Consider the following 57,671-nt stretch of genomic DNA (forward strand, 5'->3'; position numbering starts at 1 on the left):
TATTTTTTGAAGATGCCTTATACATTTAATCCAAAGTTTCTGCATAGTGCTTCTAGTCCACCTTCAAAGCCACTTCCTATTGCATTAAATTTCCATTCTCCATTATTTCTATATATTTCTCCAACTATAACAGCTGTTTCAATACTAAAATCTTCTCCTAAATCATATCTGATTAACTCAATGTTATTATCAGCATTTACTACTCTTACAAAAGCATTGGATACTTGTCCAAAATTTTGACCTCTTGTTATTGGATCATAAATTGTTACAGTAAAATCAACTTTGCTTATGTTGGCTGGAATTTTAGATAAGTCAATTGTTATTTGCTCATCATCACCATCTCCATCACCTGTTAAGTTATCTCCTAAATGTGCTATTGAACCTGAGCTATGTTTTAAATTATTGAAAAACACAAAATCTTGTTCATTCTGTACTTTTCCATCTTCTCCAAGGGCAAATGCTGCCGCATCTAAATCAAACGAATTACCACCATCATATTTATTAGTGTCCCATCCAAGCCCAATTAATAAATTTTTTAGCCCTGGATTACCTTTTGTTAAATCAACTTTTTGTCCTTTTTTTAATGAAATACCCATAAAACCTACCTCCATTTCTTTCAAAACAAATTTTATATAAAAATGATCTAATTTTGTATAAAGTTAATATCGATATACTGTATATTATATTATGTTTTCCCTCATAATACAATTCTATGGAACAATGTTAAGGTTAAAAATACTTAAAAATACTTTATTTCTAAATATTTTTAAGTTTTCGACAAAATTACAAAAAAGTCATGGTTACCCATGACTTTTAGTTTTTTATTCTTCTATATCATCATTTTCTAATAATGAATATTCCTCTTTAAATTCATCAAGAGGTAATACAGGATAGTCACTTAAAGCTAGTTCTGTTTCTTCGCTCTCATCTTTAACTATCTCGAAATATACTTCATGAGCTTCTAGATCAACCTTAGAACACCTTACTTTAAGTTCATCACCTAATCTATATACTTTCTTAGTTCTTTCGCCTATTAGTAATATACGTTTTTCGTCATAGCTATAGTAGTCATCATCTAAAAAGCTTATATGAACTAATCCTTCTATGGTATTAGGCAATTCTACAAACATACCAAAGTTAGTAACTGAAGATATAATACCTTCGAATTCTTCTCCAATTCTTTCTGACATGTACTCAGCTTTCTTAAGATCGTCTACTTCTCTTTCTGCCTCTACTGCAATTTTTTCAGTATCGGAGGATTGTTTTGAAGCATCCTCAACTATTTTTCTAAGCTTTTTATCTCTTGAATCACTTAATCCACCATTTAAACTCTCTTTAATTATTCTATGAATCATAAGATCAGGATATCTTCTTATTGGAGAAGTAAAGTGACAATAGTATTTTGCCGCCAATCCAAAGTGCCCTAAACATTCTGGTGAATAACGAGCTTTCATCATTGAGCGAAGTAATAATCTACTTACTACCATTTCTTCTTTTTGGCCCTTTACTTTTTCTAAGACCTCTTGAAGCATACTTGGATGAACTTCTGAAGTATGTCTTATAAAGTATCCTAAGTTGTAGACAAATTCATTAAAATGCATTAATTTTTCTTCGTCTGGGTCTTCGTGAACTCTATATACAAAAGGCATGTTAAGCCAGAACATATGCTCAGCTACAGTTTCATTACAAACTAACATAAACTCTTCTATAATTCTATTTGAAACAGCTCTTTCATAAGGCCTAATATCAATAGGTTTTCCGTTCTTATCTAAGATAATTTTTGATTCTTCAAATTCAAAATCTATTGAGCCTCTTTTAAATCTTCTCTTATTTAAAATTTCAAAAAGCTTTTCCATATTTTTAAAGTCTTCATGAAGATATTCATATTTTTTTATAGTTTCTTCGTCTTTATCTCTTAAAATCTTAGTAACGTCTGTATAGGTCATCCTCTCATTAGTTTTGATGATACTTTCCATTATTTCATGATTTAAAACTTTACCATTAGAATCTATTTCCATAAAGCAGCTTAACGCTAATCTATCCACTTTAGGATTTAAACTACATACACCATTTGAAAGTTTTTTAGGAAGCATTGGTATAACTCTATCTATTAAGTAGACAGAAGTTCCTCTTTTAAAGGCTTCCTTATCTAATGGATTTCTTTCTTTAACGTAGTGAGATACGTCTGCAATATGAACTCCTAATTTGAAGTTTCCATTTGAAAGCATCTCTATAGAAACGGCATCATCTAAATCTTTTGCATCCTCTCCATCTATAGTCACCATCTTTACGTCTCTTAAATCACGTCTTCTTTCATATTCTCCTTTAGGTATTTCCTCAGATATATCAAGTGTAAACTTTTCAACATCTTCTGGGAAATCCTCAGGAAGGTTATGCTTTCTTATAATAGTTAAAATATCAATTCCTCTATCACCTTTATTACCTAATATCTCAATAATCTTACCTTCAGGATTTCTTCTGCTTTCTGGCCATCTAGTTATTTCAACTACAACAATTTGACCAGACTTTGCATCATTTCTACCACTCTTTGGAATAAATATATCCTGAGCTACTTTTTGATCATCAGGTACTACAAAACCGAAATTTTTACTATCCTCATATATTCCTACTAACTTTTTATTTTTTCTTTCAATTATTCTTATTATTTCCCCTTCACATTTTCGTCCTCTGTCTTCATCTTTTAAAATTTTTACTACTACTCTATCTCCATGCATTGCACCTTTAACATTGCTTGCAGGTATAAATATGTCTGGTCTTTCCTCATCTGCTATAACAAAACCAAATCCTCTTTGATGGCCTTGGAAAGTTCCTGAAACCATGCCCATTTTTTCTGGAATTCCATAAAATTCCGCTCTGTTTTTAATAATTTGTCCGTCTTTTTCCATATCATCTAACAACTTTTTAAAATCTTTAACATCTTTTTTACCAATGCTAAATACTTTAGCAAGTTCCTGAATATTCAGCGGTTTATATGCCTGTTCTGTCATAAAACTAATTAGAACTTCTCTAATACTCATTTTTTCCCTCCTTGATTAAAAGCTAAGTATAATGTATGAAACATTTTATATTATTCATATATCTAAAAATTGCATCTATCATATATTATTATTATCTTTTAAAAGCTATATTATTAATTTATATATTTTAATTATACACAGAAATCTATTTAATTATCGATAATAGTAAAATTTTATATAATTTGCTTATATGTAGATTAATTATTTTATAGTTTTATACTATTATCAATGTAACACTTAAAATTTTTCTAATTTATTAAGAAAATTATTTACTTTATCAATTGTAATTTTTTTGATATTTATGTGACTAAGGGGAACAATTTATATAGAATCATAAGCATAGTAATTTAAATTTATAATAATAATCCTTAATTCACAGTTTTCAATAAGAAATATATTCAAAATTTAAAATTATAAATTGTTAACTTTTTATAATTTCATAGTGGATTTAAAGATATATTACTATATATGTAAGGTATCTAAAAATAAAAAATCTTCTAGTACGACTCTGCTACTAGAAGATTTTTTATGACAAACTATGCATTACAACAAAATTCGACATGCAATAAATATGCGACAGCCCTTGGGGTTGGGCTGTCTGAAATAAATAAAAAGGGGGCTATATATCTCTTTATTTATTTTGCACCTTTATTATATTACTATTTCAATCCATATTCAAGTATATTTATAAAAAATTTTATAAAAAATACATATTTTTATTGGAAATTTCTTAATATATTAACAATCTTTTTAAATTTAGAGGTTTTTCATCATAAAAATGTATATTTTATTAATATTCTGTTAATTCGTAAGACATATTGTTACATAATCCTTATATAATACGAATTGACGATTGACAACTTAATTAAATTCACAATTCAAAATGCAAAATTCACAATTGTGGATATTTCTCAGCAAAAGCTGAGAAATTTAAAATTGATTTTCTTTAAAGTTACACAGTAACTTTTTATAATTGATTTCCTAAACGTAGCGGCGAACAGTGTTTGCCATAATATTTTTTATATTAATATTAAATTATGAAACATATATAAAAAAACCAGCAATTGTATTGCTAGTTTAAAATCAGTTAAAGAAATTAATTGTCAATTGTCAATTTTCCATTCTCAATTGTTTAAGTTTTTTCTACACATTTTTAAGCATTTCTATTTCTTCTTCAGTTAGCTCTCTATATGTGCCTTCTTCTAAATTTTCATCTATTTTTAGTGGACCAAAGCTTATTCTTCTTAAATAAACTACAGATTTACCTACTGCTTCAAACATTCTTTTAACTTGATGAAATTTTCCTTCTTGAATTGTAACTAAAACTTCTGAACCATGTTCACTAGCTTCAAGTATTTCTAATTTAGCAGGCATACACTGGTATCCATCATCTAATGTAATCCTATTTTCAAAAGCTTTAACATCTTCTTCTGTAACTGCTTTATCTATTTCTGCATAATACACTTTATCTACATTACTTTTAGGAGATATTAACTTATGATTTAACTCTCCATCATTGGTTATTAAAAGTAATCCTACTGTATCTTTGTCTAGCCTTCCTACAGGAAATGGCTTAAACACTTGATATTCTGGTTCCAAAATATCTATTACTGTTTCATCATAATTGTCAAAGGTAGCACTTACCACTCCATCAGGCTTATTCATCATTATATATATAAACTCTCTATAATTTAAAACTTCCCCTTTAACCTCAATAATATCAACTTCAGGGTTAATTTTTATAGCACTATCTTTAACTTCTTCACCATTAACTAAAACTTCTCCTTTTTTGCACAATGTCTTAACTTCTTTCCTACTTCCATGACCTAAATTTGCTAAAACTTTATCTAATCTTTCCATTATATTCTACTCCTACCTTTCAACCGCTAACTTAACACTGCTACTCAAAATATGGACAAATATACCCATATCGAGATTTTTACTACTTCAATGTGTATGATTTTGTTCTATAGAACTACTTTCATTTGATATAACACTCCATAGTCGTAAATTCCAAACTAGCCATCCGTACATATATATCTACAATAACTTATTTATGCTGTTTTGTAGATTTTAGCATCTCTTAAATTAAAACTTGCATTTACATCTCTATCCTCTTCATAGCCACATTTATGACATAATTTACTTGAAGGATAAAATCTATCTACAATTCTCAATTCAATACCCATCCAATTACACTTGTTAGTTAATTTAGTTCTAAACTCAAAAAACTTTTGCCCTGCAACTGCCTTAGATAAATGTTTATTTTTCATCATTCCTCTAACATTTAAATCCTCTATAGTTATGAAACTTGGATTTTGTTTCACTATATCAGATACTACTTTATTAATATAATCAGTTCTAACGTTAGATAGCCTTTGATGAAGTCTATGTACCTTAACTATTTGTTTTTGGATATTTTGTCTGGTAGCTTCCTCCTTTTTATTTTCATTTCTTAATTTTAAGTTTTCATATTTCCTTGAAAGCTTTCTTTGTTCACGTTTTAATTTCTTTTCTAGTTTTTTTACTATTACAGTTTTATTTATGTTTTTCTTAAAAGTTCTATTAGAAATAACTGCGAAGTCTGTTAATCCTAAATCAATGCCAATACCATGATTTGTGGAAATATTTAGGTTTACAATATCAGTTTCTACTAATACTGATACATAATATCTATCAGCATTCTTAGACACTGTTCCACTTTTAACTTTTGCACTTGTTGGTATATATCCATATTCTTTTAATCTTACATTCTTCAATGATGGTATCATTATTTTATGTCTGTATACTTTCCAATCCCCTTTATTGTTTTTAGGAAAATATAATTTAACATCTGATTTATTCTTCTTTTTAAACCTTGGAAATTTAGATTCACCTTTAAAAAATTTTTTATATGCAAGTTCAGCATCACATATAGCCTTTTTACGTGCCTTTGAACCACATTTATTAATCCATTGATATTCTTCCAATACTTTAATTTCATTGTTGATATATTTATCAAAATCATTAGCTGACATAAATGAATGTTTTTTATCCAATAAACCATCTTTAAATTGCTGATATAATTCTTTATTTTTACCAAGATAAAAATTATATAAATATCTGCATATTCCAATTGATTGATCAATTTTCATCTTTTGTTCCAACGTTGGTTTTATTTCCACTTTGTATGCTCTTAGCAATTTCTTCAGCCTCCGCTATCTTTTTCTTATACTTTCTTAAACCATATAGCCTAAACTAAAATATATTATCTATCCAAACGTTGCAATATTTTTACTAAAACTCCACGTAATTTAGAAAAGTTTTTTAGTCTATAATTAGTTATGTGTTTCATTAATACCACCTCTTGGGTATGTATTAACATATTTAAACACATTTATTCGTATTTTTATTAATTAAAGATTGCCTCCTTATTATATACATTTAAGCTGAAATAAAACAAGATATAAAAAGTGATAATTATAGATTATCACTTTTTAATGAAGAATGAAGAATTATGGATATTTCTCAGCAAAAGCTGAGAAATTTAAAAAAGAATGGCGAACACTGTTCGCCGCTACAAGAAATCTATTTAAAAAAATTATTTTGTTCAAAAATTATTTTAACCATAATTCTTCATCCTTCATACTTAATTCTCAATTCAAAAAATCACCCAAATGGGTGATTTTTAAGGGTTGTAATATTTTTTTATTTTCACAAGATAATTTTGAGTTTCTTCTGGCAATTTATTAAAATCAGCATGAGTTTTTACGCCTCTCCACTGCATGGTTCCTGGACCACAATTATAAGCTGCTAATGCCATTTCTAAATCTCCATTAAACATTTCTAGATAATCTTTTATATGTCTTGTACCTGCATCAATATTTTCTTCAATATTAAATGGATCATTAACTCCATAATGACTAACATTTTCAGGCATAAGTTGCATAAGCCCCATTGCCCCTGCCCATGATACAGTTTTAGGATTAAAGTCTGACTCAACCTTTATAATTGCTCTTATTAAACCTTCATTTACATTATGCTTTAATGAAGCTTGCTTAATTGCACTTTCAATCCTAATATCATCACTTACAGGTGTTGTAGGGGAAACATATCCATTACTAATTCCATGATAGCTAGCACTACTAGCACCTCTACTTGCGATTCCATCTAAATTATAGTTAGGTCTTAAAATTAAATCTGTAATATGAGTTAAGTCATTATTTCCCCCTAAAGCAGCTTGTCCACTAATTTTGCTTGCTTCATCCTTTTCTCTTAAGGCATTTAGAAGACTACTTAGAATCATATTAAAGCCTTCTCCACTACCTTCTCCTGAACCTTTAAACATACTTGCTGCTAGCATAATTGGCATCATGCTATTAATAGTATTATTTTCAGTGCTTCCCATGTTTTGTACCGTCAAAATTCTCACCTATCTTTCAAAACTTTTATGAGTTTACCTTAATCTCTAGTATATCGTAGTCTTCATATGCTATCTTCTTATGACTGCTTTTTGTTAATGCCAATAGTTTATAGAAGCCCTTTTTAAATGGTATAAAAGTATAATAACTTTTTTTACTATACTTTTGAATTAATCTCCAATCGCCTTTTTCCATAAGGTAAAATTCATATATTGTATCTTTTCCACCTTGAGAATTTACTGCAAAATTTACTGACTCATTACATTTAAATTCTTCTTTATCAATAGTTATTTTACAATTTGTAATTGGTGGTGCCTCTAATACATTGAAAATTAAACTTTTTTTACTATCGTATTCCACTGTACTTGAAATATTTTTACTCATAATATCTACAACATATCTACCTGCACATCTTGGAATAAATCTAAATTTTTTCTCTGATATAAAGTCAGATTTTTCAACCTCATGGCCATTTATTTTAATATTATATTTTATAAGGCTATCTTCTGTATTTTCCATTACTGCTTCTAATACTATGGAATCTCCTACTAAATAATATTCTTTGCTAGATGTTAGAAGATATTCTATCTTAGCTGGAATATATTCATAGCAATCAATATAAGTTACAGAATGAACATCATATTCTCTTTTAGATCGTTTATCCTTAACCATAATCTCAAGTTCATACTGTCCTACTTCTTCTGGAGAAAAGTCAACCCAATTATGATCTCCATATTCTATTTTATCGACTATTCTATCATTTTTCTTAACTATAAAACTATATTTTAATTCTGTTCCACCAGTAGCAATAACTTTAACATTTATAGGTTCTTTAATTAAAAGCTGTCTTTTCTTATCAAATAAGATTTCAGCTATCTCTACCTTTTCTACAAAGTCTTCCTCAATAGTAAAATTCATTTCTTCTTTAAGTTCATAATCCCCATCAAAAGATTTATCTTTAATATAAACTTCAACAATATATTCTCCACATTTTGTAGGCTTCCAAAGATAGCTGTTTGCATTATTATATTTAGTAGTTTGACTTTCATTGCCATCTATGACAAACCTATATAATAATTCTCTACCACCTGACGCTACTGCCTTTAGTGTTATAGCAGTATCTATAACTTGAGGAGAACTTAAGTCACTAGTAAAACTAAGAAGTTTAATAGTATTATAAGGAGCAATTTTATAATGAATAATAGCTCTATCATCAAATTCTTTAGGCGAATACATATCTTTAGCCAAGCATAAAAGTTTATAATCTCCTTTTTTATTCTCACTAAAACTAACTAGCCTTTTAGTAGAATAATCTTGAATACAAGTTGCTTCTCCATATTCATTTATTTTAACAAATTTATATAATATAACTCTGCTTTCATCAAAATTAGCTTCCACTTCAAAAATAAGTTCACTATCGACTAAAAGCTCTGTAGATATACATTTCAAATTGGTTATTTCTAATGAAGAAATCGGTAAAATCTCAAATCTTATAGACTTAAAGTCATCAAATAAATTTTTTGACTGTATATTTTTGCATTCTACTAAAAATTCCATTTCTCCTTGTTGCTTTGGAGTATAACTTAGATTATTTTGAGCAGAATAATCCGTTAAAAGAGTCCAACGAGAGTTTTCTTTAACCCAGTATCTATACATTATAGATGGCGAAATTCCCTCTACAGTTAAGTTAATCTTTTCTCCAATTTTAACTTCATCTTTATCTAAATATATGGATTTTATTAAATTTTCCTCACACTTGCCAATTATGTAATCGATTTTAGACATAAAATCGAAAGGTTTCTTACTTCCTTCTCTTTTGGCTTGTACCATTATTATATATTTCCCATCATCCTTAGGTTGCCATTTAACACAACTATCAATTTGAAAATCTTTAATAGTCTCCCAAGTTCCATCATTTCCAATTAGAAATTTATATAATAAATTTTGTTCTATTTCATTTTCAATACTAATAGTTATTTCCGTACCCTTTTCTTGAGGACTTTGCATGTTTGTAATAATATTCATTTCATTCATTTATTACCCATTCCTCCCCAGTTCATAATTCTCAAAACATTTATGCCAACAAATAAATAGCTCATAGTATGATAATTTTATATACTATTATGCAATTAGAACCTGCTCTCAACCGCACTATTAATGGAATTTTTCTTCTTATCAAACCAAAATATTCATTCCATATTCAACTAATTATTTTAATTCATATACCCTATTTCATTATACTATAGTTCCAAAATATAGAAAAGAATAAATTATCAATCAAATTCCAATAATAAGGTAAATCATCTTTGTTTGATCAACATTGCGAATATTTATCAATGATAATCAATTAATAACTAAAAAACTTTATTATACATTGTAATTAAGAAAGGAGCTGTAAAAATGCCTAAAGATAAAAAAGATTTATATGACCCAACCTATACATATAAAAAGTCGGATGTAGATATACAAAACTTTAAAGATTCTTATCCAGTAATAGAACGTACAAATAATGGACTAATCTTTCCTGAAGGAATAAAACCAGATATGGATACAAAGCAATTGAAAATTGACGATTGACAATGGACGATTGCGGTAACTTCTCCTTTATAGGAGAAGTTTTTAATTTATTTCTCTTTTAACTTACAGAATAACTTCTCATAAAAAAACTAGCAATTGTATTGCTAGTAAAAAATCATTAAAGAAATTAATTCTCAAGAATTAATTTCATCCTTAATTTTCAATTGTCCATCGTCAATTCTCCATTGACTAAGTTATCATATTCTTTTACTAACTTTAATAAGTTCTTATAAAGTCTTTCATCATCTTCATCTTTACGTTTTTTAGGATTTGAAGTTTTGCCTCCACCTCTTCTTACTTTTGATGAAATGTGGCGTTCAAAAAGAAGCTTATCGATATTTTCGTCATTGTATATATATCCTTTTGGATTTATAGCATAGGCTCCTTTACCTAATACCATAGCTGCAACTCCATAATCCTGAGTTACTATTATATCTTTTTCCTTTGTATCATTAGCTATCTTCATATCCACACTTTGAAATCCACTATCCATATATTTAACCTCTCCATAGCTTGGAGATATTACATGATTTAAATCACAGTAAAATATTAGTTCTTTATTAAAATCTTCAGCTACTTCCTCAATTATATGTTTCGCTGGACATGCATCTGCGTCTACTAAAATTTTCATAACTTATTTCCTCTAATCTTTTATTTAGTTCTTCTTTTCTTTTTTCATATCCTGGTTTTTCAAGTAGGGCAAACATATTTTTCTTATAATCTTCAACACCTTCTTGATTGAACGGATTTATTCCTAAAAGATATCCACTTATGGCACAAGCCTTTTCAAAAAAGTATATCATATAGCCTAAATAATAAGGTGATAATTCTTTTATACTTATTCTTATATTTGGTACTCCCCCTTCATTGTGAGCAAGCTCAGTACCTTCCATAGCTCTTTTATTTACATAATCTATAGTCTTACCACATAAAAAGTTTAATTCATCTACATTTTTATCATCTTCAAACATCATAAGTTCTCTTTTAGGAGTCTCTATATTTATTGTGGTCTCAAAAAAAATTCTAAGACCATCTTGAATATATTGTCCCATTGAATGAAGATCTGTAGAAAAATTTACACTAGAAGGGAAAATTCCTCTATGTTCCTTTCCATGACTTTCTGCAAATAATTGTTTCCACCATTCATTAAAATACATAAGGCAAGGTTCATAGTTAGCAATAATTTCTATTGTTTTTGCCTTCATATATAATAAGTGTCTTGCGGCTGCATATCTATAACAATCATTTTTTTTAATATCCATTATTTTATACTCTTCTCTTGCGTCTTCTGCGCCTTTTAAAAGCATTTTAACGTCTATACCTGCTACCTTTATCGGAAGTAATCCTACTGAGGTAAGAACTGAATATCTTCCTCCAATATCATCTGGAATAGTAAAACTTTCATAGCCTTCATCTTCACAAAGTTTTCTCAGTGCACCAGTTTTTTTATCTGTAGTTATAAAAATCCTTTCTTTTGCTCCTTCTTTTCCATATCTTTCTTCTAGTACTCGTTTAAAAAATCTAAAAGCAATAGCTGGCTCAGTAGTGGTACCTGATTTAGATATAACATTTATTGAAAAATCTACATCCTCTACCATCTCCAATATCTCTGATAAATAGGTAGAGCTTATATTATTTCCAGCAAAATAAATTTTAGGACCTTTTCTTTTTTCTCTAGGTAGACTATCATAAAAGCTATGCTTTAAAGCTTCTATCACAGCCCTAGCTCCTAGATAAGAGCCTCCTATGCCAATTATTATAAAGGCGTCAGAATTACTATTTATTTTTTCTGCTATTGTTTCAATTCTATCTATTTCATCTTTATCATAATTTATGGGTAAATCTAACCACCCTAAAGCATCATTTCCTAAGCCTGTTTTACTCTCTAACATTTCATGAGCCTCTTCTACCATAGGAGAAAAATTTATTATTTCATCCTCAGTTAAATATGGTAAGCATTTTGATAGATCTAAGCATAATTCATTGCCCATTAAAAAATACCTCCGTATAAAATAATAAATGCTAAAATTTAACTTAGCATTTATTAATAATTTATACAAAAATCCTATTACTTATACTATAAAGTCCTTAAAAATAAGTATATAATAGGGTTTTTACTAATACAATTTCAATTAAACTATTTTAATTTCTATATAGTTTAGTTTTATTATACTTTATTATTATTAAAATAGCCTTAAAATTCCTTTTGATTAGTATTAATTTTTAATTTGAATTTACTATAATAAATGCTCATAAAATTTTTTATAAGCTTAAAAATGAAAAGAGAGCATAACTAAATAAGCTCTCTTTTTATTAGCCATCTTAAAAGATAACTAGTTCTCTATACTAATTTCATAATACATAATATCTTTTCTAGCATAAAATATTAATTGTATTTTTAACTAATTATTTTAAGCCTATTATTCTACAATAAATTTATCTGTTTCCTTTTTCATATCTTTTGTCATAAAGGTTAATTCTTGTGCTGCACTTGCTACTTCTTCTGATGATGCATTCATCTCTTGAGTTATAGCTGCAATTTCTTCTGACGATGCAGAAACTTCTTGTGATACAGAAGATGCATTTTGAATTTTACTTAAAATTACTTCTTTATCACTTACAATTTCCCCTCCTATTTCCATACTTCTATTTATCTTAGGCTTAATCTCTTCAACTGCTTTTGTAATTTTATCAAAAGATTCTATAGCTGTCTCTATTGTATCTCTTTGTGCTACCAATTCATTTTGCACTACAGAAGTAGTGTTAACCATTATATTGGTTTCATTAAATATAATATTTAAAAGTTCAGTTATATTTGCTGAAGATACTTTACTTTGCTCTGCTAGCTTCCTTATTTCATCAGCTACTACTGCAAAGCCTCTACCAACTTCTCCTGCTCTTGCAGCTTCTATTGCTGCATTTAGTGCTAATAGGTTAGTCTTTTCTGCTATTCCATTAATTACTGTTGTGATTTCATTTATTTTATCTACATTGGATTCTACTAAACTTACCTTATTAACAAGTTCATTAAAAGATGTCTTTACATTATTTGAGGATGTAACAACACTTTCCATCTCTTTATTACTATTCTTAGAAAGTATCTGTATTTCTCCAGTACCAGCTTCTATTTCCTTAAGGCCTACTATAGATTCTTCTATCTGGATATTAAATTCATCAAGTTTGTCTACTATTTCAGCGATATCACTAGATTGATCTTCTGCTCCTCTAGATACATCTTGAACTGAAACTGCTACTGTATCTGATGAACTTGACATTTCCTCTGATAGACTTGCCAAATTCTCTGAATATGCATCAATTTGAGCTGATTTTTCTTTTATACTCTTAATAATAGTACCAACAGAACATTGCATTTTTTCCATAGCTTGTCCCATTGCTCCAAACTCGTCATTTCTTTTTATAAGTACTTCTGGAACATGAACTGTCATATCTCCACTCGCAATAGTATCTAAATGCTGCACTGAAGATTTCATGGTTTTAGACATTTTTCTAACTTGTATCAATATTAAAGCTATACTTAAACTTATACATATTGCAGAGACTATAAATACCATACTTTTTATAGTTTTAACTTCCTTTAGAACTTCTTCTTCAGTAATTTGTATTGCTGTAGTCCAGCCCGTATCCCCTACAGGTGCATAAGCAATAAAATATTTGTCTTTGTCCACTTTAAAATTCTCAGAATTCGATTCTCCACTTATCATTCTTTCAACACATTTACCAAATTCAGATAGTTTAGTATCTTTTTTTGACTCTGCAATAGGATTATATTTTGTTACATAATCTTTATTTTCATGAGCAATTATAGTACCTATATTATCTACCATAAATGCATCGCCTGTTTCTCCAACCTTAACATCAGAAACTTCTTTGCTGAAAACTTCGGCATCTGTAATACCTACAATAACACCTATAATTTCATCTGTTCCTTTTGCTTTTATAGGTGCACAATAAGATACTATAATTGTACCTTTATCTTCTGAATTAATGCTCTCCATAGGTGCCCCTACAGTTGCCTCTCCTCTTAAGGCTTCCTTAAAATATGTTCTTCTAGATATATCAGCTGTACTATCACTAAAATTTAACTGACCACTTATATCAGCAATCCCTATTCTCATAAATTTATTTAGCTCTCCATTGGGTTGTAATAACTTTACCTTTTCTTTAATACTTATCTTTGGATCTGAAATTTGTTCGTCTATAGCTAAATTTTTAAGAACTTCTTTCTTAATATTTAATTTTTCATCAATCATGGATGAAAGTAACTTTGCTGTTTCTGGTAAAGTAGTATTTGCCATAGTGTTTAATGCTTTTTTAGAAATATTCATTGATATTAATGCTAAAGCTGAACAGCTGATGAAAGATAAAATTGCAAAAGATGCAATTAACTTGGATCCAATACTCTTAAAATTAAAATTAATTCCTTTAAAATTAATTTTAATCTTATTAATGTTCTTAATTTTCTTAAGTTTACTCATTAAAATCTCTCCATCCTTTCAGTTATTTTACACTTATAAATTTAATCCCATATTTGCCTTATAAGTATAGATTTATTTAATATATAGAAAACCAAAGTAAAAAATTGATATTTATTAAAATTGGTTTTCTAGTTTAAATAATTTTTAATTTTAATAGTTCATATATTTTTAGTAAAATGTTTTAGTAAAACGTTTTAGTTTTTGAGAGTATTAGTCTTTGAAATTTTATTTATACTAATAATTTAAAATTCGTCAATAATCTACTAATCTTTATATCCTTTTCCAAAATATTTAAAGTGAGAATTTAATCTCACTTTAAATATTTTGTGAAGTAATTACTATTTAGATTTTTTTCTATTTAATTCTTCCTTTAAATAAAAACATTCTTCTAAGTTTATATCATAAGCATTTGCTAATACTGAATTATAATAAAGAACATCATATAATTTCTCTTCAATGGTTCCTTTTATTTTATTACCTTTCATTCTCTTATTTTTTCTAATGACTTCTGAAAGCTCTCCTACTTCTTCAATAAGTTTAAAAAAATACTCCTGTTTTAGCTCTGGATTATAATCTTTATTTTTAATAATTTCTTGAAGATATTTAATAGTTATATTACTCATAAAACCCTCCCTATTATTAAGTAAATTCACAACTTAATTTGATTCACAGTTTACAATGCAAAATTCATAATTATTGATACTCCTCTTTTATAAGAGAAGTTTTGAATTTATTTCTTTCTAAAGTGACACAGTCACTTTTGCTAAAAATCTATTTGTAGAAATTAATTTACAAAATTAATTTCAACTATAATTGTCAATTGTGAATTGTGTATTGTGTATTGTGCATTGTTTTAAGGTAGCTCATCTATATATTTATATAAACTAAACAATAAAGCTATTCTTAATTATTTAATATTATTCATGTTAATAATAAATAGTTATGTTACTACATTTAAAAATTAAACAATTAAAAGTTCTTTTAATATTCTTGTTTATAAAAGATAAAAAACCTACATATAATGCTAATATCCATAGGTTTTCTTATGAAAATATTGACTAATTATTAATTAAAATCACTTTCATATAGTACTCTATAAATTCCACTTAATTTCATCAATTCATCATGAGTACCTTCTTCTACTATTTCCCCATGTTTCATTAAATAAATTTTATCCATATTAGTTATGGTTGAAAGTCTATGAGCAATAGTTATTATAGTACAATCACTATACTCTTTTAATATATTTTCAATAACTAAAGAGGTGGTTTCATTATCTAAGGCTGAGATAAATTCATCTAAAAGTAAAATTTTAGGATTTTTAATTAATGCTCTTGCTATTCCAACCCTTTGTTTTTCTCCTCCTGAAAGACTGGTACCATTTTCTCCAACTTTAGTTTTAAGTCCCTCCGGTAAATTTTCTATAATAGGACTTAGTTGTGCAATTTCTATGGCTTTTAAAAGCTCTTCATTTGTAGCACTAGGATTTGAGAATAATATATTATTTTCAATAGTATCATCAAATAAGAAGGTGTCTTGGAATACAACAGCTATGCTATCTCTTATATATGACATATTTAAATCGTCAACTAATAAATTGTTTATTTTAACCTCTCCTATGCTTGTCTTATAAAATCCTAATATCAATTTAAAAATTGTGCTTTTACCAGCACCACTTCCCCCTACAATTGCTACTTTTTCACCACTGTTAATTTGAAGGCTTAAGTCTTTAATTGTAGGTAAATCATCCTTATAAGAAAAACTCACATTTTTAAAAGAAATCTCCCCTAATCTTATATCTTTATTCTTAGGTGCTTTTTTCTTATAAATACTTACAGGTTCATTAAATATATCATTTATTTTTTTCATTGAAACCCAAGTTTTCTGCATTTCTTGATATAGTGATATAATCTCTACCAATGGATCTATAAGGAGTCCATTATACATCATAAAAGCTGCTAATCCTCCTATGGTAATCTCCCCTTTAATTACTAAAACCCCACCTAGTACCGTTATAAGAGCTATAACTCCCATAAAGATTATACTGTTAATTGATTGAATAAATGCAGCAAATCCCTGTTCCTTCCTAACATCTTTATTAGCTTCTTTACTTTTACTACTTATTTTATCCAACATATTATCTTGCTTACAATTTACTTGAACTTCTCTCATTCCTCTTAATCCCTCTTGATAAGTAAACCATAGTTTAGTAAGAGAATTTCTACTCTTCTCAGAATAAGTTCTAAACTTTCCACCAACTTTTGAAGCAAATATAGAAGTAACTATTCCTAAAGGAATTACAAATAAGGTAAGTTTCCAATTTATATTAATCATAAAGTAAAGTCCTATACCAAAAGTAACTAACGATTTAGCTAAAAAAGTTATAGGTTTTAAAAATCCTTGTACAGTAATCTGTGTATCTTGTACAAACCTTACCATTACATCTCCTGAATTGTTTGTATCATAAAAACTTTGTGGTAAATAGGATAAATGTTTGAACGCTTCACATCGTATAATGTGCCCCAGCTTTGTTTCTGCATAAATATTTAAATAACTTAATGTGTTATATGCTAAACTCCATAAAATTTGAAGTGCAAAATAAATTCCTCCAACTTTTATAAGTTTTGATACTCCTCCAGGCAATACACTAGTGGCTATATCCACCATTTCACTAAGTAGTTTTATAGGATATGTAGCTAAAAAACTAACTAAAATAATATCTATAGCAATAGCTATAAGTAAATACCAATTTTTAAGGAAAAAGTATAAAATCTTTTTGCTATCTTTTTTCTTCCCCATGTTCTCCCCCTCTTCCATTAATTGCTCAAATAAATTGAAAACCCATTTGAAGAAATTAATTTATAAAATTAATTTCTACCTTAACTGTACATTGTTTTAAATTTCTTTTTCTATATATTAACAATTGCTCTGACCTATATATTCTGTATTTTTCTTTATAATCCTTCAAAATTCGTCAGCATATTATGATATAATTGAGTCAATATTTAATTTAGGAGGATATTATGAAATTATACATAACTCGTCATGGAGAAACAGAATGGAATACAGAAAAAAGAATGCAAGGCTTTAAAAATTCTAACTTAACTGAAAAGGGAGTAAGCAATGCTAAAAAGCTTGGAGAAGCTTTAAAACATATAGATTTCTCTAAGGTTTATAGTAGTCCTTTAGGTAGAACAATTGATACTTCAAAACATATCATTGGTGATAGAGACATAGAAATCATTACTGTAGACTATTTAAAAGAAATGAACTTAGGTACATGGGGCGGTATGCTTAGCGATGATCTAGTAGTAAAATATCCCAAGGAATATGATAACTTTTGGAATAATCCTCATGAGTATACTCCTATAGATGGAGAAAATTTTTATGAAGTTATGGAAAGAACTTCAAAAGGTTTAGAAGAAATAATAAATAATGAAGATGGTGATATACTTATTGTAACTCACACAGTAGTAATAAAATGTCTATTAGCAAAATTAAAGAATCTTCCAATAAAAAATTTATGGGATCCTCCATATATATATGATACTTGCTTAACCATATTAGAAGTTGAAAATGGAGATATAAAATTTCTTAAAGAAGCTGATATATGCCACTTAGACTAATTGAGAATTAATAATTAAGAATGAAGAATTACGGATACTTCTCTTTTATAAGAGAAGTTTAAATTGATTTTTTTGAAGTTACGTAGTAACCTATTAAAGCTAGCAATTATATTGCTAGTAAAGAAATCAATTTAAAAATTAGTTTGATTAAAACTAATTTCAACCATAATTCTTCATTCTTCATACTTAATTCTTAATTTTCATAAGTTTTCTATTGACTAAGTTCTTTTTATAATTCAGTTCACATCTATGTTAATACTTTTCACAAAGTTATCCACAATTTTATAATTATTAAAGATAAAAACCTGTTTGAATTGTTGATAATTTTCTAATTTGTTGATAATTTTCTGTCTATTATTTTTTACGCTTTTCAATTTAATTCAGAAATCTCAATAAAAACAAAATTAAAGATATGACTTAAATCATATCTTTTCAATAAAAACATTAATTATTTAATATCTAAGTAAAAATAAATGTCATCATCTTTATAATGTAAAAATTTAAATCCATATGATTTATAAAAATTAATTGCATTTTTCCAATTATTTGTGGTTTCTACTATTATCTTTTTCGTATTGTTTTTTAATGCGTGCTCTATAAGTTCATCTAATAATTTCTTTCCTATTCCTAAATTTCTATAGTTCTTATCTACAGACATTCTAACAATTTGACCGAATTCCCCATTATAAATTAAAGCTCCTGTGCCTATAAGCTTTTCTTTATGAATAGCCAATAAAAATTTCCCATCTTTATATTGTTCTTCTATATTATTAAGGTCTTTATTAAAATTAATATTTATTTCTCCTACATATTCCTTGATACCTTCTAAAATAAGCTTTTTAGTCTCTTCTTGATATTCTTTTGAAAAAGGAATTATATTAAACTCATCAAAACCTTTCATTGCTCCTCCAAAATTTAAGATTTCTTTTTATAACTCTAGGGCTACCTTCTTAACAATCTTAAATTACCATTTATCATTTAGGATTTCTTGTCGCTTTATTATATACTCTTCCTCTGTAATTAATCCTTCTTTTCTAAGCCTTTCAAGCTTTCTTAGTTTAACTTCAAAATCGTTATTTTCTCTAATATGTTCATTAGAATCTACGTCAATTTCCCAGTTAGCAATTCCCTTATCACTGAAGGCATCATAAAAATTAACTCCTGTAATAATAACTGCTATGCCAGTCCAAACAAAACCGAAAGCCCCAAAGATTGGAATAACCTTAACGATTCCTATAATTACAAATAAAATACCTACAATTCCTCCAACTAATCCCGCGCCTTTACTTTGTTTAACTCTAACTCTCCTCGACATTTCTTATTCCTCCATATCCTTTATATCATTATTATATTCTAAAGTTCTATATGAAGCCATGCATATATATACCACTCCTAAATTTAATCTATACACTCATAAAATTGTGTTAACAAATTATTTTAGNNAAAAATAATTTCCATCTTAATTGTGCATTTTGCATTGTGAATTGTGAATTGAAATACTTAAGAGTGTAACTATATTCAGCTATACATTAATTTTAAAAATAGTTTATTTATATATGGATGCAAATATTTAATCATAGCTTTTAAATTTTAATACAAAGAACTATTTATGTAAACTTAAATTTTACTTAATAATTTACAATGCAAAATTTATTTTAGATTTAATTGATGCTCTCTTCATGTAAAATCTAACTTTATTATTACTCAGCTTAAATAGTTGTGGTACTTTTTAATGCTATGGCTTTTCCATAAATGCCATCTTAATATTCTAAATTATCTAGGGTATACTTTTATATAAGATATATGAAAGCTAATGTATATATGCTTTTTATTTCTCAGGAAATATTGGTTCTATCTACATAAATATTTTTAAATTTCTCTTTATTTTATAAAGTATAAATATGATATAATTATATAAATATTGTAAATTCATCTTAGATCAAAAAATATGTAGAATTTAAAAATATAATGTATTAATTTGTATATTCATTTTTAAATTAGATTCACTATAGGAGATATGAGGTAAATAAATATGAATAATTTTAAAGATTTAAAAGATTGCAGTTTAGAAGAAAAGCAACAATTATTTTTAGCTAAGTACGAGGATAAATTTAAGTTTTATGGTAAGAAGAGTAAAATAGCTGATAGAATAATAAGCTTAAATAAAAACAGCAAGCCTAATCCTGAAAAGCTAGCAGTTATAGAGGGCATTTGGGCTTTAAATTTAGCACTTAAATACAATGTAGCTATAAAATATTTTGTAATATGTTTAGAAAAAATCCACTCTGTAGAATCGCAAAAATTAATTGAAGATTATGTACATTTAGCTGAAGAGTGTTGTATAGTATCTGAAAAGGTTTTTAATAGCATAAGTGAAAAAGAGAATTCTCAAGGAGTTCTGGCTGTATGTTATTTGCAAAACAAAACTTTAGATGACCTCTATGTTACTAATAACTCTATAATATTAATACTTGATGGTCTAGAAATACCTGGAAATGTGGGTACTATTATTAGATCTGCTGATGCTACTGATATAGATGCTATTATTATTAATAATAGAAAAACAAGATTAAATCATCCTAAATTAATTAGAAGTAGTATGGGATCTTGCTTTAAAGTTCCTATTGTAGAGTCTAATTTTGATGAAATTAAAAATTGGTTAATTAAGAAGAACTTTAAAACTATAATCACAGATACAGATGCAGATACAAATTATTATGACTTAGATTATAAAGGACGAGTAGCTATAATAATGGGAAGTGAAAAATATGGTGTATCAGAAGATTGGTATAACACAGAGTATACCGGTGTTTCTATCCCAATGCTAGGTGATTGTGATTCCTTAAACGTTGGAGTTGCCTCAACTATAATATTATATGAAGCATCACTTAAAAATAAAGGACTGATTAAAAGCAGAGATTAACACTTTTACAATTGACAATTATCAATTAAGGAAACTTCTCCTTTATGGGAGAAGTTTTTAATTGTTTTCTTTTTTTGAAGTGACACAGTCACTTTTATTAAAAAATCTACTTCAAGAAATTAGTTTGATTAAAACTAATTTCCTCCACAATTGTCAATTCTCCATCGTCCATTCTCAATCGCCTAAGTTTTCCAGAGGTGAAAAAAAGGCTATGATTTTCAGAATTTCAACTAAAAATCATAGCCATGTATATGAATAATGAATTAATAATTTTTATAATTTAATTATGCAGTTGCTTTTTTCTTTGTAAAAACTGAAATTAACCATCTTAATAAAGCGGTTACTACTGCTAATATGATGAAAATAGGAAATGTTTTATTGGTTAATGAACCGATATTTAAAATACTTCTAAATAAATATACTGCCCCATAAAAACCTACTGCTACAGTTGAGAATAAAAATACTCTCAATTTATTGAATGGTAAACATGCTTTAAGTACACCAAGTACACTTACAAATCCAACCATATAATACATTAATGTCACTTTATCTAACTCAGATAATCCCTGATTTGGAGCTAATAGATAAATTGCAATAATATTTATAATAATTAAAATTGCATTTGGCAATGCAGTTTTTATAACAGTATTTAAAAAGGTCCCTTTAATCTTCTTCTTATCAGGTTCAAAGGATAAGAAGAAGGAAGGATATCCCTCAATTGCTAAGTCAATTAACGTAATCTGTATTGGAATAAATGGGAATGTGGTCATAGTAATTACATTAATAATACACAACATTAATGAATACAGTGTCTTAATAAAAAAGATAGAAGCTACTTTTGTAACATTATTAACAACACGTCTTCCTTCTGCAAGTACATCTGGTAAAGCTGAAAAATCAGAATCTAATAATACAAGTTGAGAAACTTGCTTCGCTGCGTCATTTCCTTCAGCCATGGCAATACTACAATCTGCCTCTCTTAACGCTAATACATCATTTACTCCATCACCTGTCATCGCTACTGTATGACCATTTTCTTGTAGCGCTTTTACAAGTAGTTGTTTTTGCTCTGGGCTCACACGTCCAAAAATACTGTACTTATCAGCTGCTTTCTTAACCTCTTCCTCAGTTTTCACCTGTGATAAATCAATATAGGAACCATAGTCTTCAAGGCCAGCTTTTCTAGCAATATTAGAAACAGTTACCGGGTTATCTCCAGAAATTACTTTCACTTGAACACCCTCATTTTTGAAGAAATCCAGTGTTTCTTTTGCATTTTTTCGAATAGGGTCCTCTAATTCAATAGCTGCAATAGCTGTAACATTTGGAAGTCCCGCTTCCGTTATAACTTCCTCTGTATGTGCTAATAATAAAATACGCCTTCCCATTTCTTGCGCTTCTATTACTAATTCAGGCAATGACTGTCCTTTTAATAAGATTTCTGGTGCTCCCAAAATAATAGTTCCAATTTCTTCAAAAGTAACTGCACCCCATTTTCGTTCAGAAGAAAAAGCTACTTTTGAAACAGCTATTTGATCGTCATTACTTGAAAAATGTGACCTTAAGGCTGTCATAGTGGCATTATTATCATCTGTTGAATTCAAGTATGCACCAATTACATTTTCTATCGGCACAGATATTATATCTTCACGTAAAATATTTACTTTAGAAACTGTCATCTTTCCTTCTGTAATAGTTCCTGTTTTATCTAAACAAAGAGTATCTACATGAGCTAGTGTTTCAATGCAGAACATCTCTTGAACCAATATTCTTTTCTTAGATAATTTCACAACACCAGTAGCAAGAGAAATACTAATCAATAATACTAAACCTTTTGGCAGCATACCAAGTAAAGCTGCTGAAGTTGATACAACAGAAGCCTGCATTGTATCTGAGCGTACGAAATAAGCTTCTAGGAATAAAATAACTCCTAATGATAAAATAAAATAGCTTGTAAATTTTGTTACTTTTCTCATAGAATGCATCAATTCTGAGTTTACTTGCTTATGCTTTTTAGCTCCTTCAGCCAATTGCGCTGAAAAATTATCCGCACCTACATGTTCTACTCGAGCATAACATTTACCGCTTACTACAAAACTTCCTGAAAGAAGCATATCTCCAGGTTTTTTTATAATAGAATCAGATTCTCCTGTAAGTAGAGATTCGTTGACCTCAATTTCGCCATGAACAACAATAGAATCTGCTGCTATCTGACTTCCCATGTCAAGCATGATAATATCATCTTGAACTAAATCCTCAACTAAGATTTCCTTTTGTTCTCCATCACGAATAACATGTGCTTTTAGAGCAGAAATCAGAGAAAGTTTTTCAACCAAATTTTTAGCATGAATTTCTTGCAAAATTCCAATACTCATATTCACAATAATAATTAGTAAATAAGCCATATTTGTGTAGGCACCAACCAAAGCCAAACAAATACCAATTAAGAAGTTCAATAAGTTAAATAATGTAAATACATTTTCTTTAATGATTTCTCCGTTAGTTTTTGTTACCTTTTTAGGAGCAACATTCAAAAGGCCATTTTCTTTTTGAATAGCGACTTCTCTTTCTGTTAATCCTTTATCATAAGAAGCCATTATTCTCGTTTCATTCTTTATCTCCATTAATATCCTCCAGAACATTTTTATCTAAAGTTTAATAGTCTTTTTTATATGTAATAAATAAAGTATACAATAAAAATAACTTTACTACTAGATAATGAAATATTTTAAATATTAAAATATTCCTGTAATAAAACAAGCTTTTACAGTAACAACTTAATTTAATTCACAATGCCTAACTTATTNNAATAAGTTAGGCATTGTGAATTGCGGATATTTCTCAGTTATTACTGAGGAATTTATAATTGATTCTTTTTTTGAGGTTACACAGTAACTTTCATTAAAGAACTAGCAATTGTATTGCTAGTAAAAAATAATTAAAGAAATTAATTCGTAAAATTAATTTCCACCTTAATTTTCAATTGTCCATCGTCAATTCTCCATTGCCTAAGTTCTCCATTGCCTAAAAAAGTTGGCTATAATTCTCAGTATTTTAACTAAAAATCATAGCCATGTATATGTATATTAAATTTATGATCATATAATTTCCTCCGTTATTACCACAAGTTAGTAAATAAATCTAAGTTTAAGTATACATCAAGCGTCATGAGTATACTAAATTACATTGTTTTTTTACATCTCTGAAGCTAGATATATAAATACTTCAATTAATTTCTGGCATAGTTCCACTATTATGTTTTTCTATAATTATACTTTGCCATAATACCATTTGCGAATTTATGATAGATAAATAACTAGCTAATTAATCACTTTTATTCCATTTTTAGCCGCTATGCTTATAAGATCTACACCGCTTAAGTCACCAGTATTAAATTTTACACACCAGCTAAGAAAATCATCATATTCTATTTGTTTTGGTAACTCTTTGAAAACTTTATTATCAAAATATGATAAATACTCTCTTGGATTTTTTCTAGATTCTTCACTTTTCTTATTCCTAATTTTAATCCCTTTTTTATTGTTTTCTTCTATCTTTAAGCTATACTCTTTATAAATTTCAGGATAATTCTCTTGTATATACTCTAAGTGACTTTTTACCAACCTATATAAATTTGCTTTACCCGTTCCGTATATAAGTGATAATTTATAATAACTACCGTATATCACATAGTCTTTTGCTATTATTGCTGCTATTTCCTTATAGTCTTTACTTAATTCCATTTTTAACTTTATATATTTTCCCATTTCTAAATTCCCCAATCTAAATATAATTAACGTGGTTCCTGTACCGATGGTATTGCTGCATTAATGCTTGTATTCGCTATATTTCTAGTAGCTTCATATTCTTTTTTCACTTTTGAGTTAAATGTTATATTATCTATGTCCAGCATTTTATTTATTTCATTTAGCTTCTTCTCTATTAGTGAATTATTTATATCAAGATTTCTTTTTAATATCTCAATTTCATCATTTCTTTTTTCATAAGCATATTTTATTTTTTCATAAGCTATATAAACCGCTCCACATATAACTGTAACGCTTAAATAAAACAAAATTAGCATTGTCCTCACTTCCAATCCCCCTTATGAACTTCATTTATACAGATATAATTTTTATTATAATAAAGTTCTTATAACTAGAATCTGAAGAACTTATCCAATTCCACTTAAAACATTTGTTTCAATTGCTTTGATTATGATTTCTCTCTACCATTGGATTGAGTTCAAACCTTCCTCATTTATCAAAGTTGTTGCTGAATAGACTGAAAACTCTAGTCAATCCTGATGACTAGAGTTTTCATTTATTTCATATTTATACTTCAAGAATATTCTGAAATATAAATATGTCATTTAAGGATAATATGCTATCTTTTACTTTTTTATTTCAAACTCCCCTACACCATTAAGCATCATGATTTTCTAACTTTGAAAATAAATCAAAATTTAACAAAAGAATAATTTTTTTATAAATAAATTATAGTTTATTTAAACATGTGTAATCAATATCTAAAAATGTCTAAAAAGTAAGTAAAATTTTCATAACTTACTTACCCTTTGGCAAAATAAAAACAGACCATACATAACTTATGTATGGTCTGCTCTTATTTTTACCACGGATTAGGATCTGTTTCAGTTAAAAGTTTTAATTGAATTTGATCTTGCATTTTACCACTTTCTAAATTCTTATTGGTAGTTATGTTAGTAGTAAAAAATCCTAACATAAGAACTCCACTAAGTACTATGGAAATAAATTTCTTCCTCATAAAAATTCCTTACATGTTGATATTGTATAATGTTATATCATTAATTTGCACATTTATAAATTTATATTATGATTTAATTTTTTACTCCCTTTATTTCTTTTCAAATAATTATACAGAATCTATAAAAAATTTATTTTTCATTTCAAAATTCCAATTATTTTGGGTATTTTCTATCCCTATAAAGAAAAATTCTATAATTGGTTTACCACTTTAAAAATAAAAGCAGGCTACATATAGAATATAGCCTGCTTTTATTTTTACCATGGTTTAGGATCTCCATCTGAAAATAATATAATAGACTTATCGTGTAAATCCCTATTAATAGTTTTTAATTCTTTTGCAAATGCAGTACTATAAAGTGTATTAATAGCTACTAATCCCATTAACACTAATATACCAATTCTTTTTTTCATTTTAGATCCTCCATTACTTATTATTTTAATAACTTATTTATAGTTAAAAATCTAATTTTAATACTTTTTTAAAAATCTATATAATTAAATGCTCTTATGTATATTTCTCCCAACTCATTTTTTTTATCATAATTCTTAGTTTTTTCATCTATATTTTTTAATATTTCTAAATTTTTATTTATGCTATTTTTCGCTTCAAAATAATCAAATATTCTGTTTATTGCGTCTAGTATTATTTCATTATTACTTATTAAAAATGCCTTATCTAATGTTTTATTAAAATAATAAAGCATTTTATCTTCATCGAAGTTTAAATAAATAGTAAAAGCCTCATGAAAGATTTGTGCTAATCTCTCATCATCAATATTATTATCATTACCAATCTGTATGGCCATATCAACATAAAACTTAGCTCTTCCATAATCTTTTAACAAACAGTAATGATGTGCTAAACTATTATATGCAATTACTATACTTCTATTACATTTTATTTTAATACTTAATTCTAAAGATTCATGGAGTTTTATTTTTGCAAGTTTATAGTTTCCAATTTGTCGATAAAGTTTTCCTTCCACAAGTGTTACATCACTAAGCTCACTTTCAGTAAGTTTAAACTCTGATTTAAGCTTATTTATATAGTATAATCCTTCTTTGCTCTTATTCAACTTTTTACAATATAGAGCCACATTAAAATATATTCTTTTTCTATATGTTTCATTATCTATTTTATTCCGCTTCATAAATTCTAATATATATTCACCTAGATGTACTATACTAGAATCTTTGTTTAACTCTATATATATTTTCATTTTAGTAAGTAATGATTCAATATATTCTATCTTATTTTGTTCTATTGATGATAAATCTAACTTTTNNTTATAATAAAATTCAATAACAACTTCAAAAAAATTATACATTACATCTTCTGGTATGTTATATGAATTAATTATTTTTTCAATATTATCAACTTTCAATTTAAACTGTTTTATTGATGCATTCTTATATTTACTCAGCTCTGTTATTTCATTTTTTACAATTCTTATAGCCTGTTCTTCTTCACTTAAAAGTAGTTCCTCTGAGGTTATATGTGGCAGTGTATATGCTCCATCATCTATTATTTTATTTAAATTATCAGCAATAACCCTAGCTGCATTAACACTTAATAAAGCTCTCTTATTTTCAATTGCACTAATAAAATTTCGGCTTATGTTTTTACTTGAAAGTTCTTTTTGTGCTGCATGCAGCATTATTCTTAATTTTTTTATTTTATCTCCTGGATGTAAAATTTCATTCTCAAAATACATTGTAATTCTCCTCCCTTTTATGGAAGAAACCTAAAATTCACTATACAATTTTATATTTTTCTAAAAAATGTTCTTTCAATCCTTCTCTATAACCTGCATAAGAATTATTACAATTAGATATGTTACCTTTACTTGCTACTAATTCTACAATAACCTCTTCCAATGTATTTAATTCCTTATTCATAAAACTCATCTATAATAATATAATTTCTACATTAAGGTAGATAATCCTTTATTTATCGACTATTTTTACATCTGTATATATCAAAAAAGAGCCCTGTTAAGAGCTCTTTTATTTATTTGCTTAAAACATAAATCATAAATTTAATATTACAAATAATATAAATGAACATTTAAAAAATAAAACAGGGTCAAATGTAGGTCAGTAAATACATTTAACCCCGATAATGCTTGATTTTATGTCATCTATTTATATATAGAAACTATTCCCACTCTATAGTTGAAGGTGGTTTAGAAGTTACGTCGTAAACTATTCTGTTTACTCCTTTAACTTCATTAACAATTCTTCTTGAAACTTTATCTAATACTTCATATGGTACTCTTGCCCAATCTGAAGTCATTCCGTCTGAAGATGTAACTGCTCTTAATGCTACTGTATGGCAGTAAGTTCTTTCATCTCCCATAACTCCAACAGATTGAATGTTTGGAAGACAAGCAAAGTATTGCCATATCTCACTTTCTAAGCCGTTTAATGCAACTTCTTCTCTAAAAATAGCATCTGCTTCTCTAACTATTTCTAATTTATCTTCTGTAACTTCTCCAAGGACTCTTATTGCAAGACCTGGTCCTGGGAAAGGCTGTCTCCATACTAAATGATGTGGAATTCCAAGTTCTTCTCCAACTGCTCTAACTTCATCTTTAAATAACTCTCTTAATGGTTCAATAAGTTCAAAAGTTATATCTTCTGGAAGTCCTCCTACATTGTGGTGACTTTTAATTGTTGCAGATGTATTTGTTCCACTTTCTACAACGTCAGCATATATAGTTCCTTGAACTAAGAAATCTATTTCTCCAAGTTTATTAGATTCTTCTTCAAATACTCTAATAAACTCTCCTCCTATAATCTTTCTCTTTCTTTCTGGATCACTTACACCTTTAAGTTTTCCAAGGAATCTATCTTGTGCATTTACTCTTATAAGGTTCATGTCAAAACCTTTTCTGAATATCTCTTCAACTTGATCTCCTTCGTCTTTTCTTAAAAGACCATGATCAACAAAAACACAAGTTAACTGTTTTCCAACAGCTTTATGTACTAGTACCGCTGCAACAGATGAGTCTACTCCACCTGATAATGCGCATAATACCTTTTTATCTCCAACTTTTTCTTTTATTTCTTTTATTTTTTCTTCTGCAAAAGAAGCCATTGACCAATCTCCAGCTACTTTACATACGTTATATAAGAAATTTGTTATCATCTTCTCACCGAATAGTGTATGTTGAACTTCTGGATGGAATTGTACTCCGTATAACATTTTTTCTTCACTACAAAAAGCTGCTATTGGACATTCACTAGTGTGTCCTATAATCTCAAAGCCTTGAGGTGCACTTTCTATGAAATCAGTATGACTCATCCAGCATTGTGTTTCAGATATTCCCTCAAACAATTTATTGTTCATTTGAAGATTTACATCAGTTTTACCATATTCTCTAACTGTTGCTGTCTTAACATTTCCACCTAATGTATGTGCCATTAATTGTGCACCATAACATATTCCTAGTATTGGAATATTAAGTTCAAATATATTTTTATCTATTTGTGGAGCTTCTTCTCCATAAACACTGTTTGGTCCACCAGTAAATATTATTCCTTTTGGATTCATTTCTTTAATTTTCTCAGCAGAAATTGTATAAGGAACTATTTCACAATAGACATGATTTTCTCTTACTCTTCTTGCTATAAGTTGATTGTATTGTCCGCCAAAGTCAACAACTAATATAAGTTCTCTTTTCATTATCTTAGCTTCCTCCTTAAAATTGATTTCTCCTTTAGCAGTATTTAATAAAGTAATTAGTACCTTTACTAGCTATTTTATTAATACTGCCTTAAAGAACTTAATCATCCTAAGATGATTAAGCACTATAGTTTGGAGCTTCTTTTGTGATTGAAATATCATGAGGATGACTTTCTCTAAGTCCCGCTGATGTCTGAATTACGAAAGTAGCAGTTTCATATAGTATTGGTAGTGTAGGTGATCCTAAGTATCCCATTCCTGAACGTATACCACCAACTAATTGATAAATTGTATCAACAACTGGTCCTTTAAATGGAAGCCTTCCTTCTACACCTTCTGGAACAAGTTTCTTATTATCTTCTTGGAAATATCTATCTTTACTTCCTGCGGCCATAGCTCCTAAAGAACCCATTCCTCTATAAACTTTATAACTTCTTCCTTGATAAATTTCAGTTTCTCCCGGTGCTTCTTCACAACCTGCAAACATTGAACCCATCATACAAATCTTAGCTCCAGCAGCAAGTGACTTAACTACGTCTCCTGAATATTTAAGTCCTCCGTCAGCAATAACTGGTACATCATATTTATTTGCTTCTTCTACACAATCCATAATTGCTGTTAATTGAGGTACTCCAACTCCTGCAACAACTCTTGTTGTACAAATTGATCCTGGTCCGATACCAACTTTAATACAGTCTGCACCGGCTTCTATTAGGTCTTTTGTAGCTTCAGCTGTAGCAACGTTTCCTGCAATAACTTGAAGTTCTGGATATTTTTCTTTAACAGTTTTTACAGCATCTAAAACTCCTTTAGAATGTCCATGAGCTGTATCTATAGTTATAACGTCAACATCCACCGCAACTAATGCATCTACTCTTTCCATCATATCTTTAGTTACGCCAACTGCTGCACCACAAAGAAGTCTTCCTCTTTCATCCTTAGCTGCATTTGGGAATTTAACTGTTTTTTCTATATCTTTTACAGTTATTAATCCTGTTAAATTTCCTTCACTATCTACTAATGGCAATTTTTCTATTTTATGTTTTTTCAATATTTCTTTAGCAGCTTCCACAGTAGTACCTTGAGGTGCAGTGACTAAATTTTTGCTTGTCATTACTTCCTCAATACTTTTAGTATAATCTGTTTCATAAACAATGTCTCTATTAGTAATAATTCCTACCAGTTTTTTTCCCTCTGTAACAGGTATCCCTGATATTCTGTATTTAGCCATTAAGTCTAATGCATCTTGAACTATTTTACCTTTAGGTAATGATATAGGATTTGTAATTATACCATTTTCTTGTCTCTTAACTCTATCAACTTCATTAGCTTGAGCCTCAATACTCATATTTTTATGTATTACTCCAATTCCGCCTTCTCTTGCCATAGATATTGCCATTTTAGATTCAGTTACCGTATCCATACCTGCACTCATTAATGGAATATTTAGTTTTATTTTTTTAGTTAAATTAGTAACTAAAGAAACATCCTTAGGTAAAACTTCAGATTTATTTGGAACTAATAATAAATCATCGAATGTGTATGCTTGCTTTAATATTCTTGCCATTATATCCTCACTCCTAATTATAATTTTTAAATTCCCTCATAAGTTGTATTCCACAAATAATACATACTTATACAGTAAATAACTTGTCCACATATAAAGGAAATTAACTAAATCTAATTATCTAAAAGGTTTTAGTAATTTCTTCTAATATTAGATCTTTTAAATTGAATATGTTTAATATTTAAACTTGAAATTCATAGCAAATAAAAAATACTAACTCTACTTATTCCCTCTAAGTAAAATTAGTACTCAATAAAAGCTTCATTAATAAAAACTCAAATATAAGTATACCAATTTTACTCATAGTCAGAAATTCTTGGTTTCCGGTAGATACTCCTTGCCATATTCAAGGGATATATGAGTTAAATATATTAATATTTAATGCTATTTTTGTTATTTCCGTAACTTATTAAAACTATTCTATTTAATATTTAACATTTTGTCAACATTAAAAAAGAATAAAATTAATAAAAAGTTCATCTAATTATATAACGTATTTAATTTAAATTATAACTGTGAAATAAAAATCTATAAATGCTTTTTTATTCTTATGGAAAATTTGGAGATAAGTTTGCTTTTTTATATCTTAACTCTAACTTTTTTTATAATCAATTTATTAAGAATTAGTTTAAATTTTAGAAATGCAAAAGAAAATAACAAGTCAACTATGAGCCATATAGTTTGCATCACGCAAGGCGTTAGATTCCCTCTATAGTTATGCTATGAAAAGATTCTGATAACTCAGTATGATAGAAAATAAGATAGAATACTAGTCTGCTATTTCTTGAAGATGTATTAATTAATGTTTTTAAAAAAGTGATAAAGAATAACTTTATCACTCTATAAATATCCTATTTATCTTCTCTTAATAAGTACTCATTTCCATCTTGATCTTTAAATGAAAACATCTTTCCATAAGGCATAGCCATTAGCTTTCCTAAATCCACTCCATTTTCTTTCATCTCGTCATATGCCTTATCAATATCAGTTGTACTTAATATTATTGATGGATGAGTAACATTAGCTGACGGATTTTGAGTCTCCATTGCTTCTTTATTATATAATATAAATGTTGTAAATTCATCTTCACTTGGACCTACTTCTAACCATTTCATACCTGGCATGATTTCTTGTTCAAACTTAACTACAAATCCCACTTTTTCAGTCCAGAATTTTTTAGCTTCTTCTTGATTATTTGCGTATATTGTTATTTTCCCTATTTTATTTATCATTATTTTATCTTCCCTCCACAGAACATTTGTTCTTATTATAATATAGGTTATAAAAAATATCTACTATTTTTATCTTCAACTTTCAAAATTTTTTATACTTTCATATACATAAAAAAAGAGTTATGACTTTCGTCATAACTCCATGTTTTTTTATTAGTACATTCCACCCATTCCCATATCTGGTGCCATAGGTGCAACAGGATTTTTCTCTGGAAGATCTACTACAGCAGATTCTGTTGTTAAGAATGTTGCAGCTACTGATGCAGCATTTTGAAGAGCAGTTCTTGCAACCTTAGTTGGGTCAACTATACCAGCTTTTATCATGTCTACGAATTCTCCTCTTAATGCATCGTAACCCATTTCTGCTCCAGTTCCTTTAACTTTTTCTATGATTACAGAACCTTCATAACCAGCATTTATAACTATTTGTCTTAATGGTTCTTCTAATGCTTTTTTCACAATATTGATACCAACTTGAATATCATCTATATCAGAAGTTAATTTTTCAACTTCAGGAATTGCATTTGCATATGCAGTTCCACCACCAGCAATTATTCCTTCTTCAACAGCAGCTTTGGTAGCCGCTAATGCGTCTTCTATTCTTAATTTTCTTTCTTTAAGTTCTGTTTCTGTAGCAGCTCCAACTTTTATTACAGCTACTCCACCTGCAAGTTTTGCAAGTCTTTCATTTAATTTTTCTTTATCGAAATCAGAAGTTGTTTCTTCCATTTGTATTTTTATTTGATTTACTCTTTGAGCTATATTTTCTTTATTTCCTTTTCCATTTACAATAGTCGTATTTTCTTTAGAAATTTTAACACTTTCAGCTCTTCCAAGCATTTCTACTGTAGCTTCTTTTAGGTCATATCCTAACTCTTCAGAAATTACAACTCCACCTGTAAGTATTGCTATATCTTCAAGCATTTCTTTTCTTCTGTCACCAAATCCAGGAGCTTTAACAGCAACACAAGTAAATGTTCCTCTTAATTTATTAACTACTAATGTAGCTAATGCTTCTCCTTCTATGTCTTCAGCAATTATTAATAATTTCTTTCCTTGCTGAACTATTTGTTCAAGTACTGGTAGAATCTCTTGTAAGTTACTGATTTTCTTATCAGTGATTAAGATATATGCGTCATCTAAAATAGCTTCCATTTTATCTGGATCAGTTACCATATATGGGCTTAAATATCCTCTGTCAAATTGCATTCCTTCAACTACGTCAAGCTCTGTTCCCATAGTTCTAGATTCTTCAACAGTGATAACTCCTTCATTTCCCACTTTTTCCATTGCATCTGCTATTAATTGTCCGATTTCTTCATCTGCTGCTGATACAGCTGCAACTCTTGATATATCTTCTTTTCCGTTTATTGGCTTAGAATATTTTTTTATTTCTTCAACAGATTTATCTACTGCCATTCTTATTCCATTTCTTATTAACATTGGATTAGCACCAGCTGTTACGTTTTTTAAGCCCTCTCTTATTATAGCTTGAGCTAAAACTGTAGCTGTTGTAGTACCATCCCCTGCTACATCATTAGTTTTTGTAGCAACTTCTTTAACAAGTTGTGCTCCCATATTTTCAAAAGCATCTTCAAGTTCTATTTCTCTAGCAATTGTTACTCCATCATTAGTTATAAGTGGAGAACCGAATTTTTTATCTAAAACAACGTTTCTTCCTTTTGGTCCTAAAGTTACTTTAACTGTATCTGCTAAAGTATCCACTCCTCTTTGCATAGCTCTTCTTGCTTCTTCACCGAATAAAATTGTCTTAGCCATGATAAAAACCTCCTATTATACGCTTACTTTTCGACTATATTCTATAATATTACTCTATAACTGCTAATATATCTTCTTGCTTTAATATGATATATTCTTGTCCTTCGTGTTTAATTTCATTACCTGCGTATTTAGAGAATAATATTTTATCCCCTACTTTAACTTCCATTTTTATTTCTTTTCCGTCAACTACAAGTCCTGAGCCTACTGCAATAACCTCAGCCTCTTGTGGTTTCTCCTTTGATGCTGACGTAAGAACTATTCCGCTCTTAGTCTTCTCCTCAGCCTCTAATCTTTTTATAACTACTCTATCACCAAGTGGTTTTATTGCCATAGTTTAGCCCTCCTTAAATATATGAAATAAAAATTATTTATTTTTAATTTGTTAGCACTCCATATCATTGAGTGCTAATTCTATTATTATCATAATTAAACCTTAGATTAATATCAAATTTGCTTTACACTTCAAAAATAGCCTTTATTTCAATTTTCCTTAATATAACTTTATTTTCCTTATCTTTTCTCAATATTTCTATTAATTGTATTTTTCCTTAAGTTCTACTTTAATATCCCTTACCTTTTTTTCTTTTTTCATGTAACTTATGTAAGTATTGAAGTATTTTATTTCCTTTTAGTACTCCTATTAAGAAGAATATAATAGATATTATGGCTAAGCTTCCCAAAATTATATAGTTTCTATTACCTATACTATCTCCAAACATAGCTGAAATAATTATCCATGGAAATCTGCCTATACTTGAATATAATATAAAGTCCCAGAAATCTACATCAGATAATCCACAAAGATAGACTAATATATCTTTAGGTATCCCTGGAATTAAGTATACAAGCAATATGATCATTTTATTACTACCTTTTGTTAATATTTTTCTAAAGAATTTTAGATTTTTCTTTTCTATGATTTTTCGGACCATATCTCTTGCCAAATATCTTGCAATTAAATATCCAATAGCACTTCCTAGAAAAATGCCAATAACAGAAATTATTCCTCCTAAAAAGCTACCAAAAATGTATCCTCCTGCAATTTGTATAACTTCTCCTGGAATAAAGAAGAATACTACTTGAAGTATTTGTATTAGTATAAAGATTAATATGCTATAACTTCCATAGGATAAAATAATTTCTTTTATCTTTTCTGGATTTTTAAACAAATCAGCATATTTAAAAAAATACTCATAACCAATAAATCCACCAACGATTATGAGAATTCCTAATATAATATATCCTTTATACTTATTTATTTTATCAATTATATAATTCATAAACATCCCTTCTACAATGGAAAATTGACAATTGACAACTTTTCTAATTCACAATCTTATTAATTAAGAATTGATAATGAAGAATGAAGAATTGTGGATATTTCTCAGCAAAGACTGAGAAATTTAGAATTTATTTATCTTTGAAACGTCATGATTACTTTTATTAAAAATCTATTAAAGAAATTAGTTTGATAAAATTAATTTCCTCCTTAATTCTTCATTCTTCATACTTAATTCTTCATTCCTGCAACTTCTCCATTGACTAAGTTTTGTATTGTAAATTAATAAATTTTTCTTAAGCTATAATTTAAATCTGTTCATACTACTCAATTTTTATATTATTCTCCCTAGCGTAGTAGAATAGATATTGTTGTGCAAAGCCTGATAATTCTCCAAATTTATCACGAGCAAATATCCTTATCTTAGGTAAAGATACATCTGGCGCTAAATAGAAAAATTGCATTGCTCTTTTTACCCATACATCCACAGGAAAAGCAGAATATTTTCCCATTGAGAATAGCATTATACAGTCTGAAACTTTAGGTCCTATACCATTAAACTGCTTTAATGCTTCATGACATTCATCGTCACTTAATGCTTTTATTTCTTCCAAATTATAAACATTATTATAAACTTTGTTTATAGCATCGGTTATGTATTTTGCTCTAAATCCAACTCCTAAGCTTTCAATTTCTTCTGGTGAAGCATTTATAAGTTGCTCTGGTGTAGGAAAAGCATAATATATTTTACCTTTATAATGAAGTTCATCTCCGAATTTCTTGCTTATATTTTCTATTGCTCTTTTTATCATTGGGATTCTATTGTTTGCAGAAGTTATAAAAGATAGTACTATTTCGAAAGGTTCTTGCTGAAGTAATCTAATTCCATGTCCAAATTCTACGGATTTTTTAAGTAATGAATCCTTACTTAATTCTTCTTTAATAGAAGTATAATCTCTTTTTAAATCAAAATAATCACACCATATGTTATCAAAGTCTTCTTTAGTTGTATTATAAATTATTACCTCATCATTATTTTTTTCTAACTCTATAACTTTTCTATAAGCTACCATAATATAATTATCATTTTCTAACCTACTCCATCTAAAGCATTGTCCGCATTCAAAAATATGAGGTAATTCAAAGTTTTTAACTCCCTTTAATACAATTCTATCTTCAAATTCTAAAATTTCTTTAAAATCCATCATAACACATCCTTTTATTATAAAATTTACTTCAGTAAATATAAGAGATATTATAATTCTTTCACTAAATAAACAAGTTATACAATTGAGAACTTAAGATAATGCACAATTCACAATTAAGGAGGAAATTATTTTTAAACAAAATAATTTCTTTTAATAAATTTTTGACTAGCAATACAGTTGCTAGTTATGTGGCGAACACTGTTCGCCGCTACGGAATCAATTCTAAATTTCTCAGTGACAGCTGAGAAATATCCATAATTGTGAATTTTGCACTGTGAATTGTGAATTACCTAAGTTCTCTCATAACTATCTCATCTAAAACTTCTGCACCAATTTCTATCATTTTAAAACATCTTGCTTCATCATTTCTATAATTCTCTTTTAATTTTGCACAATTATCGCTACCTAATTTTGAGGTAAATTCTTCAAAGTATTCCTTCGTTAAATTTTTTACTCTATCACTTTCATGAGCTCTTTCTTCAGTAAATAATATTCCAATTACAGATATAGCACCTGTTATAACACCGCAAACACTTTCCACTGCCATTCCACCACCAAAAGCTGCCATTGCCTTTAAGGTTTGTTTATTAAGATTCATATTATATTCTTCATTTGCCGCATAAATTATAGTTTCAGCACAATTTAAATCATATTCACTACCATAAAATTTTTTGACCTTATCCAACAACATAAAATCTTCCTCCCAAAGCTTTATTTCTTTAAGGCATCTGAAAGAAAATAATAGACCAAAGATGTTAGTATATTTTAGACATATGAAAGAAAATAGCTAGTTAAAGATGCGAAATATATTTTGCATCAGAAAAGGAGACAGGTTTTCATGATAGTTTAGCTATCATGGAGTTCTGACGACGCAGTATGATGCAAAATAGATGAGTATACTAACTAGCTATTTTTTGAATATGCCTCATATCAGACAAGGCGTCAGGTTCTGCTCATAGTGGTGCTATGATCAGGTTCTGACAACGCAGTATGATATAAAATATGCTAATCATACTGATCTATTATTTTTTTGAAGATGCCTAATATATAACTAAATAAATTATATCACTTGTCCACATTAAAAAGAAGAAAAGCTTAGTCAATTGAAAATTGACGATGGACAACTTATACAATTGACAATTGATAATGGAAAATTGACAATGCGGTGGAAATTAATTCTTTACGAATTAATTTCTTTAACTAATTTTCTTTACTAGTAATACAATTGCTAGTTTTTATAAGAAGTTACCTCGTAACTTCAAAAACAAATCAATTCTAAATTTCTCAGCAGAGGCTGAGAAATATCCACAATTGTGAATTTTGCATTGTGAATTGTGAATTGAATTAAGTTGTCAATTCTCAATTGTATAAATCTCTCCTTTAAGTACAATCACAGCCTTGCCAATTAATTCAACTCTATCATCATTTAGAATATTAAGCAGTATTTCTCCACCTCTCTCTGAGGCTTGATATGCTTTTAATGTATTTTTATTAAAAATTTCCTTCCAATAATTAGCCAATAAAGTATGAACCGATCCAGTGACAGAATCTTCATTTATACCTGCCCATGGATTAAAATAACGAGAAATAAAATCATAGTTCTCATCACCTTTACATGTAACCCCTACTCCTTTAATATCTGTTTTAAAGGCTATAGTTTTCATTTTTTCATAATTAGGTTTAAGTTCTAATACTTCTTTTATACTACTAAGTTTAATAACTACTTTCCTTGTATTTTCACCGATTATACAATCTTTAAAATCTTTAATTCCCATTGCTTCTAATAACTGATTTCCAGGTACTATATCCGTTGGTTTATCTAGTGGAAAATTTAAAGATATACCTTTTAATGTTTTTTCACACACAAGATTGCCACTTTTAGTTTGGAAATTTAGTTTTTCATTGCAATTATTATAGTGCTCAAATATAACCTGTGAAGTTGCAAGAGTAGCGTGTCCACATAAGGTCACTTCTTGAGTTGGCGTAAACCATCTTAATGAAAAAGTTTTTTCATCTTTGAAGGACTTTCCGTCTATAGCTTTAACAAAGGCAGTTTCTGATAAATTCATTTCTTTAGCAATAGCTTGTAACTCTTTATCTTCTATTTCATCTTCTAAAATACATACTGCTGCTGGGTTACCTTTGAACTTTTCTTCTGTAAAAGCATCCACTTGAAATATCTTTAATGTTTTCATACTTTTCCTCCTAAATATAAAGTATTTAAAATATTTTTCTCTTCATGAATTCTAAATGAAAGTTTAAGGATTTTGGATACATACTCCTATTGAAATCATGGAAATTTAGTTTTAAAAATATTATAATATAGTGGCATCAAGTATGCTATAAGTATATAGATTCAAAAATTAATGCATATTTAAAGTAATTAGTGTTTTTTAGTATCTTAAAATAACGCTATTAAATTCACAATTCACAATTGCGGACATTTCTCAGCAAAAGCTGAGAAATTTAAAATTAATTTATTTTTAAAGCTACACAGTAACTTCAATAACAATAACAAATTATAAATTATTTAAAATTTTTTAGATAGAATCTAAATTTAATAATCAGTTAAAATATAGCTAATAATAAAATTAGTTAATTAATTATGGTACAAAAGCAAAAGGAGAGAGAAAATGAAGGCACTAGAAAATAAAGAGCTATCAGATAAAGAATATATCTATACTCTTGAAAAACTATTAAATCATGTTAAAGAAGGTAAAGGTCTCGTTGGACTTTGTGAAGAGGTTGGTAATATTGCACTAATAGATGAGATAAACAGCCATCCTATAAATAGGGATCAATTAAAAGCAAGAGATACTAAGTATCAGCCTTGTCCTTTAGACCTTAGATTACATAGACCATCAGAAAAACCTATAAAATCATATCATGGTTGTTTTTATCACTGTGGTTACAAGGAACTATCAAAACTTAGCAAAGAAGAACAAATAGAGTTTATCGAAAGGATAATAGAAGATTATAAAAAACTAAGAATGGAAAATAAAGAATAAATAAATTATAAGTACTTTTCATTTATACTAAATTTATTTTCTTAAGTAACACTGTTATTTATTATTTACATTTGCTTTTATCAATAAAATAATTTTATATTTAATAATAAGTCTTTATGTAAACATTTAAATCATAACTTTCTAAAAAAATATACAAGCTTCATAGTAAGCTTGTATATTTTTATTAAATATGTTATTTAAACAATTTAGTTATTTTTTGATAAATCTTCGTCTATAGCTTTAGCAGCTTTTTTACCTGCTTCCATTGCAAGTATAACTGTTGCAGCACCTGTTACAGCATCTCCACCAGCATAAACTTTAGCTTTAGAAGTTTTTCCTGTCTCTTCATCAGCTACTATGCACTTCCACTTATTAATCTCTAATCCTTCTGTTGTTGATGGAATTAGTGGGTTTGGTGATGTTCCTAATGACATTATAACTGTATCACAGTCAATTACAAACTCAGAATCTGGAACCTCAACAGGCCTTCTTCTTCCTGAAGCATCAGCTTCTCCTAGCTCCATTCTTATGCATTTCATTCCTTTAACCCATCCATTTTCATCTCCAAGGATTTCAATTGGATTAACTAGAAGGTCAAGTATTATTCCTTCTTCTTTAGCATGATGTACTTCTTCAACTCTTGCTGGAAGTTCTGCTTCACTTCTTCTATAAACTATATGAGTCTCTGCCCCTAGTCTTAAAGCTGTTCTAGCAGCATCCATAGCAACATTTCCACCACCAACAACTGCAACTTTATTACCAGCTTTTATTGGAGTAGAATATCCTTCTTTGAAAGCTTTCATTAGGTTATTTCTTGTTAAAAATTCATTTGCAGAGAATACTCCATTTAAGTTTTCTCCTGGTATTCCCATAAATTTAGGAAGACCTGCACCTGAACCTATAAACACCGCCTCAAATTTTTCTTCACTTATTAATTGATCTATTGTAACTGTTCTTCCAACAATTACATTATGTTCTATTTTTACACCTAATTTAATTAAATTATTTATTTCATGCTTAACAACTGTTTCCTTTGGTAATCTAAACTCAGGAATTCCATAAACTAAAACTCCACCTGGTTCATGTAATGCTTCAAACACAGTTACATCATATCCCATTTTAGCTAAATCCCCAGCACAAGTTATTCCTGCTGGACCTGAGCCTATAACAGCTACTTTTCTATTCTTCTTTTCTATATCTTTAGTTAAATCTACATTATGTTCTCTTGACCAGTCAGCCACAAATCTTTCAAGTTTACCAATTGCCACAGGCTCTCCTTTTATTCCAAGAACGCATTTACTTTCACATTGCAATTCTTGAGGACAAACTCTTCCACAAACTGCTGGAAGTGCTGTATACTTATCTAAAGCTTTAGCAGCTTCTTCAAATTCTCTATTTTTAACATGTGCTATAAATTCTGGTATATCTATAGCAACTGGACATTTACCAACACATGGTTTGTTTTTACAGTTTAAACATCTTGAAGCCTCTTGTACAGCTTCTTCTTCATTATATCCTAAACATACTTCTTCAAAGTTTTTAGCCCTTACTTTAGCATCTTGTTCTGCTATTGGAGTTCTCTTCATTCTATCTATAGCCATTATTTATTACCTCCTAAACCACAGCCTTCTTTTATGCTATCTTTTTTACACTCTTCAGTTTTATACATTGATATTCTTTTTAATGCCTCATCAAAGTTAACCTTGTGTCCATCAAATTCTGGGCCATCAACACAAGCAAATTTAGTTTCATTTCCAACAGTAACTCTACATGCTCCACACATTCCAGTTCCATCAACCATTATTGGGTTTAAACTTACAACTGTTCTTATTCCTAGCTCTTCTGTTAACTTACAAACGAATTTCATCATTATCATAGGTCCTATTGATACAACTAAATCATATTTTTTACCTTCGTTTTGTACTAGATCTTGTAATTTATTAGTTACCATTCCTTTGAAGCCATGAGTACCATCATCTGTACATACAAAGACATCTCCAGCAACAGTTTTCATTTCTTCTTCTAAAATTACCATTTCCTTAGTTTTATATCCCATTATAACATCAGCTTTTATGCCTTGTTCATTTAACCATTTAACTTGTGGATAAACTGGAGCAGCTCCAACACCACCAGATATAAATAATATCTTCTTATTTTTAAGTTCTTCTAAGTCTTCATGTAATAGTTCAGATTCCATCCCCAATGGTCCAACAAAATCAGCTACCATATCTCCAGCTTCTAATTTTGCCATTTCTTTAGTTGAACATCCAATAGTTTGAACAACTATTGTAACTGTTCCTTTTTCTGCGTCTGTGTCGCAAATAGTTAAAGGAACTCTTTCTCCTTTTTCATCCATTCTAACGATTATAAATTGACCTGGTTTAGCTGATCTAGCTACCCTAGGTGCTTCAATATTCATTAAGAAAATTTGAGGTGCTAAATCCCTTTTTTCAGCTATTTTATACATATTCATGTTCCTCCAAATCTAATCATTTTAATAAGGCATCTTCAAAAATAACTAATCAGTATGCTAGTCCATTTTATTTTAGACACCTAAAGATAACTTGTCCATACTAAATATACACTAACATAATTATACTATACATTTCTTATGTTTTTGCAACAAAAAAGGGACAATAAGTAAATATGCACACAAATAAATGCTATTTACACCTGTCCTTTTATCTGAAAGTTTCCCCAAAACCACAAATTAAAATAATTTTGAGTTTCTTCTTCGATGCTCATAAAATGAGTCTCTCCAGGGTGGTATCCGATTATTGTACTTCACCTGAAAGCTTCTGAATAGCCCATAGCTATACTATTCATTTCTCCTACGGTTATCCCTATATAAAACGGAATATCTCCAACAATCCTCATTCACCAAAATATTAACTTTACATATATATTCTATATTCTATATTTTATATAGTCAATATTAATTGTATATATTATTAGAATTTTTTCACTATTCGCATTTCTTCTAACAAACGTTTACATTATATACAATATAATACTATTTGTGTGTTTTCTTTTTATTATATTTTAAAAACTATTTATTTCACAAGCAAAGATATAACAATAACTTTATATCTCTGAACTTAGAAATTAAGGTATCAATAAATAACTAGTCATCACGCTATCTTATCTTATATCATGTTTTGCTGACAAAACTACCAATCTATCTGATATAAAATAGGTTCCACCTTTGACTAGTTATTTTATTTCAGACACCTTAATACATTTCTATAAACTTATAAATCTATAATTTCATATATTTAAATTAAAAATCTACTTTTTCTCCATTAAATGTGCAAGTAAATATTTTTTTCATTTCTTCAACAGAAACAGTTCTTGGGTTAGAGCCAGTGCAAGCATCTTGTACTGCATTTTCTGAAATATAATCTACCCATTTATTAAAATCTTCTTCTTTTACACCATACTCTTTTAATGAAGAAGGTATGTCCATAACATCATTTAATTCTCTTATACAGTCTGTTAATGCATTTATTAATTCTTCATCGCTTTCGCCAGTTAAACCTAAATTTCTAGCAACATTAGCATATCTTTCACTACAAGCAGTTTTATTAAAATCTATAACATATGGTAAAAATATTGCATTAGCACATCCATGTGGAATATTAAATACTGCACCGGTTTTATGAGCCATTGAATGAGTTATACCTAATAGTGCATTTGTAAACGCCATTCCTGCTAAACATTGTGCTATATGCATTTGTTCTCTAGCTTTTTTACATCCATCATAAGATTGTAATATATTTTTCTTTATCATTGTTATTGCTTCCATAGCTAATGGATCAGAAAAATGTGATTTATTAGATGCTACATAAGCCTCTATAGCATGAGTCAATGCATCCATTCCAGTATGAGCTACTAAGCTCTTAGGCATAGTCATAGTAAGTTCAGTGTCTAGTATAGCTATATCTGGAGTTATATTATAATCCGCTAATGGATATTTTATTTTCTTTTCATAGTCAGTGATAACAGAGAATGCTGTTACTTCTGTTGCTGTACCACTGGTTGAAGGTATTGCTACAAATCTAGCTTTATTTCTTAATGTAGGAATAGAAAATGGATCCTTAATATCCTCAAAAGTTAATTCAGGATGCTCATAAAATACCCACATAGCCTTTGCAGCATCTATTGGTGATCCTCCTCCTATAGAAACAATCCACTCTGGTTCAAAGTTTCTCATTTCCTCTGCACCTTTCATAACTGTTTCAATAGATGGATCTGGTTCTACTCCTTCAATTATTTTGACTTCTATATTAGCTTCTTCTAATAGATTTTTAACTTTATCCAAGAAACCAAACTTTTGCATTGAGCTACCGCCTGTAACTATTATAGCTCTTTTACCTTTTAAAGATTTTAGAACTTCTAATGAATTTTCACCATAATAGATGTCTCTTGGTAATGTAAATCTGTTCATTATTAATCCCCTTTCACAGCCATCCAAAGATAACTGCCCCTCAATAATATTCATAACTCTCTAAATATTGATAATAAATTAACAATTTGTACAAGTATATTGTACTCTTGTTTACATAGTTTTTCAAGGGATTTTCAGAAAATTACGCCTTTTAACTTCTCAATTGAGATTACAAATAGTTAATGATTTCACCTTTCTTTAACAAGTTAAAATAATGAACAATTTCAATGTAAAATTCACAATTATAGTTGGAATTAATATTTTACTAGTAATCTATTATTGTTGATATTTTATAGTAAATGATTACATCACTTCAAAAAATAGATAGTTTTAAATTTCTCAGCTTTTGCTGAGAGATATCCATAATTGTGAATTGTGAACTGTGCATTGTGAATTCAATAGTTCTAATTATAATACTAAAAAACATAAACTATTTTCATATATATTGGTTTTAGAACTAATATATCTATATACATATATATCTTACTATAATAATTTTATATAAACAAATAAATTCCTTTTTGAAAATACAAGGCTGTTGACAAAGTAACTTGCCAACAGCCTAAATATCATTTTTAATTCTCAGAAAATATATTCAATTTTATTTTACAGTTAAATTCAATTCTTTCTCTTTATAACCATCCGCTTTTAAAATTATCTTATATTCTCCTGCTTTATCAAATGCATTCTTAACATAAAGATTCCCTATATGCTGTTTTTCATAATCTTTAATCATATCTATTTCTTTTTCATTTACTAAAATTTTTGTAGGTTCGTATTCACTCATATATCCTACATATATAGTAGCTTTACCATTGACATTTATAATTGAGTCCATTAATTCTACACTGTTTGGTACATCCTTTAAAGTTTTTTCTATATCTTCATTGCTTGATTCTTCTACTTCTTCTTTATCACTAGTAACAATTAATTTTAACTCTTTGTCTTTATAGTCTTTTGTTTTTAGGACTATTTTATATTCTCCATCCTTACTAAATAAATGCTCTTTTAAAGATAAATCTCCAAAGAAAGTTTTTTCATAATCTTTATCTTTCTCTATTTTTTTATCATTGATATATACATCTTCTACAATATATTCAGATGTATAAGCATAATTTATTCGAACATTACTGTTTACCTTTATAGATGATATATTTGTCTTAACATTCTCTGGTGCATCTTTTAAAACTTCTTCTTTATTTTTCTCCTCACTTATATCACCATTATTTGATTCATTTTCATTATCAATTACAGTTAAGTTAAGCTCTACATCTCTATATCCATCCGCTTTTAGTACAATTTTATATTCTCCTGCTTTACTAAATACATTTTTTATAAATATGCCTCCAATATGTTGCTTTTCATAGTCCTTAGTCATATCTATTTCTTTTTCATTTACTAAAATCTTTGTAGGTTCATATTCACTCATATATCCTATCCATACATCAGCTTTATCATTAGAATTTATAACTTCCGACATTAACTTAATATTACCTGGATTTTTTAATCCATCTTCTACTTCTGTTTTTCCTCCTTTAACCTCTAAAGAAAATTCTTTATCCACAAATTCTGAAGATTTTATAACTATAGAGTATTGCCCTGCTTTACTAAACAATTCTCCTTTTAAACGCAAATCTCCAAATAAAGTTTTTTCAGCGTATTTTTCCATGTCTATTTTTTCACCATTGATATAAACTTCTTCCACACTATATCCTTCTCTATAAGCATAATTTATCGTAGCATTTTGTCCAGGTTTTATAATTGATGGCATTAGTTTAATATTCTCAGGTACAACCTTACTTATTTTTTGTGTTAATGCTGCATTATTATATCCTTTAGATACAATAACTATCTTACGCTTTCCTTCTGTTAATATTCCTGAAGGTATGATTATTTTGCCACTTTCTACATGAACATCATTTTTAGAAAATTTATTTCCATCTATTAAAATATATTCAATCCCCTCTCTCCAATCCTTGTTATCTTCAAAAGTTATTTCAATTTCTTTTGAAGCTGTGTTGTCTGTTATATCTTCTTTAAGTATTGGAGGATTTAAAAGCTTATGATTATTTATAACATTTACTTCAAATTCGGCTTTTTTATAGTTAATTGATTTTATAGATATTTTATTTTTACCTAAATTTGTAACTACATGATTATCAATTATTAACTCATTATTTTCAAATCTATAGTTATTTGTACTTATTACACTGTCATTTGTTTTAACTTCATATATACCATTAATCCAATTTTTATCTGTAGATATTATTGTTAAGTTTTCTCCTAAAATTAGATTTTCATTAAACTTAACATTTTCCAGCTGATTTTTATCTGAAAGATTTCCATCTATATCTTTAAATCTTAAAGCTACTTCATAGTCTTTATATCCTGTAGAAACTATTTTTATTAGGTGTTCTCCTGGGTAGTTTATAGCTCCTCCCTTAAAATAAACTCCTCCAAGATTGGATGTATAATGTAAATTTTTTTGTAATACTTTTTCATCTACGTAAACTTCTTTAACATTATCTCCCCAATTATATTCTGGAGTAGTTCTGCTTACTTGTATCATGAATTCTTCTCCCACTATTGGCGGTGCTGGTAATAAAACAGTTGGAGGATTCTTAATTAATTCAATAGTTACATCCTTTGGTTCATATCCTGTTGCAAAAACTCTTACTTTGTATACTCCATTATTACCAAATATTCTAGAATTGTGCTTTAAAATAATTTTTCCATCCTGAACCATATATTCTAATGATGTATTTAAAGATGGTATGTTTCCTGAATATACTTTTTCTATTTTATAAATAGATTTTTGAAATTTAGTATTTTTATCAAAGTTTATAGTTATATCTTGTCCTAGCTCAACTCTTTTAGAAGTCATTTCCGACACCTTCAAGCTTTCGTTGTTTTTATATATATTTTGTACTACTAAATACTCTGTTCCATCTTTTAAGGTAACTTTTATATTAACCTTTCCATCTTGTCCTTTAAATAATTCGGATGGCAAGATAATTTTTCCATTTTCAATGCTTATATCTTTAGTTGTATATTTATATTTTCCAACTTCTATTTCTTTAATATTTTCTTTCCACTGTTCATTATAATTTTCAATAAATATTTCTATTGTATTTCCCTCAAAGTTATCTATTATATCTTCATGTAAAATAACTTTATCACTAGTTTTTCTTACAACATTAATACTTACTTTGCTATCAACATATTCTGGATCTGCTTTTAAAATAATATTGTATATGCCACCTTGAGAGAACACATCTTTCGATATAACTATATTATTATCTTCATTTACCTTCCATTTATCTTTCGATAAACTATTTCCATTTACAATTATAGTCTTTAATGATTCTATATAGTTTTTGTCCCCACCTTTAACTATGATATCATTTCCTAAAACATTATTATTATCAACTGTTAAATTTACTTTTCCCTTGTATATAGGCTGGTCTATTAATATCGTTCTATAATTCTTTGATTTTATGGATATGGTATTTTTCCCATATTTAAAGATTTCAGTATTAATTTTTATCTCACTATCTTTAATTTCTACATAGTTGGTCAATGGTTTTCTATTATAGTTTTCTACTAACTCTATTAGTTCTATGGATTCTCTCCACTCTTTATTGTCTTTAAACTTTAAAGTAATAGTATTACCCTTGATATTATTTTCTAGATCCACTGCAACTTTTGGTGAAGTTTTCTTATAAACCTCTTCTGGTTTCATTTGTTCTCCATAAAGTCCATCTTCAAGTACATATTTTAAATAGTATGGACGATTAGGATTCGCTTTATAATTTCCGCTCTTTATATATTCTTCAAAACTTAAATATTCATCATTATAATAAGCTTCTCCCGCTTTAGCCATATAATCTTCATAATCAACAAGGAAATCTACTTCTCCTCTTTTTCCTATATGAGTTCTTGTTGTAGTATTAAATATATCCAATACCTTATTTACTTCTGAAATATCATATCCTAACTGTTTTAATATTAAGGCATTAGATAGCATATCAAAATCAAAAACTACATCTGCACCAACAAATCCACCACTAGCACTCCCCACAGCATCTACTTTATCGCTATTTCCACCACTTGAAGCATGAGCTACTGCATCCACTTTTGCCTTTTGAGAATGTGCTTTTGTATTTTTTACAGAATGAGTCTTTGGACTTGCTGAAGTTCTATTATCTAAATCTTTTTCATCATTTCCTGTAGAAAAAGTTGTAGTTTCTGGTGAATATCTTATGTTTCCATATTTATCATAATTGGTTTTGTGAAATTCAAATAAATCCATTTTTTTATAACCATATATCTCACTTGGAGCTGCTAACGCTACGCCTGAATGTATACTACTTGCAAATGTAGCAAAAACTATAGCATACAATATTTTTGAATTTTTATTCATTTATCTATCCTCCAATACTTATTTATGATATAATGAAATCGCATATTTTTTCATAGATGTCCATTTTGACATCTTAACTTGAGGCTTGATATATTTATTTTTATATCAGCCTTTTTTACATTTTAAGTTCTAAAGTAACACTATCTTCTAGGTCACCTTTTACAACTTTTATTTTTTTCTTATTACTATCTTTAAGCTCTATTTTTAATATAGTACCACTGGTATTTACCTTTTCAGACTTTGCTAAATTTCCATCAATATAAACCTTGCAATTATCTATATTACCTTCATTTAGACTCAAAACTGCATAATATACAAAATGCACTTCCATTATTGAAGATTTATTTCTGTCTATAAGATTTTTATTGTTAGGTTCTTCTGTACCAGGATTAGGTTTTGCTGAATCTCCATTACCTTCTGTAGGTTTTGTCGTTCCCCCGTTGCCTTCTGTTGGCTTTGCTGAACCTCCATTACCTTCCGTAGGTTTTATTGAATCCCCATTGCCTTTCGTCGGCTTTGTTGAACTCTCATTCCCTTTTGTTGGCTTTATTGAGCTTCCATTATTCTCTGTTGGTTTTGTCGATGTTTCTTCTTTACCATTTAAAATATTGACTATGTTTCTAATAACATTTTCCTTTAAACTTCCTCCAATTTCATATATGGTCTTAATATTTCTCTGAGCTCTTAAGTAATTCTTTTGTGTGTCATCTAAGTCATTACCTGTTAGTATTATTGGAGCACCTTCTTTTCCTGCTAAGGAACCTAAAGCTAATGCATCAATTAATTCATTTTCTTTTGTTGAACCATCTTTAGCAATATAAAGTGCTTTAACATCTTCTTTACCATAAAACTTCTCCATAATTTTCACATTTGTTTCACTTCTATTTTTCCCACTCAATCTTTCAGCCTTTAAGTCTTTCACTAGAGCTTCTGAAACAACTCCTTCTCCCCCTATAGCAAAAGTTTCTTTTCCCTTAACCATACCTTCAACTTCACCTAAGTTCTTACCATCTGTAAGTAATATTGCCATATCATTAGTAGCAGCTGGTGCTGCAACGGATAGTGCATCTGCTAATCCTGTGACACCATTTACTACTGCAACTTTTTCAAAATTTAATTGTTTAGCTATTTTTACTGAAGTTTCATATCTATTTTTTCCAGATATTCTTTCAACTTTGGTTCCTAAAGCTTCTATCTCTTTAACAACCTCTTTTGACACTACCGCTTCTCCGCCAACAACAAATATGTTTTTGGCCCCTAATTCTTTTATTCTTTTCTTAGTAGACTCTGTCAATTTATCTGATTCTGTTAAAAGTATTGGAGCATCTTTATGCTTTGCAAAAGGTGCAGCGGATAGTCCATCAGCAATTGCCATAGAATTAATTAGAATTACATTATCAGCCTTGTCCCATTTTGAGCTGATCTTTATTGCTGTTTCATATCTATCTTTACCAGATAATATTTTTTTCTCTATTGCCTCTTTACTCTCAACAGCAAAAAATTTGCTACTCATTGTGGTAAGTGTAGCACCAACTAATAGTGTCGAAATAATTTTTGAGCTTCTTTTCATATTTTAATCCCCTCTTCTCTTAGAAATTATGATTTTTTTGTAAAGGATTCCAGCTTAATCTTTACTATTGCCTGTAATTTTTTCACCTCCACATTGTTTATTTTATTATTTTTCCATAAATCTATAACTTTAAATTTACACTTAATAATTACAATAAAATTCAATTATTAATGCAAAAATTATAATAGATGCAGAAAAACTAGTAGAATTTATAAAATTTTCAATATCAACCTCGAATTTTGATATTGAAAATCATTTTCATTTACTGTTGTAATATTATCATATATTGTAAAATTATTCAATATTATATGAGAATTTTTATATGTTTTTTAACACTTTTTAATGAGTAATAACACATCTCTTTTCACTCTTAGCCTCTATAAAAACTTCATATGTAATTTATAAAAAAATAAAAAGCTAGCCCATTATTAATGAACTAGCTTTTTATTTATTAAATTATTTACTATAATTATGGAATCCTCTTCCTGTTTTTCTTCCAAGGTATCCAGCTCTAACATACTTTCTAAGTAAGCTGTGAGCTCTGTATTTAGTATCTCCTGTTTCTTTATATAATACGTCCATAATTGCTAAGCAAACATCAAGACCTATTAAATCTCCAAGTGCTAGTGGGCCCATTGGATGATTTGCTCCTAACATCATAGCTTTATCTATATCTTCTGCATTTGCTATACCTTCTGCAAATATTCCTACTGCTTCGTTAATCATTGGAACTAATATTCTGTTTACAACAAATCCTGGAGCTTCTGCTACTTCAACTGGTTCTTTTCCCATTGCCATAGTTAATTCTTTTATAGCATTAAAAGTTTCGTCTGAAGTTGCCATTCCTCTTATGATTTCAACAAGCTTCATCATTGTAGCTGGGTTAAAGAAATGCATTCCTATAACTTTGTCAGGTCTATTTGTTGCAACAGCAACTTCTGTAATTGAAAGAGATGAAGTGTTAGTAGCTAGTATAGCTTCTGGCTTACATATCTTATCTAACTCTCCAAATATTTGTTTTTTAATCTCCATGTTTTCTACAGCAGCTTCAACAACTAAATCAACATCATCTAATAAGTTCATATCTGTTGTTCCACTTATTCTTGACAATATGTCTTCAGCTTTCTCAGCAGTTATTTTTTCTTTAGAAACTAATTTGTCTAAGTTCTTTTTAATTCCAGCTATTCCTTTTGATACAAATTCATCCTTAATATCTCTTATTATAACTTCATAGCCTTTTGTAGCAAAAGCTTGAGCTATACCAGAACCCATAGTTCCAGCACCAAGAACACATATTTTTTTCATACTAAATACCTCCTAAGTATTAACTTTATGACCATGTTTTAAAATAATTTTAATCTAGTGAAGAATGAAGAATTATGGATAGAATTAACCATAAATTTCTCATATTAAATGTGAAATTTTCTAATTCTCTGTTATCATCCTTAATTCTTCATTAGTTATAAATCAATATTTAATATTATTTTAAAACATTGTCAAAGTTATATATTCACAGATACCCCAATGCTTTGCATTGGGGTACTGTAAAAAACTTATTTTAAATATGGTGTCATCATAACCCAATAAGTTAACAATATTATATCATATTTATAAATCTTATTTAAGATAACTAAGTTAAATATTTAATCTTTAATTTAGTTATCTATAAATTCATCAATGAATTTATTATTTTTCCATTGCTTTAAATTGAGCTACCATTTCTGGAACAATTTTTTGGAAATCTCCAACTAATGCTACGTCAGCAGCTTTCATGATTGGAGCATCTGCATCTTTATTTATAGCAATTATATAGTTACTGTCTTGCATACCAGCTAAATGCTGAATAGCTCCTGATATACCACAAGCAACATATACTGTTGGTCTTACAGTTTTTCCTGTTTGACCTACTTGAACTGCTTTATCTACCCAGCCGTTATCAACAGCAGCTCTTGAACCAGCAACTGATCCACCTAGTGCTTCTGCAAGTTCTTTTAACATAGCGAAGTTTTCTTTTGAACCTACTCCTCTACCACCTGATACTATGATATCAGCTTCAATTATGTCTTCAACTTCTTTAACTATTTTCTTAACTTCTAGAACTTTAGTTCTGATGTCTGAAGCAGTTAATTCAAAGTTAGCTTTTTCAACAACAGCAGCTTTTGAATCGTCTTTTGCAAGTTTCTCGAAAACTCCTGGTCTTACAGTTGACATTTGTGGTCTATGATCTCCACAAACGATTGTAGCCATTAAGTTTCCACCGAAAGCTGGTCTTGTCATCATTAAGTTATTGTTTTCTGGATCTATATCAAGTGCTGTACAGTCAGCAGTTAATCCTGTTGAAAGTTTAGCTGCAACTCTTGGTCCTAAATCTCTTCCAATGTAAGTTGCTCCTATAAATATTATTTCTGGCTTATGAGCATTAGCAAGATCCGCTATAACTTTAGCATATCCATCAGTTGAATAATGTGCTAATTCTTCTCTATCAGCTAATAATACTTTATCAGCTCCGAATGCTGCTAATTCTTTAGACATTCCTTCTACGTTATGTCCAATAAGTAATGCTGTAAGCTCTACTCCTAATTTATCAGCAATTTCTCTACCTTTTCCTAAAAGTTCTAGTGAAACCTTTTGTAATTCTCCGTCTCTTTGCTCAGCAAAGACCCAAACACCTTTGTAATCTGCTATATTCATTGTAATTCCCTCCTACCTACTAAATAAAGTGATTTTCTTTTAGTTTAGCTAGTGCAATTGAAGCTGCTTCTTTTGGTGATACATTTATAACTTCACCTTGTCCTTTAGCTTCTTTAGCCCAAGATCTCTTAACCTTTGTAGGTGAACCTTTTAATCCAAGAAGGGCTACATCTACATCTATGTCTTTAACAGTCCAAACTTTTACTTCTTTATCTTTTAATGCAAATATGTTTTTAACGTTCATGTATCTTGGCTCATTTAAAGTTTCTATTGCAGTTAATAGAACTGGAGTTTGAACTTTTATATATTCATATCCATCTTCCCAAGCTCTTCTAACTTTTAATCCATCAGCTTCTACTTCAACTTCTTCAACGTAAGTTATTTGTGGTAAGTTTAAGTGTTCAGCAATTTCTGGTCCAACTTGAGCTGTATCTCCATCTATAGCTTGNNTCTCTTATAAGAGTTCCTGTCTTTGGATCTATTTTAACTTCAGTTGTATCTGGAACTTGTTTCATACAAACAACTATTTTCATCGTAATTTCCCTCCTACTTTAAGATGTTTCCTGCGATAACCATTCTTTGAACTTCAGAAGTTCCTTCATAAATTTCAGTTATCTTAGCATCTCTCATCATTCTTTCAACTGGGTACTCTTTAGTGTAACCATATCCACCAAATATTTGAACAGCTTTAGTAGTAACTTCCATAGCCACTTCTGATGCAAATAATTTAGCTCTTGCAGCGTCTACTGTATATGGTAATTTATTATCTTTTCTGTAAGCAGCTTTGTAAACTAATAGTCTAGCAGCTTCAACTTTAACGTCCATTTCAGCAACCATCCATTGTAATCCTTGGAATGCTGCAAGTGGTTTTCCAAATTGTTTTCTTTCTTTCATATAAGCAACAGCTTCATCTAAAGCACCTTGAGCTAATCCTAATGCTTGAGCAGCTATACCAATTCTTCCACCATCAAGAGTTTTCATTGCTATACCAAAGCCTTTTCCTTCTTTTCCTAGTAAGTTCTCTTTTGGAACTATACAGTTTTCAAATACAAGTTCAGTTGTTGAAGAAGCTCTTATTCCTAGTTTTTCCTCAACTTTACCTATTGAGAATCCTGGGAAATCTTTTTCAACTATAAATGCTGATATTCCTCTTGTTCCTTTTGATTTATCAGTCATAGCAAATACTACAAAAGTATCAGCAACTCCACCGTTAGTGATGAATATTTTTGAACCATTTAATATATAGTTATCTCCATCTAAGTAAGCTGTTGTTTGTTGTCCAGAAGCATCTGTTCCTGCATTAGGCTCAGTTAAACCAAACGCACCGATTTTTTCTCCTTTAGCTAATGGCACTAAGTACTTTTCTTTTTGAGCTGGAGTTCCAAAAGCATCTATTGGAGCAGCACATAATGAAGTATGAGCTGAAACTATAACTCCTGTAGTTCCGCAAACTCTTGATAATTCTTCTACTGTTATAGCATAAGATATGCTATCTCCACCTGCTCCACCGAATTCAGTAGAAAAAGGGATTCCCATCATATGGTATCTAGCCATTTTTTCTACATTTTCCATTGGAAATCTTTCAGTTACATCTATTTCAGCGGCAATAGGCTTCACTTCATTTTCAGCGAATTCCCTTACCATTTGTTTTACAAATTCTTGTTCCTTAGTTAAAGAAAAATTCATTTCCCATTCCTCCTATAATTTATAAATATCAACGGATTTTATTTCTATTTATTTTTAAAGGCCTTGTCTCTTTTTTCTATGAAAGCTCCCATACCTTCCTTTTGATCCTCTGTACTAAAACAAAGTCCAAATACTTGAGCTTCATACATAAGAGCGTTATCTATGTCCATTTGCATACCTTTATTTATAGCATCTTTGCAAAGCTTAACTGCTATTGGAGCATTGCTTGCAATTTTTTTAGCCATATTAGTTGCTTCTTCAAGTAACTGTTCTGGCTCAACAATTTTATTTACTAATCCAATTCTTAAAGCTTCCTCTGCATTAATTAGGTCTCCTGTGAAAATCAATTCCTTAGCTTTGCCCTCTCCCACAAGTCTAGCTAGTCTTTGAGTTCCTCCAAATCCAGGAGTTATTCCTAATCCAACCTCTGGTTGCCCAAATTTAGCTTTTGATGAAGCTATTCTTATATCTGCAGCCATAGAAAGCTCACAACCTCCACCTAATGCAAATCCGTTAACAGCAGCTATAATTGGTTTTTCTAAAGTTTCTATTCTTCTAAAAACTTTATTTCCTAATATTCCAAACTGTCTTCCCTCAAGTGAATTTAATCCTTTCATTTCAGAAATATCTGCTCCTGCAACGAAAGCTTTTCCTTCTCCTGTTAACACAACAGCATAAATTTCAGCGTCATTTTCAATTAATTCAATAGCGTTATCTAATTCTTTTAAAGTTTCTGAATTTAAAGCATTTAAAGCTTTCGGTCTGTTAAGCTTAATAAAAGCAATGTTACCCTCTTTTTCAAGGATAATGTTTTTAAAATCCATAACTCCATCTCCCCATGAATTATTTCTTTTTGTTTCTTGCATAATTTGTTAATATTCTAACAAATTAAAACAAAATGATTGAAGCACTAAACGCCTCAATCACTATTATATTATGTCTTGCAAACTTTTTCAACATAAATCATGAAATTTTTCTAAATATTAAAAATCATAACGGTTATTAAGTTCATATTCAAATTTTATTAAAGATTTATATAAATTTAAAATTAAAATTTTGTATATTTATGTCAAAACATCTATATTTTATATGTATTTTAATTGTTACTTATATATTTAACTCTATTCTAGATTGTTAATTAATCATAATAACTAAAGTTAGATAATTTATAAAAATTACCCCATAAATGAAAAATTGTGGATGAAATTAATTCTTTAGAATTAATTTCCACAATATTTTATAAATATTACTTTAATTTCTTATTTTTCTAAGAAGACTCCACAATTATCAATTAAATTTATTCTTCATCATGTTCATTTAATAAGTAGCTTAAAGTCATTAAACTTTCACTTAGATGAACGTTTTCTACTATTACATCATCAGGTACCTTTAAATCTATTGGCGCAAAGTTCCATATACCTTTTATGCCACTAGTAGTTATTATATCGCACACTCCTTGTGCTCTATCCTTAGGCACACAAATTATAGCTATATCTATTTCATGTTCTTTTATATAATTTTGTAAATCATCTATATCTTCTATTGCTACATCTCTTATCTTTAATCCAATAAGTTTTGGATTTATATCAAATATTGCTTTTAGATCAAAAGACATCTTTTGAAAATAGGTGTAATTAGCAATCGCTTGACCTATATTACCTGCTCCAACAATTATTGTATTATATTGTTTATCTAGACCTAAGATTAATCCTATTTGTGATAAAAGCTCTTTAACATTATATCCATATCCTTGTTGACCGAAGTCACCAAAGCAATTTAGGTCCTGTCTTATTTGTGACGCAGTAAAGCCTATTTTTTCACTTAATTCTTTAGAAGAAATTCTATCCACATCATTATTAGCTAGTTCTTTTAAGTATCTATAGTATTTTGGCATTCTTTTTATAACTGCCATTGATATATTTTTTTTCCTTTCCACTGTAATCAACTCCTATTTAGTTTATATATATTGCAAAGTTAAATATCACCTTTAGCATGTGCGCCTAAGCTAATAATTTGTTGTATACCCTGTCCATTCTACACTTTGTTATTATTTTACCATATTAATTGTAATTTGTTTATATGTATTTTAAAAATAAATTATGTAAATTATATATAAATTATTCATTTTATCGTCATATATTTTTTAAGTTTTATGAAATATTTTTTAATATATTGATAATTATCGTATAAAGAAACAATTATTTAATACTCATATGACAATATTATATATTTTATAACATCACTATATATTATATAACAATACTATATATTATATAACAGCACTATATATTATATAATTAAAATTTCCCTATTGACAATGGTCAATTTATGGGAATTCCCACTTCTACAATTGAGAATGGAAAATTGACAATTGACAATTGTGGAGACTTCTCAGCCTTACTGAGAAATTCAGAAAAAATTTATTAAAAAAATTAGTTTGATTAAAACTAATTTCCACTATAGTCGTCAATTGTTCGCAGTCAATTCCCCATTTGCTAAGTTGTGAATTGTTTTAACTTGGCATTTGATAATTATTCATAGTACAATAATATGGGCATCCAATATGAAAATTCAAAATATACTCTGGAAAATAATCTTTTTATAAAAATAGCTTAAATCCTTAGAAATTAAGGATTAATAGTTAAGAATGAAGNNAAAAAACTCCAAAGGCTTTGGCAGTGGAGTTTTAACCATAATTCTTCATTTTTCATTCTTAATTTTTCATTCATAGAAAAGAATTTTTGTTATGGAAATTAAAATATTGTATAAGTTAAATTTTTATTAAGGAACCCTATATAACGAGGATGGTGAAAATTATGATAGTTTTAAGCTGTAATAATATACATAAAAGCTTTGGAATAGATGTGATTTTAAAAAATATAAGTTTTAATATTAATGATGGAGAAAAAGTAGGTCTTATAGGTGCTAATGGTGCAGGTAAATCTACTCTTTTTAAAATATTAACCTCACAAATGGAATATGATGGCGGAGAGCTCTTTATAGATAAAAGTAAAAAGGTAGGCTATTTATCTCAAAGTCTTGCTTTAGAATCAGATAATACCATATACGATGAGCTTTTAATGGTTTTTGAAAATTTATTAAATATGGAAAAGAAACTAAAAATTTTAGAAGAAAAGATGAATGAACCTTATGACATCTCTAAAGAAGAATATCATAACAAAATAATAAAAGATTATACCACACTAACGGAACTTTACACCAATAATGGTGGTTACACCTACA

General features: G+C 28.6%; 43 protein-coding genes, 2 pseudogenes and 2 riboswitches (1 of these 47 running past the window's edge). Of the genes and pseudogenes, 5 read left to right on the top strand and 40 right to left on the bottom strand.

Annotation, left to right across the window (positions count from 1 at the left end):
- Positions 1-17: 17 nt before the first annotated feature.
- From B3603_RS14460 to B3603_RS14490, 7 genes and pseudogenes are all read right to left on the bottom strand, one after another.
- Positions 18-596, bottom strand: a complete 579-nt coding sequence (locus B3603_RS14460) for a TerD family protein (protein ID WP_291566151.1) — start codon at positions 594-596, stop codon at positions 18-20.
- A gap of 225 nt (positions 597-821) precedes the next feature.
- Entirely contained in the window at positions 822-3,038 is a 2,217-nt protein-coding gene (gene rnr, locus B3603_RS14465; protein ID WP_291566153.1) for a ribonuclease R, read from the bottom strand.
- A 1,143-nt stretch (positions 3,039-4,181) separates the two neighbouring features.
- Positions 4,182-4,898: a pseudouridine synthase gene (locus tag B3603_RS14470; protein ID WP_291566155.1), complete on the bottom strand. Its 717-nt coding sequence runs from the start codon at positions 4,896-4,898 to the stop codon at positions 4,182-4,184.
- Positions 4,899-5,092: 194 nt separating this feature from the next.
- Positions 5,093-6,172 (bottom strand): RNA-guided endonuclease InsQ/TnpB family protein, encoded by a 1,080-nt coding sequence (locus tag B3603_RS14475; RefSeq protein WP_414632388.1) that lies wholly within the window; start codon positions 6,170-6,172, stop codon positions 5,093-5,095.
- A pseudogene (locus tag B3603_RS14480) lies at positions 6,162-6,272 on the bottom strand (IS607 family transposase); the annotation flags it as partial. The gene B3603_RS14475 and the pseudogene B3603_RS14480, both read right to left, overlap by 11 nt.
- A gap of 433 nt (positions 6,273-6,705) precedes the next feature.
- Positions 6,706-7,440 carry a lytic transglycosylase domain-containing protein gene (locus B3603_RS14485; protein ID WP_291566159.1) on the bottom strand — a complete coding sequence of 245 codons (735 nt, stop codon included), beginning with the start codon at positions 7,438-7,440 and terminating at the stop codon, positions 6,706-6,708.
- Positions 7,441-7,465: 25 nt separating this feature from the next.
- On the bottom strand, positions 7,466-9,472 hold the full coding sequence (locus B3603_RS14490; RefSeq protein ID WP_291566161.1) for a triple tyrosine motif-containing protein: 2,007 nt from the start codon (positions 9,470-9,472) through the stop codon (positions 7,466-7,468).
- Between the two features lie 366 nt (positions 9,473-9,838).
- Here B3603_RS14490 and B3603_RS14495 point away from each other — a divergent pair, with 366 nt between their 5' ends.
- Positions 9,839-10,015 (top strand): hypothetical protein, encoded by a 177-nt coding sequence (locus B3603_RS14495; protein WP_291566163.1) that lies wholly within the window; start codon positions 9,839-9,841, stop codon positions 10,013-10,015.
- A gap of 160 nt (positions 10,016-10,175) precedes the next feature.
- Here B3603_RS14495 and B3603_RS14500 read toward each other — a convergent pair whose 3' ends face one another.
- The 5 genes from B3603_RS14500 to B3603_RS14520 all read right to left on the bottom strand — a co-directional run bounded on the left by B3603_RS14500 (position 10,176) and on the right by B3603_RS14520 (position 17,310).
- Positions 10,176-10,646 carry a YaiI/YqxD family protein gene (locus tag B3603_RS14500; protein ID WP_291566165.1) on the bottom strand — a complete coding sequence of 157 codons (471 nt, stop codon included), beginning with the start codon at positions 10,644-10,646 and terminating at the stop codon, positions 10,176-10,178.
- A complete protein-coding gene (locus B3603_RS14505; RefSeq protein ID WP_291566168.1) occupies positions 10,597-12,006 on the bottom strand; it encodes a glucose-6-phosphate isomerase in 1,410 nt (469 codons plus the stop codon). Before B3603_RS14505 ends, B3603_RS14500 begins: the two co-directional genes overlap by 50 nt.
- A 429-nt stretch (positions 12,007-12,435) precedes the next feature.
- Positions 12,436-14,511, bottom strand: a complete 2,076-nt coding sequence (locus B3603_RS14510) for a methyl-accepting chemotaxis protein (RefSeq protein ID WP_291566170.1) — start codon at positions 14,509-14,511, stop codon at positions 12,436-12,438.
- A 338-nt stretch (positions 14,512-14,849) separates the two neighbouring features.
- Positions 14,850-15,134 carry a MazG nucleotide pyrophosphohydrolase domain-containing protein gene (locus B3603_RS14515; RefSeq protein WP_291566172.1) on the bottom strand — a complete coding sequence of 95 codons (285 nt, stop codon included), beginning with the start codon at positions 15,132-15,134 and terminating at the stop codon, positions 14,850-14,852.
- Positions 15,135-15,576: 442 nt separating this feature from the next.
- Positions 15,577-17,310: an ABC transporter ATP-binding protein gene (locus tag B3603_RS14520; RefSeq protein ID WP_291566174.1), complete on the bottom strand. Its 1,734-nt coding sequence runs from the start codon at positions 17,308-17,310 to the stop codon at positions 15,577-15,579.
- Positions 17,311-17,534: 224 nt separating this feature from the next.
- Here B3603_RS14520 and B3603_RS14525 point away from each other — a divergent pair, with 224 nt between their 5' ends.
- Entirely contained in the window at positions 17,535-18,137 is a 603-nt protein-coding gene (locus tag B3603_RS14525; RefSeq protein WP_291566176.1) for a histidine phosphatase family protein, read from the top strand.
- A 448-nt stretch (positions 18,138-18,585) separates the two neighbouring features.
- Here the strand turns inward: B3603_RS14525 and B3603_RS14530 are convergent, their stop codons facing one another.
- Together B3603_RS14530 and B3603_RS14535 are read right to left on the bottom strand one after the other, a co-directional pair.
- On the bottom strand, positions 18,586-19,038 hold the full coding sequence (locus B3603_RS14530) for a GNAT family N-acetyltransferase (RefSeq protein ID WP_291566178.1): 453 nt from the start codon (positions 19,036-19,038) through the stop codon (positions 18,586-18,588).
- Positions 19,039-19,101: 63 nt separating this feature from the next.
- The gene (locus B3603_RS14535; RefSeq protein WP_291566180.1) at positions 19,102-19,452 is read right to left on the bottom strand and encodes an SHOCT domain-containing protein; all 351 of its coding nucleotides are present in this window, start codon (positions 19,450-19,452) and stop codon (positions 19,102-19,104) included.
- 717 nt (positions 19,453-20,169) lie between these two features.
- On the opposite strand from B3603_RS14535, the gene B3603_RS14540 reads away from it, so the two are divergent.
- Entirely contained in the window at positions 20,170-21,060 is an 891-nt protein-coding gene (locus tag B3603_RS14540; protein WP_291566182.1) for a TrmH family RNA methyltransferase, read from the top strand.
- A gap of 284 nt (positions 21,061-21,344) precedes the next feature.
- Here B3603_RS14540 and B3603_RS14545 read toward each other — a convergent pair whose 3' ends face one another.
- From B3603_RS14545 to B3603_RS14615, 15 genes are all read right to left on the bottom strand, one after another.
- Positions 21,345-23,684: a cation-translocating P-type ATPase gene (locus B3603_RS14545; RefSeq protein ID WP_291566184.1), complete on the bottom strand. Its 2,340-nt coding sequence runs from the start codon at positions 23,682-23,684 to the stop codon at positions 21,345-21,347.
- 696 nt (positions 23,685-24,380) lie between these two features.
- Positions 24,381-24,827: a hypothetical protein gene (locus tag B3603_RS14550; RefSeq protein WP_291566186.1), complete on the bottom strand. Its 447-nt coding sequence runs from the start codon at positions 24,825-24,827 to the stop codon at positions 24,381-24,383.
- Positions 24,828-24,853: 26 nt separating this feature from the next.
- Positions 24,854-25,153, bottom strand: coding sequence for a hypothetical protein (locus B3603_RS14555; protein ID WP_291566187.1), 300 nt, complete (start codon positions 25,151-25,153; stop codon positions 24,854-24,856).
- Between the two features lie 536 nt (positions 25,154-25,689).
- Positions 25,690-25,845: a hypothetical protein gene (locus tag B3603_RS14560; RefSeq protein ID WP_291566190.1), complete on the bottom strand. Its 156-nt coding sequence runs from the start codon at positions 25,843-25,845 to the stop codon at positions 25,690-25,692.
- A gap of 257 nt (positions 25,846-26,102) precedes the next feature.
- Positions 26,103-26,258 carry a hypothetical protein gene (locus tag B3603_RS14565; protein WP_291566192.1) on the bottom strand — a complete coding sequence of 52 codons (156 nt, stop codon included), beginning with the start codon at positions 26,256-26,258 and terminating at the stop codon, positions 26,103-26,105.
- Positions 26,259-27,602: 1,344 nt separating this feature from the next.
- Positions 27,603-27,746, bottom strand: coding sequence for a hypothetical protein (locus B3603_RS14570; RefSeq protein ID WP_291566194.1), 144 nt, complete (start codon positions 27,744-27,746; stop codon positions 27,603-27,605).
- 259 nt (positions 27,747-28,005) lie between these two features.
- A complete protein-coding gene (gene guaA, locus B3603_RS14575) occupies positions 28,006-29,535 on the bottom strand; it encodes a glutamine-hydrolyzing GMP synthase (RefSeq protein WP_291566196.1) in 1,530 nt (509 codons plus the stop codon).
- Positions 29,536-29,653: 118 nt separating this feature from the next.
- A complete protein-coding gene (gene guaB, locus B3603_RS14580) occupies positions 29,654-31,102 on the bottom strand; it encodes an IMP dehydrogenase (protein WP_291566198.1) in 1,449 nt (482 codons plus the stop codon).
- A 283-nt stretch (positions 31,103-31,385) separates the two neighbouring features.
- Positions 31,386-31,483, bottom strand: a riboswitch (purine riboswitch).
- A 470-nt stretch (positions 31,484-31,953) separates the two neighbouring features.
- A complete protein-coding gene (locus B3603_RS14585; RefSeq protein WP_291566200.1) occupies positions 31,954-32,334 on the bottom strand; it encodes a VOC family protein in 381 nt (126 codons plus the stop codon).
- A gap of 153 nt (positions 32,335-32,487) precedes the next feature.
- Entirely contained in the window at positions 32,488-34,113 is a 1,626-nt protein-coding gene (gene groL, locus B3603_RS14590; RefSeq protein WP_291566202.1) for a chaperonin GroEL, read from the bottom strand.
- Positions 34,114-34,162: 49 nt separating this feature from the next.
- Complete coding sequence (gene groES, locus B3603_RS14595) at positions 34,163-34,447, bottom strand: co-chaperone GroES (protein WP_039632861.1); 285 nt, start codon at positions 34,445-34,447, stop codon at positions 34,163-34,165.
- 229 nt (positions 34,448-34,676) lie between these two features.
- A complete protein-coding gene (locus tag B3603_RS14600; RefSeq protein ID WP_291566205.1) occupies positions 34,677-35,396 on the bottom strand; it encodes a TVP38/TMEM64 family protein in 720 nt (239 codons plus the stop codon).
- Positions 35,397-35,718: 322 nt separating this feature from the next.
- Positions 35,719-36,600, bottom strand: coding sequence for a DNA-3-methyladenine glycosylase family protein (locus tag B3603_RS14605; protein ID WP_291566207.1), 882 nt, complete (start codon positions 36,598-36,600; stop codon positions 35,719-35,721).
- Between the two features lie 289 nt (positions 36,601-36,889).
- Positions 36,890-37,294, bottom strand: coding sequence for a C-GCAxxG-C-C family (seleno)protein (locus B3603_RS14610; protein ID WP_291566209.1), 405 nt, complete (start codon positions 37,292-37,294; stop codon positions 36,890-36,892).
- 661 nt (positions 37,295-37,955) lie between these two features.
- Positions 37,956-38,798 carry a PhzF family phenazine biosynthesis protein gene (locus B3603_RS14615; protein ID WP_291566211.1) on the bottom strand — a complete coding sequence of 281 codons (843 nt, stop codon included), beginning with the start codon at positions 38,796-38,798 and terminating at the stop codon, positions 37,956-37,958.
- A gap of 438 nt (positions 38,799-39,236) precedes the next feature.
- Between B3603_RS14615 and B3603_RS14620 the strand changes: the two genes are divergently transcribed.
- On the top strand, positions 39,237-39,611 hold the full coding sequence (locus tag B3603_RS14620) for a hypothetical protein (RefSeq protein WP_291566213.1): 375 nt from the start codon (positions 39,237-39,239) through the stop codon (positions 39,609-39,611).
- A 206-nt stretch (positions 39,612-39,817) separates the two neighbouring features.
- Here the strand turns inward: B3603_RS14620 and gltA are convergent, their stop codons facing one another.
- From gltA to B3603_RS14675, 11 genes and pseudogenes are all read right to left on the bottom strand, one after another.
- Positions 39,818-41,206 carry an NADPH-dependent glutamate synthase gene (gene gltA / locus B3603_RS14625; protein WP_291566257.1) on the bottom strand — a complete coding sequence of 463 codons (1,389 nt, stop codon included), beginning with the start codon at positions 41,204-41,206 and terminating at the stop codon, positions 39,818-39,820.
- Positions 41,207-41,211: 5 nt separating this feature from the next.
- On the bottom strand, positions 41,212-42,078 hold the full coding sequence (locus B3603_RS14630) for a sulfide/dihydroorotate dehydrogenase-like FAD/NAD-binding protein (protein ID WP_039632847.1): 867 nt from the start codon (positions 42,076-42,078) through the stop codon (positions 41,212-41,214).
- A 196-nt stretch (positions 42,079-42,274) separates the two neighbouring features.
- Positions 42,275-42,383: riboswitch (glycine riboswitch) on the bottom strand.
- Positions 42,384-42,891: 508 nt separating this feature from the next.
- Positions 42,892-44,058 carry an iron-containing alcohol dehydrogenase gene (locus tag B3603_RS14635; RefSeq protein ID WP_291566218.1) on the bottom strand — a complete coding sequence of 389 codons (1,167 nt, stop codon included), beginning with the start codon at positions 44,056-44,058 and terminating at the stop codon, positions 42,892-42,894.
- Between the two features lie 601 nt (positions 44,059-44,659).
- Entirely contained in the window at positions 44,660-48,481 is a 3,822-nt protein-coding gene (locus tag B3603_RS14640; RefSeq protein WP_291566221.1) for a hemoblobin-interacting domain-containing protein, read from the bottom strand.
- A 115-nt stretch (positions 48,482-48,596) separates the two neighbouring features.
- Positions 48,597-50,051, bottom strand: coding sequence for a cell wall-binding repeat-containing protein (locus tag B3603_RS14645; protein WP_291566222.1), 1,455 nt, complete (start codon positions 50,049-50,051; stop codon positions 48,597-48,599).
- A 456-nt stretch (positions 50,052-50,507) separates the two neighbouring features.
- Positions 50,508-51,356 (bottom strand): 3-hydroxybutyryl-CoA dehydrogenase, encoded by an 849-nt coding sequence (locus B3603_RS14650; RefSeq protein WP_291566224.1) that lies wholly within the window; start codon positions 51,354-51,356, stop codon positions 50,508-50,510.
- A 381-nt stretch (positions 51,357-51,737) separates the two neighbouring features.
- Positions 51,738-52,742, bottom strand: coding sequence for an electron transfer flavoprotein subunit alpha/FixB family protein (locus tag B3603_RS14655; RefSeq protein WP_039632839.1), 1,005 nt, complete (start codon positions 52,740-52,742; stop codon positions 51,738-51,740).
- 19 nt (positions 52,743-52,761) lie between these two features.
- A pseudogene (locus B3603_RS14660) lies at positions 52,762-53,275 on the bottom strand (hypothetical protein).
- A 13-nt stretch (positions 53,276-53,288) separates the two neighbouring features.
- Positions 53,289-54,428 carry an acyl-CoA dehydrogenase gene (locus B3603_RS14665; RefSeq protein ID WP_291566227.1) on the bottom strand — a complete coding sequence of 380 codons (1,140 nt, stop codon included), beginning with the start codon at positions 54,426-54,428 and terminating at the stop codon, positions 53,289-53,291.
- Between the two features lie 44 nt (positions 54,429-54,472).
- Positions 54,473-55,252 carry a short-chain-enoyl-CoA hydratase gene (locus B3603_RS14670; protein WP_039632833.1) on the bottom strand — a complete coding sequence of 260 codons (780 nt, stop codon included), beginning with the start codon at positions 55,250-55,252 and terminating at the stop codon, positions 54,473-54,475.
- A gap of 473 nt (positions 55,253-55,725) precedes the next feature.
- The gene (locus B3603_RS14675; RefSeq protein ID WP_039632830.1) at positions 55,726-56,364 is read right to left on the bottom strand and encodes a redox-sensing transcriptional repressor Rex; all 639 of its coding nucleotides are present in this window, start codon (positions 56,362-56,364) and stop codon (positions 55,726-55,728) included.
- Positions 56,365-57,244: 880 nt separating this feature from the next.
- Here B3603_RS14675 and abc-f point away from each other — a divergent pair.
- Positions 57,245-57,671: the start of a ribosomal protection-like ABC-F family protein gene (gene abc-f / locus B3603_RS14680; protein WP_291566229.1), read on the top strand. Its footprint extends 1,487 nt past the window's final position; only the first 427 of its 1,914 coding nucleotides appear in the window; it begins with the start codon at positions 57,245-57,247; the stop codon falls past the right edge of the window.

This window comes from Clostridium sp. UBA2485 (genome assembly GCF_002341865.1).
In the GTDB taxonomy this organism is placed as follows: Bacteria; Bacillota; Clostridia; order Clostridiales; family Clostridiaceae; genus Clostridium_J.

What these genes read in the sequence shown, in the direction of transcription:
- B3603_RS14460 (WP_291566151.1), bottom strand. Translation starts at nt 596, where the DNA reads ATGGGTATTTCATTAAAAAAAGGACAAAAAGTTGATTTAACAAAAGGT.
- rnr (WP_291566153.1), bottom strand. Translation starts at nt 3,038, where the DNA reads ATGAGTATTAGAGAAGTTCTAATTAGTTTTATGACAGAACAGGCATAT.
- B3603_RS14470 (WP_291566155.1), bottom strand. Translation starts at nt 4,898, where the DNA reads ATGGAAAGATTAGATAAAGTTTTAGCAAATTTAGGTCATGGAAGTAGG.
- B3603_RS14475 (WP_414632388.1), bottom strand. Translation starts at nt 6,172, where the DNA reads ATGAAAATTGATCAATCAATTGGAATATGCAGATATTTATATAATTTT.
- B3603_RS14490 (WP_291566161.1), bottom strand. Translation starts at nt 9,472, where the DNA reads ATGAATGAAATGAATATTATTACAAACATGCAAAGTCCTCAAGAAAAG.
- B3603_RS14495 (WP_291566163.1), top strand. Translation starts at nt 9,839, where the DNA reads ATGCCTAAAGATAAAAAAGATTTATATGACCCAACCTATACATATAAA.
- B3603_RS14500 (WP_291566165.1), bottom strand. Translation starts at nt 10,646, where the DNA reads ATGAAAATTTTAGTAGACGCAGATGCATGTCCAGCGAAACATATAATT.
- B3603_RS14505 (WP_291566168.1), bottom strand. Translation starts at nt 12,006, where the DNA reads ATGGGCAATGAATTATGCTTAGATCTATCAAAATGCTTACCATATTTA.
- B3603_RS14510 (WP_291566170.1), bottom strand. Translation starts at nt 14,511, where the DNA reads ATGAGTAAACTTAAGAAAATTAAGAACATTAATAAGATTAAAATTAAT.
- B3603_RS14515 (WP_291566172.1), bottom strand. Translation starts at nt 15,134, where the DNA reads ATGAGTAATATAACTATTAAATATCTTCAAGAAATTATTAAAAATAAA.
- B3603_RS14520 (WP_291566174.1), bottom strand. Translation starts at nt 17,310, where the DNA reads ATGGGGAAGAAAAAAGATAGCAAAAAGATTTTATACTTTTTCCTTAAA.
- B3603_RS14525 (WP_291566176.1), top strand. Translation starts at nt 17,535, where the DNA reads ATGAAATTATACATAACTCGTCATGGAGAAACAGAATGGAATACAGAA.
- B3603_RS14530 (WP_291566178.1), bottom strand. Translation starts at nt 19,038, where the DNA reads ATGAAAGGTTTTGATGAGTTTAATATAATTCCTTTTTCAAAAGAATAT.
- B3603_RS14535 (WP_291566180.1), bottom strand. Translation starts at nt 19,452, where the DNA reads ATGTCGAGGAGAGTTAGAGTTAAACAAAGTAAAGGCGCGGGATTAGTT.
- B3603_RS14540 (WP_291566182.1), top strand. Translation starts at nt 20,170, where the DNA reads ATGAATAATTTTAAAGATTTAAAAGATTGCAGTTTAGAAGAAAAGCAA.
- B3603_RS14545 (WP_291566184.1), bottom strand. Translation starts at nt 23,684, where the DNA reads ATGGAGATAAAGAATGAAACGAGAATAATGGCTTCTTATGATAAAGGA.
- B3603_RS14550 (WP_291566186.1), bottom strand. Translation starts at nt 24,827, where the DNA reads ATGGGAAAATATATAAAGTTAAAAATGGAATTAAGTAAAGACTATAAG.
- B3603_RS14560 (WP_291566190.1), bottom strand. Translation starts at nt 25,845, where the DNA reads ATGAGGAAGAAATTTATTTCCATAGTACTTAGTGGAGTTCTTATGTTA.
- B3603_RS14565 (WP_291566192.1), bottom strand. Translation starts at nt 26,258, where the DNA reads ATGAAAAAAAGAATTGGTATATTAGTGTTAATGGGATTAGTAGCTATT.
- B3603_RS14570 (WP_291566194.1), bottom strand. Translation starts at nt 27,746, where the DNA reads ATGAATAAGGAATTAAATACATTGGAAGAGGTTATTGTAGAATTAGTA.
- guaA (WP_291566196.1), bottom strand. Translation starts at nt 29,535, where the DNA reads ATGAAAAGAGAACTTATATTAGTTGTTGACTTTGGCGGACAATACAAT.
- guaB (WP_291566198.1), bottom strand. Translation starts at nt 31,102, where the DNA reads ATGGCAAGAATATTAAAGCAAGCATACACATTCGATGATTTATTATTA.
- B3603_RS14585 (WP_291566200.1), bottom strand. Translation starts at nt 32,334, where the DNA reads ATGATAAATAAAATAGGGAAAATAACAATATACGCAAATAATCAAGAA.
- groL (WP_291566202.1), bottom strand. Translation starts at nt 34,113, where the DNA reads ATGGCTAAGACAATTTTATTCGGTGAAGAAGCAAGAAGAGCTATGCAA.
- groES (WP_039632861.1), bottom strand. Translation starts at nt 34,447, where the DNA reads ATGGCAATAAAACCACTTGGTGATAGAGTAGTTATAAAAAGATTAGAG.
- B3603_RS14600 (WP_291566205.1), bottom strand. Translation starts at nt 35,396, where the DNA reads ATGAATTATATAATTGATAAAATAAATAAGTATAAAGGATATATTATA.
- B3603_RS14605 (WP_291566207.1), bottom strand. Translation starts at nt 36,600, where the DNA reads ATGGATTTTAAAGAAATTTTAGAATTTGAAGATAGAATTGTATTAAAG.
- B3603_RS14610 (WP_291566209.1), bottom strand. Translation starts at nt 37,294, where the DNA reads ATGTTGTTGGATAAGGTCAAAAAATTTTATGGTAGTGAATATGATTTA.
- B3603_RS14615 (WP_291566211.1), bottom strand. Translation starts at nt 38,798, where the DNA reads ATGAAAACATTAAAGATATTTCAAGTGGATGCTTTTACAGAAGAAAAG.
- B3603_RS14620 (WP_291566213.1), top strand. Translation starts at nt 39,237, where the DNA reads ATGAAGGCACTAGAAAATAAAGAGCTATCAGATAAAGAATATATCTAT.
- B3603_RS14630 (WP_039632847.1), bottom strand. Translation starts at nt 42,078, where the DNA reads ATGTATAAAATAGCTGAAAAAAGGGATTTAGCACCTCAAATTTTCTTA.
- B3603_RS14635 (WP_291566218.1), bottom strand. Translation starts at nt 44,058, where the DNA reads ATGAACAGATTTACATTACCAAGAGACATCTATTATGGTGAAAATTCA.
- B3603_RS14640 (WP_291566221.1), bottom strand. Translation starts at nt 48,481, where the DNA reads ATGAATAAAAATTCAAAAATATTGTATGCTATAGTTTTTGCTACATTT.
- B3603_RS14645 (WP_291566222.1), bottom strand. Translation starts at nt 50,051, where the DNA reads ATGAAAAGAAGCTCAAAAATTATTTCGACACTATTAGTTGGTGCTACA.
- B3603_RS14650 (WP_291566224.1), bottom strand. Translation starts at nt 51,356, where the DNA reads ATGAAAAAAATATGTGTTCTTGGTGCTGGAACTATGGGTTCTGGTATA.
- B3603_RS14655 (WP_039632839.1), bottom strand. Translation starts at nt 52,742, where the DNA reads ATGAATATAGCAGATTACAAAGGTGTTTGGGTCTTTGCTGAGCAAAGA.
- B3603_RS14665 (WP_291566227.1), bottom strand. Translation starts at nt 54,428, where the DNA reads ATGAATTTTTCTTTAACTAAGGAACAAGAATTTGTAAAACAAATGGTA.
- B3603_RS14670 (WP_039632833.1), bottom strand. Translation starts at nt 55,252, where the DNA reads ATGGATTTTAAAAACATTATCCTTGAAAAAGAGGGTAACATTGCTTTT.